The sequence below is a fragment of the Paenibacillus phytohabitans genome (assembly GCF_013141775.1).
In the GTDB taxonomy this organism is placed as follows: Bacteria; Bacillota; Bacilli; order Paenibacillales; family Paenibacillaceae; genus Paenibacillus_AQ; species Paenibacillus_AQ phytohabitans.
Map to the genome: position 1 here is coordinate 115,344 of NZ_WHOB01000023.1, position 57,671 is coordinate 173,014.

General features: G+C 44.3%; 46 protein-coding genes (2 of these 46 cut by a window edge). 2 read left to right on the plus strand and 44 right to left on the minus strand.

Annotated features, from left to right (window positions below; genetic code table 11):
* The 8 genes from GC101_RS10090 to GC101_RS10125 all read right to left on the minus strand — a co-directional run.
* Positions 1-1,748 carry the 5' portion of a glycosyltransferase gene (locus tag GC101_RS10090; RefSeq protein WP_171717139.1) on the minus strand. Its footprint begins 28 nt before the window's first position, so only the first 1,748 of its 1,776 coding nucleotides appear in the window; the start codon lies at positions 1,746-1,748; its stop codon lies beyond the left edge, outside the window.
* 15 nt (positions 1,749-1,763) lie between these two features.
* Positions 1,764-2,903 carry a DUF1919 domain-containing protein gene (locus GC101_RS36725; RefSeq protein ID WP_171717140.1) on the minus strand — a complete coding sequence of 380 codons (1,140 nt, stop codon included), beginning with the start codon at positions 2,901-2,903 and terminating at the stop codon, positions 1,764-1,766.
* Positions 2,904-2,965: 62 nt separating this feature from the next.
* Positions 2,966-4,435, minus strand: a complete 1,470-nt coding sequence (locus tag GC101_RS10100; protein WP_171717141.1) for a D-alanyl-lipoteichoic acid biosynthesis protein DltD — start codon at positions 4,433-4,435, stop codon at positions 2,966-2,968.
* 39 nt (positions 4,436-4,474) lie between these two features.
* Positions 4,475-5,113 carry an acetyltransferase gene (locus GC101_RS10105; RefSeq protein ID WP_171717142.1) on the minus strand — a complete coding sequence of 213 codons (639 nt, stop codon included), beginning with the start codon at positions 5,111-5,113 and terminating at the stop codon, positions 4,475-4,477.
* Between the two features lie 76 nt (positions 5,114-5,189).
* A complete protein-coding gene (locus GC101_RS10110) occupies positions 5,190-6,251 on the minus strand; it encodes a glycosyltransferase family 4 protein (protein ID WP_171717143.1) in 1,062 nt (353 codons plus the stop codon).
* Entirely contained in the window at positions 6,241-7,392 is a 1,152-nt protein-coding gene (locus GC101_RS10115) for an aminotransferase class I/II-fold pyridoxal phosphate-dependent enzyme (RefSeq protein WP_171717144.1), read from the minus strand. The genes GC101_RS10110 and GC101_RS10115 overlap by 11 nt, the downstream gene beginning before the upstream one ends.
* 22 nt (positions 7,393-7,414) lie before the next feature.
* A complete protein-coding gene (locus GC101_RS10120) occupies positions 7,415-8,977 on the minus strand; it encodes a glycosyltransferase (RefSeq protein ID WP_171717145.1) in 1,563 nt (520 codons plus the stop codon).
* Positions 8,964-10,997, minus strand: a complete 2,034-nt coding sequence (locus tag GC101_RS10125) for a glycosyltransferase (RefSeq protein ID WP_171717146.1) — start codon at positions 10,995-10,997, stop codon at positions 8,964-8,966. Before GC101_RS10125 ends, GC101_RS10120 begins: the two co-directional genes overlap by 14 nt.
* Before the next feature lie 195 nt (positions 10,998-11,192).
* Here GC101_RS10125 and GC101_RS10130 point away from each other — a divergent pair, with 195 nt between their 5' ends.
* Both GC101_RS10130 and tagD read left to right on the plus strand, forming a co-directional pair.
* Positions 11,193-12,683 (plus strand): CDP-glycerol glycerophosphotransferase family protein, encoded by a 1,491-nt coding sequence (locus GC101_RS10130; protein ID WP_171717147.1) that lies wholly within the window; start codon positions 11,193-11,195, stop codon positions 12,681-12,683.
* A 13-nt stretch (positions 12,684-12,696) separates the two neighbouring features.
* Positions 12,697-13,086 carry a glycerol-3-phosphate cytidylyltransferase gene (gene tagD / locus GC101_RS10135; protein ID WP_171717148.1) on the plus strand — a complete coding sequence of 130 codons (390 nt, stop codon included), beginning with the start codon at positions 12,697-12,699 and terminating at the stop codon, positions 13,084-13,086.
* Positions 13,087-13,125: 39 nt separating this feature from the next.
* Here the strand turns inward: tagD and GC101_RS10140 are convergent, their stop codons facing one another.
* From GC101_RS10140 to GC101_RS10315, 36 genes are all read right to left on the minus strand, one after another.
* Entirely contained in the window at positions 13,126-15,105 is a 1,980-nt protein-coding gene (locus tag GC101_RS10140) for a glycosyltransferase (protein ID WP_171717149.1), read from the minus strand.
* A gap of 22 nt (positions 15,106-15,127) precedes the next feature.
* Positions 15,128-15,469, minus strand: a complete 342-nt coding sequence (gene fliT / locus GC101_RS10145; protein ID WP_171717150.1) for a flagellar protein FliT — start codon at positions 15,467-15,469, stop codon at positions 15,128-15,130.
* Entirely contained in the window at positions 15,466-15,855 is a 390-nt protein-coding gene (fliS, locus tag GC101_RS10150) for a flagellar export chaperone FliS (RefSeq protein WP_171717151.1), read from the minus strand. Before fliS ends, fliT begins: the two co-directional genes overlap by 4 nt.
* Before the next feature lie 20 nt (positions 15,856-15,875).
* Positions 15,876-17,399: a flagellar filament capping protein FliD gene (fliD, locus tag GC101_RS10155; protein ID WP_171717152.1), complete on the minus strand. Its 1,524-nt coding sequence runs from the start codon at positions 17,397-17,399 to the stop codon at positions 15,876-15,878.
* Between the two features lie 13 nt (positions 17,400-17,412).
* The gene (locus GC101_RS36035; RefSeq protein ID WP_246354263.1) at positions 17,413-17,772 is read right to left on the minus strand and encodes a flagellar protein FlaG; all 360 of its coding nucleotides are present in this window, start codon (positions 17,770-17,772) and stop codon (positions 17,413-17,415) included.
* Between the two features lie 160 nt (positions 17,773-17,932).
* The gene (locus tag GC101_RS10165) at positions 17,933-18,703 is read right to left on the minus strand and encodes a flagellin N-terminal helical domain-containing protein (RefSeq protein ID WP_171717153.1); all 771 of its coding nucleotides are present in this window, start codon (positions 18,701-18,703) and stop codon (positions 17,933-17,935) included.
* A 158-nt stretch (positions 18,704-18,861) separates the two neighbouring features.
* Positions 18,862-19,605 carry a glycosyltransferase family 2 protein gene (locus tag GC101_RS10170; protein WP_171717154.1) on the minus strand — a complete coding sequence of 248 codons (744 nt, stop codon included), beginning with the start codon at positions 19,603-19,605 and terminating at the stop codon, positions 18,862-18,864.
* Between the two features lie 40 nt (positions 19,606-19,645).
* Positions 19,646-19,870, minus strand: a complete 225-nt coding sequence (gene csrA, locus GC101_RS10175; protein WP_171717155.1) for a carbon storage regulator CsrA — start codon at positions 19,868-19,870, stop codon at positions 19,646-19,648.
* On the minus strand, positions 19,870-20,325 hold the full coding sequence (locus GC101_RS10180; protein ID WP_171717156.1) for a flagellar assembly protein FliW: 456 nt from the start codon (positions 20,323-20,325) through the stop codon (positions 19,870-19,872). The genes csrA and GC101_RS10180 overlap by 1 nt, the downstream gene beginning before the upstream one ends.
* Before the next feature lie 84 nt (positions 20,326-20,409).
* Positions 20,410-21,318 (minus strand): flagellar hook-associated protein FlgL, encoded by a 909-nt coding sequence (flgL, locus tag GC101_RS10185; RefSeq protein ID WP_171717157.1) that lies wholly within the window; start codon positions 21,316-21,318, stop codon positions 20,410-20,412.
* Between the two features lie 21 nt (positions 21,319-21,339).
* Entirely contained in the window at positions 21,340-22,920 is a 1,581-nt protein-coding gene (gene flgK, locus GC101_RS10190) for a flagellar hook-associated protein FlgK (protein WP_171717158.1), read from the minus strand.
* A 16-nt stretch (positions 22,921-22,936) separates the two neighbouring features.
* Entirely contained in the window at positions 22,937-23,437 is a 501-nt protein-coding gene (gene flgN, locus GC101_RS10195) for a flagellar export chaperone FlgN (protein WP_171717159.1), read from the minus strand.
* Between the two features lie 12 nt (positions 23,438-23,449).
* Positions 23,450-23,737 (minus strand): flagellar biosynthesis anti-sigma factor FlgM, encoded by a 288-nt coding sequence (gene flgM / locus GC101_RS10200; RefSeq protein ID WP_171717160.1) that lies wholly within the window; start codon positions 23,735-23,737, stop codon positions 23,450-23,452.
* A 106-nt stretch (positions 23,738-23,843) separates the two neighbouring features.
* The gene (locus GC101_RS10205; RefSeq protein ID WP_039302660.1) at positions 23,844-24,251 is read right to left on the minus strand and encodes a TIGR03826 family flagellar region protein; all 408 of its coding nucleotides are present in this window, start codon (positions 24,249-24,251) and stop codon (positions 23,844-23,846) included.
* A 142-nt stretch (positions 24,252-24,393) separates the two neighbouring features.
* Positions 24,394-25,272, minus strand: a complete 879-nt coding sequence (locus tag GC101_RS10210) for a ComFC family protein (RefSeq protein ID WP_246354264.1) — start codon at positions 25,270-25,272, stop codon at positions 24,394-24,396.
* Positions 25,273-25,339: 67 nt separating this feature from the next.
* Positions 25,340-27,619, minus strand: a complete 2,280-nt coding sequence (locus GC101_RS10215; protein ID WP_246354265.1) for a helicase-related protein — start codon at positions 27,617-27,619, stop codon at positions 25,340-25,342.
* Between the two features lie 496 nt (positions 27,620-28,115).
* On the minus strand, positions 28,116-28,559 hold the full coding sequence (locus GC101_RS10220) for a hypothetical protein (protein WP_171717161.1): 444 nt from the start codon (positions 28,557-28,559) through the stop codon (positions 28,116-28,118).
* A gap of 320 nt (positions 28,560-28,879) precedes the next feature.
* Entirely contained in the window at positions 28,880-29,602 is a 723-nt protein-coding gene (locus GC101_RS10225; RefSeq protein WP_039303779.1) for a response regulator, read from the minus strand.
* A gap of 4 nt (positions 29,603-29,606) precedes the next feature.
* Positions 29,607-30,764 carry a sensor histidine kinase gene (locus GC101_RS10230; RefSeq protein WP_042141753.1) on the minus strand — a complete coding sequence of 386 codons (1,158 nt, stop codon included), beginning with the start codon at positions 30,762-30,764 and terminating at the stop codon, positions 29,607-29,609.
* Between the two features lie 57 nt (positions 30,765-30,821).
* Complete coding sequence (locus GC101_RS10235; protein WP_171717162.1) at positions 30,822-33,554, minus strand: stalk domain-containing protein; 2,733 nt, start codon at positions 33,552-33,554, stop codon at positions 30,822-30,824.
* A gap of 231 nt (positions 33,555-33,785) precedes the next feature.
* The gene (locus GC101_RS10240) at positions 33,786-37,835 is read right to left on the minus strand and encodes an Ig-like domain-containing protein (protein ID WP_171717163.1); all 4,050 of its coding nucleotides are present in this window, start codon (positions 37,833-37,835) and stop codon (positions 33,786-33,788) included.
* Between the two features lie 215 nt (positions 37,836-38,050).
* Positions 38,051-39,253, minus strand: coding sequence for a methionine adenosyltransferase (gene metK / locus GC101_RS10245; protein ID WP_171717164.1), 1,203 nt, complete (start codon positions 39,251-39,253; stop codon positions 38,051-38,053).
* Between the two features lie 203 nt (positions 39,254-39,456).
* Complete coding sequence (locus tag GC101_RS10250; RefSeq protein WP_171717165.1) at positions 39,457-39,729, minus strand: alpha/beta-type small acid-soluble spore protein; 273 nt, start codon at positions 39,727-39,729, stop codon at positions 39,457-39,459.
* Positions 39,730-39,920: 191 nt separating this feature from the next.
* Entirely contained in the window at positions 39,921-40,490 is a 570-nt protein-coding gene (locus GC101_RS10255; RefSeq protein ID WP_171717166.1) for a hypothetical protein, read from the minus strand.
* 85 nt (positions 40,491-40,575) lie between these two features.
* Positions 40,576-43,389, minus strand: a complete 2,814-nt coding sequence (locus GC101_RS10260) for an autotransporter outer membrane beta-barrel domain-containing protein (protein ID WP_171717167.1) — start codon at positions 43,387-43,389, stop codon at positions 40,576-40,578.
* Between the two features lie 515 nt (positions 43,390-43,904).
* Positions 43,905-44,246, minus strand: a complete 342-nt coding sequence (locus tag GC101_RS10265; protein WP_171717168.1) for a hypothetical protein — start codon at positions 44,244-44,246, stop codon at positions 43,905-43,907.
* A 155-nt stretch (positions 44,247-44,401) separates the two neighbouring features.
* On the minus strand, positions 44,402-48,304 hold the full coding sequence (locus GC101_RS10270) for an S-layer homology domain-containing protein (protein WP_171717169.1): 3,903 nt from the start codon (positions 48,302-48,304) through the stop codon (positions 44,402-44,404).
* 161 nt (positions 48,305-48,465) lie between these two features.
* Positions 48,466-49,593: a glycosyltransferase family 4 protein gene (locus GC101_RS10275; RefSeq protein ID WP_171717170.1), complete on the minus strand. Its 1,128-nt coding sequence runs from the start codon at positions 49,591-49,593 to the stop codon at positions 48,466-48,468.
* A gap of 113 nt (positions 49,594-49,706) precedes the next feature.
* Positions 49,707-50,465 (minus strand): WecB/TagA/CpsF family glycosyltransferase, encoded by a 759-nt coding sequence (locus tag GC101_RS10280; protein WP_342420750.1) that lies wholly within the window; start codon positions 50,463-50,465, stop codon positions 49,707-49,709.
* 7 nt (positions 50,466-50,472) lie between these two features.
* Complete coding sequence (gene csaB / locus GC101_RS10285; RefSeq protein WP_171717196.1) at positions 50,473-51,648, minus strand: polysaccharide pyruvyl transferase CsaB; 1,176 nt, start codon at positions 51,646-51,648, stop codon at positions 50,473-50,475.
* Positions 51,621-53,660, minus strand: a complete 2,040-nt coding sequence (locus GC101_RS10290; protein ID WP_171717171.1) for a DUF5693 family protein — start codon at positions 53,658-53,660, stop codon at positions 51,621-51,623. The genes csaB and GC101_RS10290 overlap by 28 nt, the downstream gene beginning before the upstream one ends.
* A 147-nt stretch (positions 53,661-53,807) precedes the next feature.
* Positions 53,808-55,526 (minus strand): phospho-sugar mutase, encoded by a 1,719-nt coding sequence (locus GC101_RS10295; protein WP_039303744.1) that lies wholly within the window; start codon positions 55,524-55,526, stop codon positions 53,808-53,810.
* A gap of 47 nt (positions 55,527-55,573) precedes the next feature.
* Positions 55,574-55,996 carry a 3-hydroxyacyl-ACP dehydratase FabZ gene (gene fabZ, locus GC101_RS10300; protein ID WP_039303787.1) on the minus strand — a complete coding sequence of 141 codons (423 nt, stop codon included), beginning with the start codon at positions 55,994-55,996 and terminating at the stop codon, positions 55,574-55,576.
* A 305-nt stretch (positions 55,997-56,301) separates the two neighbouring features.
* Entirely contained in the window at positions 56,302-56,535 is a 234-nt protein-coding gene (locus GC101_RS10305; protein WP_171717172.1) for a DNA-directed RNA polymerase subunit beta, read from the minus strand.
* 9 nt (positions 56,536-56,544) lie between these two features.
* Positions 56,545-57,366: a flagellar hook-basal body protein gene (locus tag GC101_RS10310; RefSeq protein WP_042140242.1), complete on the minus strand. Its 822-nt coding sequence runs from the start codon at positions 57,364-57,366 to the stop codon at positions 56,545-56,547.
* A 67-nt stretch (positions 57,367-57,433) separates the two neighbouring features.
* A protein-coding gene (locus tag GC101_RS10315; protein WP_039303734.1) for a flagellar hook-basal body protein crosses the window boundary here: on the minus strand, positions 57,434-57,671 show its final stretch. It continues 641 nt past the right edge of the window; only the last 238 of its 879 coding nucleotides appear in the window; its start codon lies off the right edge, out of view; the stop codon is at positions 57,434-57,436.

The following is a 57,671-nucleotide window of genomic DNA, read 5'->3' on the forward strand; positions in this document are numbered from 1 at the left end:
TTGTGCAGAAGCCTGGATGACTCTTCATCTTCAGTATCCATTAACTTCAGGTATTGTAATGCGGCCTCGCCTGCCCCTACGCTATGGAGAATAAAGGCATAATTGTACAACGTGTCGTGATGTTTGGGATTCAATTCAAGTGATGCATTAAGTAGCGGTACAATATCGTTGTATAACCCCGCTTCAAAGAATTTATTGGCTAAGAAATTATAGACATTTTGTTTATTAATATTCAGTGACTTCATGGCCTCAATGATCATGGCGGGGTTTATCAGTTGCTCTTTCATCATGTCAATTATCTTAGTAACTGAAGATAGTCCTTCTTCATTACTACCGCTTAATTGCTCCAATAAATCCTTAATTCTGTCCACTGAAGATAGAGGAGCCTGCTTCATTACCTTTAGGTTATATCGCGTTGTTCTAAGATGTTCCGAATTATTTAGCCCGCTCAATCTTGCTATTTGATCAATAAATTGATGTTCTGTTTCAGAGATCTGATTCTGTTCCTGCGAATATTCAATCTGACTAAATCCGGCTTGGACAAAGAGACTTTGAATTTCTGTCAGTGTATATAGACGTAATTGATTGTTGTTTAATACATTATTGTCTCCATAAAGCGATTTGTTCTTTAACAAAGAAAATAAAAAACCATAATGAGAAGCATTTGAAATACTAACAAGCATTTTACCATCTGTTTTTAGAGCGTTCTTAAGATCTGAGACATAGCTCCATGGATTGATCAGTTGTTCAAATACATCACTGAGAATAATATAATCATAGAAATTTTCTTCTAGTTTAATCTCTTCAATCTTCCCCACTTTAACATTTGCAAATGTACTTGTGATATCAGCGGCCTTCACATTCTCTTCTATACCGTACACATCGGCCGCAGGGTAAAGGTACTTAACCCTTAACAGTGCACTTCCACTTCCACAATTGACATCCAGTACCCTAATAGATTTTTGGCGATCCGCTTCATCGATCAACTGAACAAGTTCTTCTTTTGAACGGTAGGCTGTAGGCAACCCCCACTTCCCAACAAATTTTTCTCTGTTCCGTGCCCATAATTGTTGACGTAGTTCAGGCATCTCTCCGAAGGAGGTAGATCCGAAATGATGAATAAATATATTTCGACATACCATCAGCTTGTATCCCGCTTGAATAATGCGTAATGAATAATCTCCGTCTTCACACATTCCTGGGCTGAATATTTCATCTAAGAGTCCGACCTGTTCAACGACCTCTTTTCTAATCAACATACAAAAACCAATCAACTTTATTTTCTGTTCCCAGTCGGGTGTGTTAATAATGTTATATTTGTTGGCAAAATCCCACATTTCATCAAGTGTAGAATAGGATGCATTAATCTCCTGATCTCCATATGCACTATTAGAGACGGGTCCTACAGCTCCAATATCATCGGAACTATATAGGCAATCATTCATTAAACTTAACCAGTTCCGGGTTACCAGCACATCATTATTCAATAGAAGGATATTATCACCCGTTGCAATATCTATCCCTTGATTACAGCCTTTTGGAAATCCAACATTCTCTTCATTAAAAATAGTAAGAATGTCCGTCTGGTCTGCTAACCAATCACGTGTCCCGTCTGTCGATAAGTTGTCTACAACGATTAGTTGATAAGTACCCTTAGGAGTATATTGACGGATGCTTTCTATGCAGGCCTGTGTATATTTTATTTTATTATAGGTTAGGAGGATGATACTTGTTTTTAGTGAAAGCATTTAGTCAGCCCTTTCTTAATGTTGGATTCTGAAATTCCCGCTTCCATTTAACCACTCAACCGCATCGAAATATTTATTTGAATGTAAGTGAAGGTATTGGTAAAAACCTGCATACTGTCGCCTAACTTCTTCATCCTGCCATCCTGTTAAATGAATATTTTGAGGATAAGCATAGGCTTGGTGTGAAAAGCTGATTTTTTTATCGGTTTCTTTTAAAATCGCATTAAAAACTCTTACATCTTCTTCACATACCGCAGAAAACTTATAATAAATATTATCCCAATTAAATCGTTCTAATCTTTTCTTCCATTTCCCTTCAACTTCTTCTTCATTTCTGTAATGATTAAAAAAGATATATACGTCATCTAATAGCCCGATAGGATGATTATATCCAGGGATACTAATAAATTTTAATTTTTGATTGAGGTAATAGTAGATATCACTTATTAATTTTAAGTAGTCGTTATTTCTAATATACATCCACATAAATGGTGTGTTGTAGGGTAAACCTAATTGCTTATAGAGAAACCCTCCCCAACAATCATCCGATATCAAACTAAAATCATTGTTTTCCAAGTTGAAAAATGATTCTGACTGAAACGTTTCTATACCGTTTCTGCTGGGATAACTTGAAGGTAAAATAATACTATAGCTTACTGACAAATAGATGAGTCCAACTTTAACTTCCTCATATTCTTTGCATTTTATAATTATAAAATCAAATCCATAATTATTAATATTCATAAAATCCAACTCAATGCCCGAGTTTAGTTCATCATGCCCTGTAATAGTGAGAATTCGTTTCCCGGCATAATTATTCACAAAATACTTACAACCGCTCAATTTAACCACAGCTTTAATAATGTAGAATTGGGGAAACAAATCATTTAATAGGATATATTGAGGCTGCGAATGATTAATGTTGAACTTTTCAATATAATCTACTAATGTTGAAGAAAATTGATTAAAAATCTCTAAATTGATTCCGCTAGTAGCCACGTGTTCATAAAGAGTAACAAAATCGTCAACCATATTATTAAACGAAATCTTAAAATTTTTTTCTTGAAATTCAAGCATCCCAATCTTTCTAATTAAATATTGAATGTTTTGATCTATTGCATTCACAAGTTTAATTGATATATTAATTAAAAGCACCTCCTAGTCCACTTGGTATTAGTTGTTCCTCCTAATTTTCTCCTTAAAGAATAGTCTATCATCTACCATGAAATATTCCTCTCAAGATACAATGTCATCTTCCTTGCACCTATCTTGTTCAGATGATCTCCATCCGAAAAATCATTTTCCTTAAAATAAGAGGATGAAAACATATCTATCAGTTGAAAATCTTTTTGCAATTTTACTTCGTCCAAAATCTCATAAAATTCTGTTAATCTTTTTTTCGAAAAATAATTTGAATATATCTTTTGTGTAGGATATATCACAACTGTTGGCTTGATGTTGTTAGCCTCCAGAAGAAAAAGTATAGAATTAAATATCTCCACATTTTCTCTTCTTGTTTCATGATAATCTAGTTTAGAATGAGACTCTGCCCTAGTTTTTGCAAGCCACTCCAATGGAAGATCTTCAGTTGGATTATTCCAAAATTTATCGTTGATACGAGAAATCTCGTCCTCACTATGGTGCTTAATAAAAGCTTTAAGCAGGTTTTTATCCGTAAAGAATTTGGGTGCAGGTATTAATTCATCTATGCTTTCTAGCCCCAATGGAATTAATTCTGCGTTTTGAATCTCTAAATGATGGGAATCTAACAATAGAGGATAATACACTTCCCTTACTAACGCTTCCTGCGATTTGGACAATGAAAGATCATAATTAAATGAGTAATAAGATAAACCTAATATACAATGAGTAAAGTTATTTTCTGTTCTTAGAATTTCTTTTAACAATTGATAATCAAAATATAAGTCTTGTGAACTACTACAAAGTTTCACAGCGTTCCTTGAGAAGTAGCTTTCATCAATTCCACGCTGGGCATAAGAAAGCCCCGTAATAATAACCTCCAATTCCTTATTCGACTTTGACTCTTCTAATTGAGCATATAACATACTATGTAAATACCTTGTTCTAAACAGTTCATAATACTTTGTCATGTAACGCTTTGCATAGGAATAGTAATCAACGCACTTGGACTTATACTCCCTCTTAAGCGAGGTGTTTAGGTCTTCATTATTCATTATTAGCAGAAAATCGAATTCATAGTTTTGCAACTCAGCTTCTGAAATGACCGGACGACCCTCTATATTCTTTCCAACAAATGATTTAGTATGGTCTAAATAGGCGATAATTCTGTAGTTATTACTTTTGAAGAATTGAGTTGCTCTAGAAGTGAAATAATTGACACCTACTACTACTATTGAAATCATCATTAAATTTCGCACTATAATTGTCCATTCCTGAATAACTCCTATTAAAGCCTGGGTTTTGTGAACTAAAATTTCAAATTCTCTTCGGTTAAACAATTCAATCATACTTACTAATAATTCACTAGTTTTGCTCTCAAGCAAAATGTAGTTATCGGAACGTTCCTTAATATAATCGCAAAGAATCAAAAACTCATCAATAATTGAATTTATGGCTATAGCATATTCATCTTCATTGTGAATAATTGGATTTATCGAATCAAGTATTTCGAGATGGTTTAATAACCCTTTAATTGAAGCATTCAAATCCTCACCCCATATTATTACTTCATAAGTAGAATATATCTAAATATATTTTGCTGGAACGCCTGCCACTGTTTTATATGGCTCTACTTCATTTAAAACTACACACCCTGCACCAACCGTAGCAAATGCGCCTATTTTACTATTAGGAAGCAGTCTTGCTCCAGAGCCTAAAAAAACCCTCTCATCAAGCTCACAAAAACCCGTTACATCACAGTGGCTGCTAATGATTGTACCTTCCCCTATTTTTGAATCATGACCTATAGTCGAGCAAATATTTACAGCAACATGATCTCCTAATTTCGCATTCACAGAGATAACTGTATATGGGCATAGCACAATTCCTAATCCCAATTGAACTCCGCTGCCAATTATCGCTGTCGGATGGATTATATTTGTAAATGTAACATTCTTCTTCTCTAATCTTTTGACTATGTTTGACTTATCTATTGGATTTCCAACCGCACATACAACTACATCATTATTTTGCGGCATATACTCATCGATACTTGATATAATTGGACAATCTATCTGAGATTCGATGATTTTCCCACTAGTATCTATATCATTAATAAAAACCACTGAATCCCAACTTCTATTCTCTGTTACAACATGATTCGCCCACTGCCATACCTCTCTACCAAAACTTCCAGCCCCAGCAATCACAAGACGTTTTCTCATTAAGATATCCCCCAAAATTAGCTGTTTGTTGCAATTCCGCTATTTTACCTTGAATCCTTTATTATCTTGGATTCCACTATTCTTGTGAATCAGAAAAAATAAATTCCAGTTTCATCTTAACATTCATTTCAGCATCCAATAAGGATTGAATCTTCTTTGCTGCATTGTAACCCATTTGTTGAACTGCAGGGAAATTATCAAGAACAGCATTCAATGTTTTATAAAGCATTTCCGGATTGTCCTCTTCTATTTCATAATAGTCCTGTACATTTTCAATAATCCTCTCATCATTCCTAGCATTTGTACTTATCAAGACACACCCTGTTGCCATAGCCTCTCCTGCAGCTGTTGTTGGAAAACCATCCAGGGCAAACTTATCTTGTGTACTACAACTAATAAAAACATGACACTCTTTATACAATTGCCTTAATTGCAATGGATTTAATGCCCCATGATATGTGAAATTTTGATTAGTTAAACTATATAATTCCTTACTCCAGTTACCTACTATATGCAAATGGAATTCATCACTCAGTCGATTAAATGCATGAACCAACGTAGGAAAGCCCTTTCGAATGGCGTTATCTGCACAAAATACAAGCTCTATAGGATATTCACTCTGCTTCTCTTGCATTGTATAAAACTTACTATTAATCATACCTGGAATGAATATACTATTGGGGAGAATATTCGAAACTTCATTTATATTTGTGAATATAGTTCTGCAGCTGCGACCTGCGCGCACAATATATTCTTTAGGAGTACTAGGATCTAATCCTCCACCCGGATAGAGCGTAGTATGAAGCTGAAGATTGTATTTCTCTATGGTTTCTCTGATAGACCATAAAGAATTCGAGCCTGGTACTTTTTCATTTCCCATAACGTTTTCTCCAAGTAAACTTAGCATCAAGTTCAAAAACACACAATACACATCAGTTATCCCGTGTTTTACTACCATATTCTCAAATTCACTTAAATGATAGACTTTCGCCGGAAATGGATCTGTGTGTGGTTGCACAGCGAAAAAGAAGGTATCCGGCCGTTCTTGCTTTATATAATAATTCTCCCAATAACGAAACCCACTCATCATCCACGGGAATTTCGTATCAATAACAGCAAGGCATCTTTTATGCTTCATGCATCGATTCTCCCAATAGTACTGAATTTATTGCAGCTAATGCTTCCATTACATATTCAATTTCCTCATCTACAAGTTCTTCCCAAAGGGGTAAATTTATAACACGTGAAGCAATTTCTTCAGTAACACTAAGATCAGAGGTAGGGTATTTTGCAAAAAAGCTTTGTTGGTGACATGCAGGTGAAAAATATGTTCTTGCTTCAACTCCATATTCACCTAACATACTAACGATCTCAACAGCTAAATGCCCCTTCGGGCATAGAATCGACACATTTTGATGAGCTACTTCGCCCGTTGTGCGATGGTAGTCCCAACCTTGGTTAAACAGCCCCAATTTCTCCATTTTTGAAATATATGTCTCTTTAATGGATTGTCTTACCAGGCATTTTTCTTTGAATACCTTAAGGGTCGCCAAACCAACGGCTGCAGCATATTCAGACAACTTACTGTTCAACCCCATTTGAGTACTTTCTCTTGCTTCGCTAAACCCAAAATTACCAGCCTGTCTGAGTTGTTGTATAAAATGCTCGTTCTTGCAATACACTAATCCTCCCTCCCCTATACCAAAAGATTTAGTGGCATGAAAACTATATACTATCGGTCCGCTGAAGGACTGCTCAACCCCCTTTCCCATGTGAGTACTGCCAAAGCTTGCTGCAGCATCTATTACAACAGGCATGCCATTGTCTAAAAGATGTTGATAGTACGAAAAGTCTGCAACTGTACCGAATGTGGCATATGGGATAACAACAGCAACCTCATCCCCTAATTTCTCAATGTGTTTTGCCACAATTTTCTCATCCATGCACCAGTCTTCCGCTCTCACGTCTATAAAATATGGTTCAAGTCCGCACCATAAAGCTGCCTGGGCAGTAGCAGCAAATGTGAAACTAGGCATAAGCGCATATTTACCTTGAGGGCGTTTAGCAATCATTATTGCAAGCATCAATCCTATCGTTGCATTATTAACTGTTGATGCAAAACCTTCGCCCTTGTATAAGTGTGTTACAATTTCCTGTTCAAATCTAGTATTCAACTTGCCGTAATTACTATATATTCTAGAATGATCTATTTCTTTTAATAGTTCCATATATGTTTCGCTCTTCACTAAATTTGGCTTCATAAACGGTATATGTTTCATTTTTTCGCCTTCTTCCTAATATTTAGGTTAATAACTCTTCAATTGCTCTCGAAAGATAATTGTCAGTCAATTTCTCTGTTAACATATTTTCTAAATTTAAATCACGAAAAAAAGTAATATTATCTAATACTAATTTGATATAGTTACTGATAGCTTCCTTATACATTCGTTCTTCTTTTAAAAAGCCGTGCTTCTTGGATTCAAAAATCAAGTTAAACCATTCACTATTAGTTAAAATTTTATATTTAGGATTTAATTGATTCTGTTCTCCATGCTGCCTGAAATAACTGAGTGGCTCCGATAAATACATAACGTCTCCTAGCTCCATTAAAGAAATCCAACTTGCGAAATCATTCAAAAAAGTGTAACTCTCTCCGTGAAAATAGCCAAATTGAGTGATATCTTTTTTACGAAACATTGCAGTGGTCGGTTCACCCACTGCATTCCAAATTTGGCTTAGTAACATAGAACCAAACTGTTTGCCATTTATAAGATTGTCTTTTTCAAATAACTTTCTTGTAGATGGTCTTGAAGGAATGTGTTCACCGTTATGGTCAATTAGTTCTCGAAATGAAGTTACAAGTGATATATTTTTATTGAGTTGAAAAACCTGAACCATTTTTTCTATTTTCTCGTAACAAAATAAATCATCGTCCATAAGATAATTAATATATTCTCCATTTGCAAGCTCATAAAGCTTGTGCCAATTACCTATACCTAGATTTTCAGGGTTCTTATGGTAAATAATATTATCGTACATTTCTAAATAAGGAGCTATAACCTTCTGAACCTCATCATTCGTACTGTCGTCTCCAATAATAATTTCAATATTTTTATACGATTGACATATAGCACTCTGTAAGGCTAGTTCTAAGTAATAAGGCCTATTGTAAGCTGGAATTAAAATACTGACCAACGGATGAATATCCTTGGAATATTCATTAAGAAACGCCAGCCTTCCCTGTTCAAAGCCTTCAAAACTCAATGGGCCAGAATCATGAATAACCCATGGAGCGATTTGATAAGGAACACCTACTTCGTATCCTCTTCTTTTAAACTCTAAACATTGTGCTGTATCATACATATGCCAACCCTTCATTAGATCATCGCGCCATGCAAGATCGTATTGAGTAATAAGAATTAATCCGTCGACAGCCTCTACAGATTCATAATCAGAAGCCACTTCATTATGCAGACATAGTTGCATTCGATTATCTTTAGAACTTTCATATATTTTCCCATATAGATCTGCAGCTTCCCACCATAAACCACTTGGGGGAATTTCTGCTCCCCCTTTAACACCAATTAAAGCAAGCTTGGGATTTTTAGAAAAAAGCAGCAAAATATCACTAATAAAATTAGGGTTAACAATGAAAACATCTTGATGTAAGTAAACTTTATATTTTGCATTAGATTGAATCATTGCCCTATTATAACCAACCGCCATTCCCTCAGCATCACGAACAGCTATTACTTCTATTTGGAAATCCTCCGGAATATTTAAAGAACGAATATATCGAACCGATTCTTCATGCTGAATTTCATCATCAAGACAAGTAATAAAGCATACCTTATTTATATCCATGATTCTTACTCCCCTCAATATCCCGCTGTAAGCTCAAAACATCTTCATCCGGTTCACGAATTTTCATTAAAAAATCCAGTGCCTCATTGTACGCTCCGAACTTAAACAATATATATCCCAGGTTAAATAGAGTATCTTCATTTTCAGGTTCAACAATATGTGATTTTTCTAACAGAGGAATTACAACTTCATACAATCCTGAATTAAAACAATTTATTGCTACACGATTTAGTGTCCCTATCTTATCTACAATATCAGCCATTACTGATTCTATAATTTGGTTAGTAGAAACTTCATTTTGTTGTAATAAAGCTATTAACTCCATAGAAGAAGCTTCACGTTCCACATTATTTTCAATCCTTCTCAAAAGAAACTTAATTTTTGATTTCGCAAGTTTCTTATCAAAAATAGTTTGCTTTAATTCCCTAACCCATTTGCTTACATGCTCACTCTTATCTCCGATACTTTCAAGCCACCCCAGAGCCTGTTCATCCTCACCAACTGAATGCATGACCGTAGCTAGATTAATGAGAGTCGTAGAATTATCTGACTCAAGTTCATACGCTCTGCTCAGGTAAGGAATAATATCATCCATATTCCGTCTTTCCAAATTGGATATTCCTAAGTAGTTCAATAAAGGCACAACTGGACCCGCATAGCTGTCTAATGCAGAAACAATTTGAATTGTTTTAAATCGAAGTATACTAGATACAGTCTCCTCGTTCGATGCCTGTAATAGCTTACTAAACAGTTCATGTAGCATTCCATTCTTGGATATCATTCTCGCACTTACTAGAAAACTTGATATTTCAAAGACCTGGGGCAATTTCTCAACCAGATCTCCAAGTCCCTGAATAAATAAATCATCTTGTTCTTGAAGAGTATCGTTATATACATATTCAAAGTCCAATTCTTGAAATCCAGCTTCCTCAAAAAGAGCACCAATATCCACTAAATTCCAATATCTCTTATCTGCGTCTAGTCCTTCCCCTAATAACAATCGTTTAATTACCCCAACAAAATTGATATTTGAGAACTCGATAATCAATTGACCATGCTTAGCTAGCATTTCTTTCACATCTGATAAGTTATGCTCAGGATCAACTAAAGAACTCAATATTATATAATCGAATTTTTCAATTCGGTTAAGCTGAGATAGCTGTTCAATATCGCAGTATTTAATTTCAACATCAGGATACATCTGCTTTATTTTTAAGGTAGTCGCATTCTTCCCTTTAACTAAACCCAAAATTAAGATTTTATAAATATTCTCATTTTGGATTTCGAGAAAACGAAAAATGTTGGATTCCACTTTAACAGCCTCGCAATTAAAACCCCACTTTATTTTAAATCTTCTTTGATGGATCTTGTCCGTACTAACCTCATTGATTCCATAATGGTGTACATAAGCGTGTCTGCATAACGCTAACGTATAACCATGTTCTATAATTCGTAAACCAAAATCAATAATGGCAGTATGTCCATTCAGTTGCTCATCCAGTAACCCCGTGGTCTCTAAAACCGACCTCTTGAATAGAAAACAAAAATCGGATAGGGTCATTCTTTCTTCTACGATATTAGTTTTGGAGAGACCTCTTGCATAAGCAAGCAACTCTTCCATCGATGCGAACTGAACAGCTTCTGCCTGGTCATCATCAGCAAAATTTGTAAGAGGGCCTACTGCTCCAGTTTTACTATTTTTATAAAGTTCATCTAATAATAGCTCTAACCAATTCTCAGTGACCAATGTATCTTCATGCATGATCAATATAGAATCATACTTGGAAACTTTCATCCCTTCATTTAAAGCTATACTCAAGGATAATTGCTCCTCAAAAAAAAGGGATCTGATTTCCGTTTCCTCAGCCAGCCAATTCCTAGTTTCTAAACAACTGCCGCTCTCCACGACAATTAGCTCATATGATCCTTTAGTAGTAAATCTTCGGATACTATCAATAGAAGCCTTCATATATTCGAACTGATTTGGAAAAACAGCGATAATTATACTTGCCTTTTGCATATATAAGCTCCCCCAAATAAATGATACCTTTTAAGATTATATCGGTTATTTTGTCGAATTCATGGAGCTTTCTTCATAAAATAAAATATGAATAGTTTACCAATAATAATAGAGTTATAATCATCTTTATCCTCCTAATGAAATAACCGATAAGAAAGTATACGATAATTAATATAGCTTCAGAAAGGACCACGGATGACTACTAACAAAATCAAAATCACATTATTCCATACCTCTTCGTCAGGTTCTAACAATCATCATTTATATCGCGCTGCTCCAGACGCGTTGAGAGACAAATATGATATTGAATTACTCACATCACAACAAGCCTTGTATAACCGTAATCTCAATAATAGCGATGTTTATATTACAACACACGGTGAACATGCTACGCGTGATGACAAAGTAAATGTTGAATTGTGGCACGGGTTCCCTCTTAAGGGCATGGCTAAAATGGATAAGCAAGAGACTGCTACAGATGAAAAAATCTCTAATTATTGGTCAAATGTTGATATGATCATGTCTTATTCTTCCCTTTATAATACAGCTATGAACGCTTGTAGCGGAGCGCGAATTCAGCAATACCAGATTACAGGTGTCCCACGTAATGATGCCTTGCTTACAGCAAACGGCCGAGCTCATTTAATGCGTGTAATTCCCGAGTATAAGGACACTGGAGAGAACATTATTTTTTTCATGCCTACATTCCGTAAATCAATTATTAATCCTGATAAAATAGAAGGCGGTAAAAACTTCAGCAATCTCTTTGGATTACCTGAATTTAATAAGGATCAGTTAGTTCAGTTCCTCCGAAGTAACAATAGCATACTCATTATTAAGCTCCATCCTTTTGAAGAGCGTTTCTTCTCTAAGGAATTACAGGAACTTACTGCTGAAAAAGTATATACATTAAATGACGAACGGTTAGAAACGGCTGGCTTGGATCTTTATGATGTCCTGAATGCAGCTGATATGCTTCTTACGGATTACTCCTCAGTGTACATCGACTATCTGTTATTAGACCGGCCTATGATGTTCCTCCCTACCGACTTAGAAGATTATAGGGAGAATCGCGGGTTTTTACTAGAACCCTATGAATTCTGGACACCCGGACCCAAAATTTCCTCACAAGAGGATTTACAAGAGACAATTATTCGCTTACTGAATGAACCTGAGTGGTACAAGAGTGAGAGAAGTACCATTCTAAACCTATGCCATAAATATAAGGATCCGCATTCATCCGAAAGAATTTGGAAGCTTATTGATTCTTTTATTCAGGACAACACCGAGTTAATTTACCACCGACGGGAACAATCGCTGCAGCACCGGAAGATGCAACAAGAGGTTAAAAGCATGATCCAAGGGATCATTGATCAAGGCCAACTTGTACTAGCCAATGAAGCTATACAGAATTATCTAGAGAGCAATTCTGCAGATTCAGACATCTTTTCCATGAACGGGATGCTGCATTTATTAAACAACGATCCACAAGAAGCTATCCATACGTTTCAAGCTGGCTATAAGCATTTTCCTTGGGACGAAGACCTTTTATACAATATAGGGTATGTCTTTGAGTTGCTAGGTGATAAGATAGAGGCTATTAGGCATTATGAGGAAGCTCTTCGACTAAGTTCCCGAGTGGAGATGACAGAACTTTTAAGAGACAAGTTAAAATCTATAACATGAACAGGAGGCATCTATGAAAAAAGTAATTACTTATGGCACGTTTGACCTCCTGCATTACGGACACATTCTTTTATTCCAAAGAGCCAGGGGACTTGGTGATCATCTTACTGTAGCCCTTTCTACTGATGAATTTAATACTATCAAACACAAAACAGCATATTTCTCTTATGAAAAGCGTAAAATGATGCTGGAAGCCATTAAATACGTGGATGAGGTTATTCCAGAACAATGTTGGGAACAGAAGAAAATGGATATCGTAAAATACAATATTGATGTATTCGTTATGGGAGATGACTGGCACGGAAGATTCGATGCACTAAAGTCTTTATGCGAAGTCATTTATCTCGAAAGAACACCTGACATCTCTACAACCTCCATCAAAACAAATTTACATCAACAATAAATTTTAAAAGGCGCGTCCTACAGTGGACGCGCCTTTTCTTTATTTTATTACAGATATCTGCTTTTCTTTGGTTAAGAACTCTTTCACGAATGAAATATTAATAACCTCTGAGCATTCAGACATAAATTGATTCATATAAGAGGACTTAGATTTACGATCAGCATGCTTTATTAAAGTATAGTAAAGATGCTTTGAAGAAGGTTTCTGCTGTACAGCTGCACTAAGAAATTCAACTGCATCCTCATAAAAGTGCTGATTGGCATGATACATTCCCAGGTTAACTAGACTGGATAAATCCAGCTGTTGTTCCGCGAGCAATATTGAATAATAGTTCATCGCCAGCTCGGTAAGACCCAAGTTGAAGAAATAATTAGCCAACTGATTAATCAGTTCCGGCGTCTTCATTGCCTGGATAAATTTATCGAAATTCTCATAATCCTTTATCAAGAATAATTGTTTCGCTACTGAAAATAAATTATCAGCGTATTGAATCAGTAACTGATCATCATTAACAAAATCACCTTGGATAAAAGAAATCATAATTACAGTTAAGTCATCTATACTCTTATTTCGATATTGCTTAGCAACGTTTTGAAGTTTGGTTGAGCCATTCCATTTAATAGCCCCCACTGCCATTTGAATCCAAGCTTGAAACTGCTGTTCATACTCAGATTGACCCCTGCCTGAAAAATCTAACCATATTTTCTGATCATCCATCATAATTCCAAAACGTAATTGATCTAATGTACTAAGGTTTGCCAATGTACTCAATAGACCGGCATAATAACGAACTAATTCCACTTGCCCCAGTACGAGGGAAACTTTAAATAATAACTCACAGTCAGCAGTATTACTAACATCGTAAATTTTATTCAGAAATACAGTTACTTCATCTTGGCTTTCATGCTGACACAGCCACTCTACCAGCTTTAATAACACTTGCGGATTTCTGTTATTCTTATTAAGGAGCTTTGATAACCAATAGATGGCCTGCTTGCTCTCATTTAGTCTAAAGTATATCCCTACCAACTGCTGTACAGGAGTCTCGAAGCTGTACATAGGGTCTACAAGCCAGATTTCCTGATCCTTATTAGCCCTTTGCTCTGCAATTCTGATGGCTTCAAGATAGCACTCTTCAGCTTGTTTAAAGAACCCCATCGTTTCATATTGAATTCCTTTAATCGTATGGTAGTCAGCGTATTCATTAAATGCAACCAACTTATTTGTAGTCCACTCATCCACTAGATATAACTGGTTCTCTTGGAAGTACAAACTGATCAGTCCGATTAAACAATGCGGGTACCACGCCAATCTGGATGAATCGCTAACTAAAGCACGTTCATAACACCGAATAGCCTCTTCCTCATTCTTAGCATACCGATACTGGTTACCCAAGGTAAACCAATCATATTCACTCATATTATCGTCTTTTTTCATACTGTTAAAAATAGACATATTACGCTCATGCTTATTCTTTTCAATTAATCTTTTCGTTTGATATCCTGTATGGTAAATATTCATAGCAATTTTCTTATGGAAAAGCTCACCCTGAGTGCCTCTCGTCAATTGCTCATGAATGGGTCTTTCAAAAAATATTCCTTTAAAATTAGGGAATAGACGCGTCACTGGTGCCGTAGTCATCTCATCGTCAGATTCTTTATCTCCGGTGAAATTGATCACTGGCAAAGTATATGCAAGGTGGTGTATAGGCTTTTCTGTCTCTAAAAAATCATTCCATAGAACGTATTCTTCCTTGGCCAAATACTCATCAGCATCCAGTACTAATATCCATTTCCCTGATGCATGACGAATAGATTCATTCCTGGCCGCAGCAAAATCATTAGACCAAGTATAATCATACAGCTGCGCAGAATACTCTTCTGCGATCTGTTTAGTAAGATCAGTTGAGCCTGTATCCACAACAATAATCTCATCTGCAATGCCTTGTACACTATCTAGGCAGCGGGGCAGCAGCTCCTCTTCGTCTTTAACAATCATACAAACGCTTAGACGCTTCATGTGGATAACCCCAACCTTTTTCTTATTTCTTATGATCTACAAAAAAACTATCTACATTGTATGCAGCACCGTAAGCATTTTTCTGTTCTCTAATTGCTCCTTGTTTGGACAACCAAGTACTCGCTTCATTTTTAAAGCCTTGCATTTTGGATAGAATTAATTGATCGTATTCCCCAAGTCTGGTTATACGTTCATTGTGTTCATTTGAAAGAACTTCCTTTGACTCTAACATCTGCTGCACAATTTGCTCTCTTTGCTCAGAAAATGCAGCAAGTTCCGGATAGCTAGCCTGTTCAATATTCTGAAGTAAACTGGCTGTAATAGCCTCAAGCTGTCCTATAAAAACTTCCAATGGTGTAATCATTTACTTTGCTCAGCAGCGGTATTTAATGACTTATTAGCAGCATCCCATGCTTCTCGCAGCTCTAACAAATAGGATACAACCTCATCTGCCGGACTAGTAATCTTTTTCATATTAGCATTAATAAGCTGGTGAATCATATACTCATAGACCTGGTAGAGTGTCTTAGCAATAGGATAATCATAGTTTAATGCTGCAATTAACTCATGGATGACTGCTTGTGCTTTGCATAAATTGATGTTGGCCTTCTCATAATTCTTTTCTTGGATGGCGGATATACCTACTCTAGAAAAGCGAATCGCACCATCATAAAGCATCAGCAGAAGTTGGGCGGGTGAAGCTGTATGCAGTTGGGTCTGTTGATATTTTTGGTGGGGTGATGTAATCAAAAGAGTTCTCTCCCTTTTTATTAAGATAACATACTAGTCAAGCTGGATGATGTACTATTGTATTTATTCATAGCTGTTTCCATTGCGGTAAATTGTTTATAATATTGGGTTTCTTTCATCGTAAGCCTTCTATTCATATCAGCAATTCTCGTCTCAAAAGCTCTCAACTGGTCACCCATTTGGCTTGTAACCAAAAAAGAAGTTGTCAGGTCAGTACTTATTCGCGACGTTCCAGCCTTGTCATACATTGAGGATAGGGCTACATTATCGATTTTTCTCAATCGGTTGAAGAGACCGTCACTTGATGTGTAGTCTGTTTTGTTCGAGGTATCCGTTTGCCCTAACAAAGCATAGACATCCTCTGCATTGGACTCAAGAGCAGCACGCAGTTTTGTCTCATCCAGAATCAGTTTCCCTTTTTCACTATAGTTTCCGGTAGTAAGCCCTATCTGAGTAATATTCATTTTCTTTCCGTTAACCATTACATCGCCAATCATTGCAGTTCTCAAATCTACCAAGGCTTTGTCTATTATAGAGTCACCTTTAAGCATACCGCTTTTAGCTTTATTTTCCCACAGAGTAATCTCATTTTCTTTCATATCCGCCTTCTGCTCCGCACTTAAAGGCAAGTACGTTCTGAATCGTTCTTCAGATGTCTTTTGATTAAGTGTCGCAATGGTTGCATTGTAAGTCTCTACAAATGATTTAATCGATTCAACCATTTTATCTATGTCCTGCGAGACCTCTATCTGACTGGTTTGTCCTGTGGGAGTAGTTCCAGTTAAAGAGATTTCAACGCCGTTTATAGTAAATCTATTAGAAGATTGAGTAGTTGTAATTCCATTAATCACAACAGAAGCATCTTGTCCTTGTGTTACCTTAGACGTATTAAATTCAAAACCCTCTTCCAGTAATGCACCGGTTAGGACAATATCTTTGTCTCCGGTTTCTTTGCGGGTTAAAGACATGCGGCCTGTCGTTGAGTCATAAACAGCAGTAACCCCTGCGTCCTTATTGCTGTTGATCTTGTTAATCACAGATTCAATTGTATCTGAAGCTGAGAATGTTATTGTAGCAGGTGTTTCTCCGGCGATTCCGGTTCCTATGGTAATGCTTGTTTCAGTACCGGAATAAATGGATGAAATAGGCTGGGAAGAAGCAATGCCTGCATTTTTAGGAGTACCTGTAGAAGTTCCATCAGCAGCTTTGTAATCATTGGAAGCTATTGAAGTAGCCGTTGCCAGACTAGTCACAGAGATATTCAGTACTGAATTCGTGGCTGCCCCCGTTGCTTTTGCCGTTACTGCACCCGTTGCTCCAGTAACCGTAGCCTTTTTAGAGTTGATAGCCTCGTCTTTATTTAAAGTAGATAACTTCTCATTAAAGCTAACTAAGGTCGTACTAACTGTACGGTACCCTTCTCTCTTCCATTCTAGCAGTTGTTTCTGCTGGTTCAATTTATCCAATGGAACTTTTGCAGCTGTCATTAATTGCTTTACCATTGCGTCAATGTCCATACCTGAAGATAATCCGCTAATTCTCATAATACCCTCCTTTTTATACCCTCTCGTCTACAACAAGTCCGTTTAGTTCCATCAAGTTTGCAGCTACATCAAGTAACTTTTCTGATGGGATCTCTCTTATCAGGTCACCTGACTGTTTATCAAATACCTTAACCATAATTGCATGTGTCTGCTCATGGATGGATATTTCAAATGTTTTCTCCGGTCCTTGTACTGCTCTGATTGCTTTCTCCAATTGTTTAATCATTTGTTGTTTTTCGGCAGATTGGGTGGCTATGGTAATAGTTGCTTCGTCACCCTTACTTGAAACATCATTATGACTACTACCCTTCGTGAGATATACGACACCCGGTCCCGTAGGAGAACTTGCTCCTGATACAATTTTGTGGCTCAAAGCCTATACCTCCTTATTTATGTTGAGCAGTCGTCTAGTCAGTTGTTGTTTGTTACTTTATATATCGGAAAATTGAGAAGGAATATGTAGTAGGGTTTGATATGAAATAAAAGAAAAGAGGCCTTGAATTTCAAGGCCTCTTTCCAAAAAAATGTATAGATTAACGAAGTACAGACAAGATACCTTGTGGAGCGGAATTTGCTTGAGCCAGCATGGATTGCGAAGCTTGCAGCAAGATGTTGTTCTTGGACAGAGCAACCATTTCCTTAGCCATGTCAGTATCACGGATACGGGATTCTGCTGCAGACAAGTTCTCAACTGTTGTACCGATGTTATTGGATGTATACTCCAGACGGTTTTGAACAGCACCGAGTTTTGCGCGTTCAGTCGATACTGCGTTAATTGCATCCTCGATCTTACTAAGACCGGAGCTGGAACCCAGAGTACTGAAACTAGTAGTTGTAATTTTGCCAATTGTGATGGAACCAGTTGCTTTATCATTGACTGTAATTGTAGCACCTTTAGTAATACTGATACCGTTAAAAGTAGTCTTAGTCATGATATTATCAATTTGTTTACCCAGTTCAGACAACTCTTCATTGATATTGCTCTTATCATTGGAGCTATATGTTCCACTGGATTTTTGTACGTTCAGTTCTTTCATACGGGTCAGCATCGAAGATACTTCGTTCATTGCACCTTCAGCAGTTTGTACGTATGAGATACCATCTTGGGCATTACGTTGGGACTGTTCCAGACCACGGATTTGACCGCGCATGGATTCGGAGATGGATAAGCCAGCAGCATCGTCAGCTGCACGGTTGATGCGCAGACCGGAAGACAACTTCTCCATGTTTTTGCTAGTTGCATTTGTGTTCAGACCCATGTTACGGTGAGTGTTTAAAGCCGGAATATTGTGGTTGATAATCATTTGATATTTCCTCCCTGAAATGTTTTTATTTCCACATCCATGTGGTTAGCGTCTTCACAGGTCGGCCGCCCTGAAGTATTACCGCTCTAAAATATATATCGACTTTAAGATGAAGATTGTTTAGAGCAATTGCATAAATCTTCTCCTTTTTTATTTAATTATTTCATTTCCTCTTGTGACTGCCGGATCCACTTCATAAGTTCAGAACTTTTTGCTTTAGTTTCAGCAATGCCTAAATACCTTTTCGCCTTTTCTTTATCGACAACACTCATCTCTCTTCCAAGATGAAGCCATAATCTTGCATTCTCATTATCTTCTTTTAAACTTTCAATGAGCATAGTTAAATTACGTTTCTTTTTTTCTTTTATATCGATAACATTGATATCATAACCATCGTGCAGCAGATGGATATCACTTTGAATTCTCTTTAAATTGCCAAATGAGATCTGTTCGTGAATTTTATCTTCGTATCTTAATTCAGCCGGAAATAATCGTACGTATCCATTAGGGATAGATTCAGTAATAACACCATTCACTGTATTATCATAGACAATATCAAATACTGCCTGCTCATTCTTCTTATTCATTCTATTAACATATTCTCTAACCTTAAGCTGATCCTGTTCAGGCAGCACATCGTCGGAATCCACGACAAAAACCCAGCTGTTAGTCACCTTAGATAAAGAGTAGTTTCTGGCTGCTGAAAAATCATCCACCCAAGCAAAATGAAATAATTTGACGTGATCATGTTTAATCTGATAGGACTCTATGATGGCTACGGTTCTGTCAGAAGAGCCTGTATCCACTACTATCACTTCATCCACAGCATTTACAATACTATCCAAACATCTGGCCATACAGCGCTCAGAATCTTTTACAATTATAGCAGCCGATACCCCCATATATACTCTCTCTCCTATAAATCAATATTTCTCAAGTATCCTACTCTTGAAATCCCAGCATAGCTTTCTGAATGGTTTCAAGATCCATGACTGCATTTTGATTATTCTGCTGAATGGCGTCAAAGATCTCCTTGCGGTAAATATCAATATCCTTAGGAGCTGAAATTCCAATCTTTATAATATCTCCCTCGACAGATAATACTGTAACTACGATATTATTCTGAATTACAATTGACTCACCTTTTTTACGAGTTAGCACCAACATTAGGAATCACCGCCTTCATCGGTTTTCATTTCCTCATCTTCTGTCCATAGAAAATGCTTGGTACTGTAACGTGTGTTTTGCAGCACTATCTGTTTCCCTTTCAGATTTTTGATATTGAAAACAAGTGGTGCTAACAAGTTCACTGTGCTTTTATCCCGGTCACTGTGCCAAGTCACAATACATCTCACTGCAACCTGCTCACGGTCACTAACTTCTATATCCTGAATCGCTTCATCAGGAAGTACAAATTCGTAATTGGCATGAAAATCAAAAGGATTAACAGTAATAAATGTGACCTCTGGTTGGTCAACTGCACTCAGCAAACTGAAAACTTCATTATGCTCTTTCAGAGTAAATTGTCTCAATTGATCAAATCCTGGCATTCCGTTGGGAAACGTATATATTGGTGTCGTTGTTTGAATGGATTCTTCCTGTTGCACATGATCCGGTGTCATTTTATCATCCTCCTAGGAATATTAACAAAAGAAGCTATGGACTGCGTGTCCATAGCTTCTCATTTCGGTTTCAAAGAATCAAGTCTACCTCATAAAATCCATTAATGAAGGCTGTAATATCGAAGCAGAAGATTTCAAGGCAGCCTCATAGATAGTCTGGGCCGTGGTGGACTTGATCATGACCTCAGCAATATCCGCATCCTCTATCTTAGCTTGCAGCGTAGTTAAATTTAGATTTCGGTCATCCAAACGGGCTTGAACCAGTTCAACGCGGTTAGTCCGTGCACCTACTTCTGACAATGCAGCCTGCATTTTAGTGGACCTGGATTCTATTTTTGCAGATTGAGCTCCAATGCCTGCATAGTCACCGCTTCCTAATGCCGCGATCAGGTCATCCATCACCTTGTATACATTATCCGTATCGGTTGAAGCACCAAAAAAATCATTGCCGGAGGTATTCACCTGAAAGGTGGACTGATCCCCAATCGCATACTTCACTGCTTCTGTATCGGTATCGATCTGGGCAAAATTGGTCACAGTAGGTGATAACTCATAAGGAGCCTGGTTATAATTCTGTCCATTGAAAATATACTTCCCTCTAATTTGGGCGTTTCCAATGTTGCCTAATTGTCCTTTGAGCTGCTCCACTTCCAGTTTGATGGCATCCAGACCAGACTGGGGAACCGTCGAACTTGAAGCCTGGACAGTCAGTTCTTTCAGGCGTTGCATCACTTCTGTTGCTTGCTGCATCGTTGAATCGGTAAAATCAAGCCAGCTTACGGCAGCGTCAGCATTCGTCTGGAATTGCTCATTAGAAGCAAGCTCCGCCCTGTAGCGAAGTGCATAAGTCACTCCAACCGGATCATCGGAGGGTTTATTGATTTTGAGGCCGGTAGAGGCCTGATTAGCCAAATCACTTCTGGTGCTGTTATTTCTGTTCAGATTGCTGAGCGTCTGCATGCTCATCATTCCTTGAGTTACACGAATAGACATTAATGTACCTCCTTCCGCAGATTAGAGACCTACCCGGCCTGTTCCGTTAATTAGTTTATTGAGAAGTTCGTCGAACGTGGTCATGAACCGGGACGCTGCACTGTAAGCATGCTGGAACTTGATCAGGTCAGTCATTTCTTCATCCAGCGATACCCCACTGACAGAAGCACGGTTCAATTCCACTTGCTCTGTCAGCTGTTCCGCATTCTTAGCTTGACGTTCAGCTTCTTGTGTTTGTACACCCAGTTGGCCGACAATAGAGCTGAAATAATCATCAACGGTACCCGGTGTGGATAGAGCAGCTCCAAAGTCAAACTTGCCTGTCTTTAACCCTGCCATGGCTAATGCCATATCATTATTCCCAATAACAACCTTCTCATTAGAGATACCCACGCCGGTAACACGCATTGAAGTGGAAATTTTGTTAGGATCTGTTGCAATTAACGGATTAAGTGTAATATTACCTGCTGTTATGGCCCCACCATCCTTGGAAGTAAACAGAGCCAACCCCTTCTCCGGTGTGGTTCCGCTAACTGTATATCCTAATTGCAATAACCCGTTAATTCCTTTGACGGTCACTTTGGTATCCGTGGTGATGGTCCGGTTGTTATTTGCATTCGAATATGTAACAGCTGTACCGTTGGCTCCAGTATTGAGGACAGTGCCTTCAGGCAGAACTGTTCCGGCAGGCAGCGTAATTTCGATATCTCCATTGGCCAGCGTGTTGGCTAACTGATTCATCTGGCTCTTGTAGTCGGTTACGTATTTATCCCTGGACATAAACATCCCATAGACCTCGCCGCCGGTCAGTGTCCCGCCATCATAAGCGGACTTCAGACTCTCTGCTGTTACTGCGGTGACCTGATCTCCGGTTACAACCAATTGTCCGCCCAAAGTTACCTGGTAACCATCGCTAAGCTGGGTAACTTGAACATTCGCAAGCTTAGATAGCTTGTCGATAGCCAGGTCGCGTTGATCCCTTAAATCGTTCGGACTATCCCCCAAGCCTTCCAGCTTGGTAATGTTATTATTGAGATTAGCTACAGTCTGTACCAGGGAGTTCACTTCTGTAGTTTTGAGAGAAATATTACTGGTCAAATCAGAGGTCAAGGTATCCAACTGGGTGCTGATTTGATTCATTGCATCCGTAAGTGCCTGAGTTGTTTCTTTGACGATCTTGCGGTTAGTTATATTCTCCGGGTCCTGACTGAGGTCAGACCAGGCACTCCAAAAATTATCCAGGACTTTACGGATCCCAGTATCTGATGGCTCATTCATGATTGATTCAAGCTTCTGCAGCGTATCGAATCTGACGTCCCAGCTCCCTGAATTTGAACTTTCATTACGGTATTGATCATCCAGAAAGCTCTGTCTCACCCGTTCAATGGAAGTGAATTCCACCCCGGTTCCCATCTGACCGGCTGCTGTTGAGCGCAAGAATCCATAAGCCTCCATAGGAAGCGAGGCTTGCATCTTCACGACTTGTCTAGAGTATCCCTCAGTATTAACATTAGAGATGTTATGTCCTGTCGTGTTTAATGCAGCCGTCTGAGTATTCAGGCTTCGTTTGGCGGTTTCTATACTATGAAATGTTGAAGTCATCTTTATTCCTCCAAAATTAGGCCCGAGAATCAAAAAGTCCGGAGCGTTGAACCCCAACTGTTTTTCCCGCCGGATGGTGATACGTAGCTTCTGTCTCAGAATAATAAGACATGCTTTCAATTGAAAACTCTATATAGGAGAGCGCTTGTTGGAGCAGTTGCTGGTTCAGCATATTTGCTTCTTTCAGTTCCTGCAAAGTACCAGAGAGCCGCTTCTGTATATCCAACAGCTTCTGTTTGTCTTTAAGGTCAAATACAAGCCGGGACAACTCATTCAGGTTCAGGTTCAGGTTGGACCGTATCCCTACTCCCTGTAAAAAGATATATGCAGCTTGTGCCCGTTCTTCCTCCAACTGCTCAATTAGTTTCGATAGCTTGGATTCCTTGTTAAGGATCTTGATAAGTTCTTCTACCTTATTCTCCTTAATAGCCTGCTTCTTAGTAACGGCCAGATCCAGCATCTGAATATGTGCCTCGTCCAGCCGTTCCAGTGCTTCTAACAATGGTGTAAGTGTCATGGGTGTGTTCACCTAATTCTCGGAGGATTGCTTAAAGTAAGGGGCGAGTGTTTCTGCGAGTTTGGCTGCGTCAACTTGGTAGGTACCTGCGGAAACTTGTTGTTTCAGGCTTGCGATCTTGTTCGCGCGTTCGGCATCAACTTCGCTGCTCTTCTGCGCCTGCAATAGCTTCAATGCTTCATCCGAAATCGATACCTCGTCCTTGCGTGTGCTCTTCTTCATTTGTTCCTGCCTTTGCGATTCCGCACTCCGTTGATACGGGTTCATCGCGTTAATTCGTCCGGTCTCGTTAATTTTCATAACTTCCACCTTCCTTCTGATATAAAAAAGCCGATAATCTTTACTAAGTTTATCGGCCTTTGTTGAAACATTCTTTATAGCTGCAAACGTTTTTTTGCAGATTTTATTAGTTGCGGAACTTGTCCACGGCGCGGTATGCGGCATCTGAAGCCTTTTTGGTACTGCTTTTGTCCACAGTTTCCTTGGCTGCATTTGCCAGATCCTTGGTCAAACGGCTGCGGCAGCTATCGCACATATGCCCGTCCCGGATCAAGGTCCCGCAGACTTCGCAAGGGTACATCATGTTAGGTGCGTTCGCTATGGAAATCCGGCCCTCACGAATAAAACGGGTGATTTCCTTAATGGAGATCTCCGTGGCATCGGACAGTTCCTGAATATTTGTGCCTCTATTTTTGCGCAGGTAGTCTACACAGATTTCATATTCATGCTCTAAATCTTTGATACAAGGCTGGCACAGGTTCATTAAATTCTTAACATATAGCCGGCCGCATCTTGGACAATTATCTACATTCATTTCTACCGCGGCTCCCTTCCTTACATTCTGCACAGCTTATAAATATCTTATGCTAATAAGATTACATGATAGCTGAAGTTCCGTCTATGATTAGTATCGGTTGTGGAGCAGGTTTAATTTAATTTCCGAACGGCCGAAACCGCTAAGAACGTGCCCATGTCAGACTGTATATCTCCGCCGCATAGCCCAAATCACCAATGAGCCGGTGAAGTGCTTCAGCGCAGGCCCTCATCGTGCTCCCTGTGGTGTAAATATCATCGATAATTATAATCTGGAGAGGGCGATTCTGCAGCCGGGCTGCGATTGACTCCAGGTGTCCGCCCAGCCTTTGCAGAAGCTTCTGCTCTGTATTCCCGGCAAAAACCTGCTTCATATCGGCCAGACGTTCACTTCTGCTTTTGAAGCTTTGTTTGCCGGTATGCCGGGTACGAATCAGCAGCGGAAGCTGCGGAATTCCCCTCCGTAGAGATAATACATCTGCCAGTTGCTCCGCCTGATTAAACCCTCTTTCAGCCAGGCGGGCTGAGCTTACAGGTACAGGGACCAGCAAATCGGCTTGCCATAGGGCCGGGTGAATAAGAGAATAGTTTGGCTTCGCTGCTGAAAAAGGTCTGCGGGAAGAATTACTTTGTAGAGTAGCGATTTGTTGTTCACTCTGCTCTTGTTGGAGTATGGTATATGCCTTGTCCAGCATTAGGCCCAGTATAGGGGCCAAGCGTTCATTCCCTCTGTATTTGTACTGACCCAGCAGCTCGCGCATCTCACTTGTATAGGCCACCGCGCTGCGGTTGCAGCGGATCGGTACAGGCTCGCGGCTGCGGCTGCAATCCGGACAGCCGACATGGCGACCGCAGGTCTGACATCGGGGACAGCGGATCCACGGGATCCCTGTATGACAGCTTACGCAAATTCCGGGCAGTCCGGATGAAGGACGGCCTCTTTTACCACAGAACAGACATTGAGGCAGGGAAGGGGCGATTAATAGTCGGGCTTTTTTTATCCAAGACATTATGGAATTCATCTATAACCTCCTTCTTAAGGCTAAATGCAGAAAATTATGAATAAAAGAGTGTATGTAGCGTCATATCTCACAGGTATCCCTGCCTATGGGCAATCGCGTTCATGCTGCGAATCTGTGAAATGGCTCTGCGCTGCGACTTGCTCCACTCTGCGGAAGCGAATACGACGTGGCCGTCCGGATCATCTTTGGAGCGTCCTGCCCGGCCTGCCATCTGCACCAAAGCTGCCTCGTCAAACAGACTGCTGTCCGCATCCAGAATAAACACATCACTGCGCGGAACCGTAACTCCCCGCTCCAGAATTGTCGTCGTTACCAGAAGCGATATCGCACAGTTACGGAATTCCAGCACCTTCTCTGCTCTATCCGGATCTTTGGAGGAGGTTCCTTCCATAGGAACGCCAGGAAAAATACGATTTAAAAGCTGAAGCAGTCCTGCAATGTGGGCAATCCGCGAGACAAAGAGAAAAATCTGTGCTTTGCGGGCAAGAGATTTTTGCAAGGTGCGGATCAGACTTCCAGGGAGTCTCCCCTGCTTCAGACAACGGTGGAGCGGCGGCATATGTAAATGCACTGGGACCGGCAAGGGATGACCGTGAAAGCGGACGGGCACCCTCGCATGCGGCAGTTTTCCTGAACGGGCGAGGCGCTGTAATTCTGCCGGTGGTGTGGCTGAGAGAAAAATGAAGGATCCGGAGGGCTTGCAGATCTGCTCAGCGGCGTAGGCCAGCATGGGATCATTATGATAGGGAAAAGCATCGAGTTCATCGATGATGACCAGGTCAAAAGCTTGATTGAACCGCAGCAGCTGATGGGTTGTTGCCAGCGTTATACTGCTCGCATTCCAGCGGTCCTCGCTGCCCCCATATAGCACGGCGGGGGTATCCGCCGGGAAGGCCTTGGCCAGGCGCGGTGCTAGCTCCAGCACGACGTCACGCCGCGGCGTTGCGATCAGCGCCCGGCCTCCGGCTGCGAGCGCCGCCTCCAGGAGCGGGAACGTAATCTCCGTCTTTCCCGCTCCTGTCACTGCCCAGAGCAGGAACCGCTCTGGGCCTCTTGGGGCGGAGCGCTCCCGCGGCTCCGCCAGGAACCCCAGCGCAGCGGCGGCCGCAGCCGCCTGCGCTGCGCTAAGCCCCCACCGGCGTGCCGCTACGGTGGGGGAGACGCCTGCCGTGCAGCGCACGGCAGGCAGCGGCGCGCTGCGCAGCAGCAGCGCGCAAGCCCGGCTGCGCCCGAGTGCGAGGCAGGCCTCGCAATAGGCGCAGCCGGCAAGGCCACACGCGGCGCAGGCCGTGCGGCCCGTGGGTACGCTGCCGCAGCGCAGGCAGCGTGATGCCCCGCGGCGGGCGGCAGCGCCGCGCCGGGGCAGGTGCAGCTGCGGCAGGCGGAGCGCCGCAGCGTGCAAGAGGCGGCCGGTGACCACGGGGAACCGGCCAACAGTCAGGCGCGGGCGGACACCGCGCCCGGCAACTGCCTCGCTCACCCGTCCCAACACATGCACGCTCTGCTTCGCCTGACTCACCCACCCTAGCACTCCCCCGCCTTGTTCCCGGCTGCCTATCTGCCCTGTCTCTTTCCCGCTCTGCTTCATCTTCCTCCCCCACCCCAGCACTCCCCCACCTTGCTCCCGGCTACCTATTCGCTCCGTCTCTTTCACGCTCTGCTTCACCTTGCTCACCCACCCCAACACTCCCCCGCCATGCTCCCGGTTATTATAAGCAACTGCCGCCTCAATCCTTATCCGCCCCTGCAGATGCGCCAGCTGCACTGCAGCAGACCAATTTCCTGCCAGGTCAGGCAGCCGCTCTGCCACCAGCGCTTCCGCTTCGCCCTGCAGCAGGGAACGGCCGGCAAGCACTGCTGCCAACTGATTAGCTGCCGCTGCCAATGCAGCGGAGCCGCCCCATCCCAACAAGCTTTCCTTAGGAAATACCGGCTGACCACCATAGTTCCCGGAAATCGCAACCTCCTTCGCGCCTCCTCCCGTTCGGTCTAGCATGGATTCTCCACTGATAATTCTCGCAGTCAGCCACTCCTCTTCCCGCAGACCTCCTTCCTCCTGTTCTTGCCTGATCTCAGCCTTCAAGCAATTGGCAACATACCTTTTCCAGTCCTCCTTCTTCCATAGCGTCATGGCAGGGGAAGCTCTGAAGCCCTCGCGCAGCTTCACCCCCCAGCCCAATGGGAGCGACTGCGATAACAGCACAAGCCTGTCCGCTTGCCCGCCGCCCCAGCCTTCACCTCCCATTCCCTCACCCTTCCACCACAACCTGTCCACAGTCAGATTTAGCGAAACCCGGATCTCCCAGCTGCCATAGCACTCTACGGCATATACTGCTACTCTCATCAAATCCTTCCCTCTCTCCTTCAAAGTGGCACATCACCGAGACCATAGATTACGATCCCCCCGAATCCACACTAAATTAATTGAACTTTTATTTTTCTACTCCGCGATAGCCGTGACTACAGCAAACGTATGGACTCCGGCCACTGTCAGGTTTGGATTTAGCTGTACTTAAACAGCAGACAGCCTAACTGCAGTTACTGCAACTATTTATTGCTGTAACAGCCTATCTATCCACTGAAGTGTATTTCTTACAACTAAAATCCGGGAAAACCGCAGTTTGGCCTCATGTCCGCAATAATAAATGTACGAAGTGCAGCTATCTCCAGATATCCTGTCTAAATCTGAATAATAGCTGCACGAAATACAACTAAAGCAGCTGACCTTAAGTTTGGTGTCCGGCTGAACCACTAAGCAATCCGTGTCTGCTCAACAAACACAAAAAAGCACACTCCCCCATCAATGGAGAGTGTGCTTCACCCGTTGCCAACATATTTAATTATCATTCGCCATGCTTCGATCCGTATCCCCTGCTTCCCGGCAGCCGCATCATCTTCAGCGGAAATGGCTGCTCCTGTGTCCGCAGATCCAATACGTTTTCCTTCCGGTGCTCCGCTTCGCCAAGAGTGTTGTAGTGCGGCATTACCGGAGCGAACCTGATAGACGAACCGCTGCAGTCTAACCTTGAGGCAACCGCCAGCGTTCCGTCCAAGGAACCATCATCCATCAAAGTGACATACAGCGGTCTGCCCATCCAAAAAGCATAAACTGCGAGCATTCGGATATACCATTCCACAACAGCTTCATGATTGCGGGTGATCAGAATATAATGAAGCCGCTTTCCAGGCCGCCTTGCCTCCCGGCTCTCTTCTCTGCGATGCAGAATATGAACAAGGGCTGCTGCGGATGCATAGATAGACACAATCCAGATTAACTGGGCGATCATGGAGATGCACCTCCCTCTTATACCGACACTATATGCCGGTGATAAAGGGACGGTGACAGCCCACCCTGCCGGGACAGATGACCCGGTTATTCTGACTCTCTATATATCGCAAAGCACAGAATTTCCGCCTTCCTGCAGGAAGACAGATTAAAGCTTCCGGTTTCGGGTACATATTTAAATCAGCATTTTGCAAAATTCGAATATCATGCGGACTGAAACAATACTTTGACTGCAGCTAGACCGCTGCAATCAAGTTATGTACCGTTTTATAAGGATCATTAGGATTCTCCAAAACGCTCAGTTAAAAGTTTACGTGTGAATTATAATGTTACCCAGCCATATTTGATCGAATTGATGACAGCCTGCGTGCGGTCGTCGACTTCCATCTTCTGCAGAATGCTGCTGACATGGTTTTTGACGGTTTTTTCGCTGATAAAAAGGTATTCCCCAATCATCTTGTTGCTCTTGCCCTCAGCCATAAGACGCAGCACTTCTGCTTCGCGGCGGGTCAGCGGATTATTGTCGCCTGCAACAAATTTCACGCCTGCTTCCTTAACCGGAGTCTCGGCCATGGCACCTGTCTCGTTAAGATACGTCATGCGGCGCAGCTGATTGATCAGCTTGCCGGTTACCTTCGGATGAATGAAGGCATGGCCTTCACATACAGAGCGGATCGCATTAATAAGCGACTCTGCCTCCATATCCTTCAGCAAATATCCATTAGCACCCTTGCGCAGGGTTTCGAAGACGTAACTTTCGTCATCATGGATCGAGAGGATAATCACTTTAACATCCGGGAACATCTCCCGCAGCTTCTGTGTAGCCTCCACACCGTTCTCAATAGGCATATTAATATCCATCAGCACGATATCCGGCTTGTTGATATTGCAGAATTCAAGCACCTGGATGCCGTCACCGCACTCACCTATGACTTCAATGTCGTCCTCCATATTCAAAATACGTTTAAGCCCTTCACGAAACAACTGATGATCATCCGCCAAAAGAACCTTTATGGGCGATTTTCCAGAATTCTGGTTTTCCATCACATTACTCCTTTCCTTTGTCCACATTCGTCGGAATGTGAATTATGATTGTTGTGCCCTGGTTCTCTGCTGACTGTATTTCCACTCTACCTTCCAGCAATTCCACACGTTCACGCATTCCCACCAGCCCAAAGCTTTCACGGTTGGCTTGCTCACTGATCTTTTTCACATTGAAGCCTAAGCCATTGTCTTTCACTACGATCTTAATTAACTGTGCCTGATACGTAATTTCCACCAGAACATAACTTGGATAGGCATGCTTCGCCGCGTTGGACAAAGCTTCCTGAACAAGACGGTAGACTGCAGCCTCCATCGCTGAAGACAGCCGGTGCTCTTTCCCCCTTGTTTCAAAAGAAGTGCGGATCTTCGTCTTCTCCTCATAATCATGCACGTATTTCCGGAGTGTCGGAATCAGTCCTAAATCATCGAGGGCCATCGGACGGAGATTAAAAATCACTTTACGCATTTCTTCCAGGCTGTACCTTACCTGTCCCTTTAAGTCTATTACTTCGGCTTGTACCAGCCCAAATTCCTGCTTTACCAGCATTCTTTCTACAATTTCCGTCCTTAGGACTAGATTTGCCAGCATTTGAGCAGGACCATCGTGAATTTCCCGGGCAATTCTCTTCCGTTCTTCTTCCTGGGCCTGGATTATCTTGAGTCCAACCATTTGCGTGTTTTTCGCAGATTCGACAATTCTCGTCACTTGGCCTAGTTCTCCAGACAGATATTCCAGGACAACGCTCATTTGCGAACCAATCGATTCGGCCCGTTCCACAGAATTTTCGACACTCCGAGCCCGCATTTGCAGCTCATCCCGTCTACTCCGCAGGTAGGCTTCCCTCTCCCTCGTCATCATCAGCTCTAACTGAAGCTCCGTCGCTTTCTCGTAAGCAACCCGGATATCCTTCTCCGTATAGCGGACAAAGTCCCGGCTGACCTCGGTCAGCCGGATCCGGGAGCGGTGGTACTGCAGCTCCAGCTTGTCTACCTTTTGCAATGTTTCATCCGTTTCTTCCATAACCCGCTGCAGTTCTTTGGTGAGTGCAGCAAGCTCATCACGTGCAACCTGCAATATTTCAAAAATCTGATACTTGCTGCTCTCCATCACGTCGATGGTATTCTTAATGACGCGATCAATCGCATCGGCTTGAAATTCCACGGATGCTTGCCCCATTTCTATCGGATCGTATTAAAGGCTTTCCTTTATACTAACATATCACGATTCGATAGTTACGGTCTTCGTTATCTGTTCCCATTTTACAGTGAGTCCTAGCTGTTCTGTCACGAGTCTAAGCGGTACTAAAGTCCTGCCATTCAGGATTAAAGGCGCTACATCAGCACTCTGGCGTTTCCCGTTAAGCAGGAATTCCTTCTTGTTTACCGTCAGATCCAGCGCTTTCGCTCCACGAAGCACCATGATCTTCTTGGTATTCTGATCCCATATGGCATTCCCGCCAAAGGCATCAAGCACATATTTAATCGGCACATACGTGCTGCCATCCTTTACAATCGGCGCAACATCGATCGCCTGCTTTGTCCCGTTTACAAGCATCGACTTGGCTCCGATACTCATGGACGCCGTTCCCTTAGGCAATCCGGCTTCACTGGACAGCGAAGGCATAACGAAGGAAATATTATCAAAGGCTACCGTACCTGTCTTAGCCCGCTCGTCCTGGCCTTCCTCTACATTTACCACGTAAAGTCTCTTTAGGGAAGCTGGGAATTTAATCCCTGAACCAGAAAGATCAATATTGAGGTTCTTCCAGCCATTCCAGTCGATCACTTTGGCCAGATCAATATACGCTGTTGCCCCGCTGGCATCCGTTACCTCTGCACGCAGCCAGTTAAGACTCATATCCCCCATCACGTCTACGGACATAGACGTTGCCGTTGCCGGAATACTCTTGCCTGTTGTCCCGTTGAACTGGGCATAAGCATACATTTTACCGGTGCCAGCCGTCATGTCATAGCTAAGCGACAATACCTTCGAGCCAGCCCGTTCCGCACTGCCCGGGACAACTGCTGCAGTTCCCGTTACCCCCGCCGCGTTGGTTGTGAAGGCAAATGGATACGTGGCATTTTCGAAATTCTCCCAAGCCGTTGACGCCGCTGCAGAGAACACAACAGCTGTGCTGAAGCCGTCATAACGGGCAATGGCATATCCGGTTGTTACCCCCGGATCCACGGATTCGACAGTAAGCTTACCGTCACCTACATTCCCTTTAAAGCCGATAAACTCCCATTTCAGCGATGCAGCCGGAACGGCAATCGTTGCCCCGCTCTTCGACACCGCATTAACTGGAACAGATACGGAGGCTCCAGCTATAAGCGGCGCAGTAGTTGTGCTTGAAGTCAGACTTGTCAGGTCATCTCCGCCCAGAACGGTTACCTTGGTCTCTGCACTGGCCGAACCGCTGGTAGCCTTCAGGTTAACGGTTCCCGCCTTGACTGCGGTTGCTTCCCCTGCATTCACCGTAACACTGCCGCCGCTGGAGCTCCAGGCAGGATTAGCTGCAGCTACATCAATTGGATTGTAGTAGGTATCATAGCCTTTTAGAGAATACGTAGCTTTTTGACCGATTAACAATACAGAACTGCCGCTGATCTTAATTCCTTTCACTTCACCTTGTGGAGCAGAAGTATATACACCAAGGCCGTTAACGATGCTGCGCTGCTCTGTGCCGTATTCTGTATTAAAGGTAAGGGTAGTGGAGGTTTCCGCAAGCGGACGGTCTACCATCGTTGTAGAGCCCCCTCCGTCCAGGTTGATCCCTTTCCAGACACCGATATTGGTCATGAACGATTGCAGCTCCGTCAGAGACAGTCCTGCACTATTGTTATTTTTCTCAGCTGCAATGACATATACATATCGTCCATCCTCTGAATAACCCAGAGCTGTGCGGGCACGATATCCGCCGATGCTGCTGGTGGAGCGGGAGAAGGTCGCTGCTTTCCCGTTATTAACGAGAATGGTATGCCCCCCGATCATCATCTGCAGTGTGGATGGGTCAAACTCCTGCTGAGTAGTTTTGGAACGAAGCGTGTAGACACTGCTTAGCTTCTGGCCTACCACCAGATGAGCTTTTACAAATTGGGCTGCAAGCCCGTGAGTGCGCAGAATGTACGCCCCTTTAGGCACGGTTATCGGCAAGGCAGCGTCAGGGGAAATCTGGGTAACGATATCATTCTCTACCAGTACCTCTGTAGGCGTCGTAGAGCTGTTCTTAGGCCGCTCCAGCGCTGTCCAGGCATCTGTGTAGATATAGGCGGCATTGGCATGACTGTAGGTAGAACTGCCGCCCTCAGGGTTATAGGCCCCTTTATTGATGCCGGATAACGGAAACTGTGAACCATCCTCAGCAGTCAGCATGCCTTCGAATGTATATTCATCAATAACCGGCTTACGGTCTTTGGTCACAGCAAAAGCATACATTCCATCAAGCTGTGAAGGTGTAGATACTACAACCCCGCCTGATACTTGACCACCGATCGGTGCACCTTCCCCGCCGGTATTGAAGTAATCCCCGTTAACTGCGGCCACTGCTCCAGTTTCCGCCGCCATACCTCCGGTACTTTGCCGCGTAGTCAGATTACCGCCTTTGCCCGTCATTACATCTACAGACACATAGGGGTTATTCAGATCGACCCGAACCACGTCAGCCAGCCCTGTTACACTTTTGCCGGACCGCACGGTCGTAAATTTATATTTCATCATCATCGCGCCTGAAGTAATGACTTCTTCGCTCAGCTTTGTCACTGAGAAGGAGGCTGTAGCAGCTTGCGCTACTGAAGCGGAGCCTAAACTGAATAAGGAAGGCCCAGTGCTTCCAATAACCGGCATGATCCACAATACGCCTGCTAACGAGGCAGCAACCCACTTTTTAGAAGATAGACTTTTGTTTCCCCGTACCAACTCGCTATTCTTTTTCCCCATGAAAACTTCATTCATTTCAGTATAACTCTCCCATCTTATTTACTCTTAATGTATAAAAAAATATCTCTATCAATAGTTCCTGCTATTCCATTACATCTTTAATAGACTGGTTTTAGGCTAAAAAGTTGCGGAAATTGGCAGATTCCAACTCTACTTCAACCGGGGAAGCACCACATTTCTATCCATAAAAAAAGCATCCGGCCAAGGCCGGACGCTCACAGAACAAATATGACTGCTATATTCGGTTTACAAAAAACCTGCCATCGAAAGCATACGCTGCAGCATCACTGCAGCTTGGGCGCGGGTAGCATTGCCCTGCGGCTGAAATTCGGTGGGTGTCATACCGAGAATAATTCCCTGCTGGACCGCTTTGGCTACAAATTCAGCGCTTTGATTCTGAATCTTAGCTTTATCCTTAAAAACAGACAAAGCCGCAGAAGAGGTTCCATTCAACGTAATCGGCTTTCCGGAATACTCCATAGCCCGAATAATCATGATTGCCAGCTGTTCGCGGGTAATATTATCATTCGGACGGAAGGTAGCATCCGTATTGCCGGTGATAATTCCGGCTTTAGCCGCAGCCCCGATATAATCACCGGTTTGTGTGGAAGGCTGCACATCTCTGAACCGCTGCGCCGTCTCACGGTCACCCAGCAGTCCCAGCCCCCGGCTGAGCATGACAGCAAATTCGGCCCGTGTAATTTTTTGCTCCGGCTTAAAGCTGCTGCCATAACTGCTGTCGATAATATTTTTAGCAGCCAGCAGTGAGACTATCGAATTACTCCAATGTTTGCTCATGTCACTGAACGTCCGGGTGGAGAGAAATGTTCCAACCACCTGATTGCCGACTGTATTCGCCCGAATCACAGTACTGCTTCCAGCCGTACTGATTTTGGTAGGCAGATAGGTAGCATCATAATAAGCAAGATCCAGCCTGGCTGCTGAAACCTGATTACTGTTTAGTGTAGCAGTTGTACGTGCAGCATACTCAGCCGCTACGCTGAGTGCGCTGGCATTGGCATAGTTGCTGCTGACAGAAGCGGTCAGTCGGATATCTGTTAAGCCCGTAATAGCCTGCAATCCTTGCGATTGCAGCTTTTGTTCAAATGGCGTAAATGTGCCTGCCGGTACTTTTTCTATCCTTAATATAAGTGAAATATTGCTGCTGTCTGCCACCAGGTTTGCCGCAAGGCTATTCATATCGACGTTATTCAAAGGCAAGGTATAGAGATTATCTCCAAATCGTATAACCATTGCAGCTTTCTTATCCCGGTTTACTGCATTTAGAAGCGGCTTCAGCGGCAAGGTTACGTAAGCTGCCATTTCTGTAGAAGGCACTTCAAAGGCAAGCACGGAAGCTCCCAGCTTGTACAGGTAATCATAGCTTGCTGTCAAACGGTCCGCAGTTAATGTATATCTTTTGACGGACTGGCTATATATAGAACGGTCATCTGCAACCGTTGCCGAATCACTTTTGAGCAGCGGATATTCCTGGCCGAATTCGCTGGCAGCAAGTGTCCCCAGATATGAAGGGCGGCTGGAACTACCCGAAGAGGTTCCTGTCCCGTTGTAGACTGAGAGCGCAGTGAATGAAGGCAGCGGAATTCCGCTGGCATCCGTTATCGCACCGGATCCGGCCATATACGACAGGTCCACAACTTGCCCTATTTTAACTATGGTGGACAACGTCAGCTTCAGGACATTTCCGGAGACATAATAGGACTGAACACCAACACTACTGCCATCTACCCGGACTCCAAACTGATTCGTATAGAGTGAGGCAGAAGATGCTTGCATGTTCTTACTAAAGGTTACCGTAATCTCATCCCCTGAGATAGTAGCCGAACTAATGTCGGGTACAGAGGTTCCCGTACTTCCGGATACCGATACTGCCTGCAAATTAAGATAGGCTGCACGGTTACCGTTCAGGTCGCTGAGCCCGGCACTGCCTGGTACATACGAAAGGGTAGTATATTGATTAAGTGCAAGCGTACTCTGGAGCGTAAGTGTGACCTGAGTTCCGCTTACCGAAATGCCGGTTACATAATTGGGAGTGCTGGTACTGCCCACAAGAACAGAGAACTGACTGTTTAGCGGCAACGCAGATGAGGATATTCCTTCATTATAAGTCAGTACTATTTTATTCCCTGTTCCAACAGCATTCTGGAAGACCGGTGCAGTGGTATCACTGGTATTCCGGATATAGAAATCGTTAAAATTAGCAATGCTCTGGCCGTACTGATCCTGAAGCGGATAGGAGCCGGCGTAGTATGAGACTCGTATAGTCTGTCCGTTGGATGCAGCATTACTTAGGCCAAGTACAACGGAGCTGCCGCTAGAGCTGATGCTGCTCACTCCAAGGGAACCACCATCCGCATAGACATAGAATTGGCTATAGGCATTGGCAGAGACCGGCTTTAGGCTATCATTGAAATTCAGTGTCACTGTTTTGCCGGATAAAACTCCATCCCTTGGTGTAGGCAAGGCAGATTGAATTGAATTCGTAACCTGTTGTGATGTAAATGTGCCGGCTGAGTTGCCGTGGCTATCCTGAATCGTACGCAAGCCGCCTGAATAGCTTATCTTCACGACTTGTCCAACAGCTATTCCTGTTGAAAGGGTAATGTATACACTGTCTCCTTGAACATACAGACTTTCTATTGTGCGCTTCTCCTCATTTACCGTCGCTGCGAAGCTTGAATAGAGGAGAGCTACCCCCGAATTAAGCGTTTCGTTATATTTCAGACGGATCGTACGGTTGTTATCCAGTTGTGCCGACACGAGTGCAGGAGCAGTGGTATCCATTACCTCCGTCTGAAAGCTCCATGACGTCTTGCCGCTTATTCCGTCATATACCAGACCTGCAGTATTTGCGTCTGTAAATACGCCTTTGGCGATATCCACATAATACGTTGTTGCTGGATCTAGAGCAGCTGCGGGGCTGATAATGAATTCTTTGGCTGAAGCCCCATTGCTCACGTTAACGGGAACTTTGGTACCATTGCTCTTATAAAGCGTCACACCGTCTATAATAGTGCTGTTGTAGAGTGCATCTCGGTTAAAAGTGATTGTCATCGCTTTACTTACCCCTACAGATTCACTCCTGTCAGCAGGCGACAAGGCGGCAGCAGCAAGACCTGAGAGCGGGGTGGTCGTAAAAGTCCAAGTATAAGGACCCGAGGCCGGAAACACATTTCCGTCCCGGTCATAAAAAGCCCCTTGAGGGATCGTTACCGTGTAAGTCGTTCCGCTTAACAAAGGTGAATCATTCGTCGCTGGTGTGAACGCAATAGACTTCTCCCCGCCACCAACTACAGAGGTTGAGTTCACATTAATCCATCTGGTTCTGGAATCATCGGCTGTACCGGGCGAGACTGTAATGTATCCGGATCCCGGCATCATAGGACGGTCAAAGTTCAGCCTGAACACTTCAGTTGTAGGTACATTCACTGCACCCTTATCCGGAACTGTAGTTATATTCTTCGCCTCTCCGCCTATTGTAGAGAAACTCCAGACATTTCCGCTGGAGATCCCGGCAAAGGTTCGATTATCGTCTGCTTTGAATGCATATGAATCGATAAGTATATAATAATTGCTGCCCGCTGCTATTTTATTCGCGGCTATTGTCAGCTTCACTGTTGTCGAGGAAGCATCACTTTGCACATCTACACCAGGAACATCATCCCATATTTTAAATTCCTGAACGATGTCATTGTTGAAAGAAGACATTAACCGGATAGTTCCTCCGCCCTTCAACAGCTTTTTATTCAATTTGAAGCTTAATTGGGTTAACCCGGCAGCATCTACTCTGCTGTTATTCGCTGGTGTAAGCTCACTTGCTGCTATTGAGGTATCATTCTCAGGCGCTGTGACAAACGACCAGCTGGTGGCTGCAGACCCGTTACCTTCATTGTCTTTGAACAATCCTTGAGGGATCGATGCCGTGTATTTCGTATTGGGAGCAAGCTTCTTGTCTCCACCCCACTTAATATCATAAGCATTGGAGGGGCCCACCAGTCCATAACTGCCAACAGGAATCTTCACAAATTCAGCCTTTGTATCGCTAGTTATAATTGAGATTTCTCCAATTTGCGGACTTACCTGTCGATCGAAGCTCAGTCTGAGATTCGCAGCCGTGTTCACATAAGTGGCTCCTGCCGAAGGTGATACCGTAATGCCGAATTCAGCGGCTGCATACACTACCTGGTTTGTGAATCCGCTCAGGGGCTGCCATGTTCCCATCATCATGCTGCCTGATAGAATAATTGCTGTCCAGATTGAAATTTTCCTTTTCATGCCGTGATAGACTCCTCTCAAGCCATACTTTCGTCTTTTCGTATATTCTTATATTCGGTTAAAGGGCTTCCAAAGTTTAGAAAAGTGCTTGTCCGAATCTGTGATGCTCAACATGTTCATGAACAAAAATAACCCGCAAAGGCTGCTCCATTGGCCGGAGATTCGCCTTGCGGGTTTCTAATAAACATTTCTTTGTCTGAAATTATGACTCTATATTAAATCCCTGCCTGGGCTTTCAACATATCTGCTTTGTCGACACGTTCCCAAGGAAGGTCAATATCTGTACGGCCAAAATGTCCATACGCTGCGGTCTGTCTATAAATAGGCTTACGCAAATCCAGCATGGAGATGATGCCTGCCGGACGAAGATCGAAATTGCTGCTGATAAGATTCGCCAGCTTCTCTTCACTGATCTTGCCTGTTCCGTATGTATCTACATTGATCGAGACAGGATTAGCTACACCAATCGCATATGCCAGTTGAATTTCACATTTGTCAGCAAGGCCTGCAGCAACCAGATTCTTCGCTACATAACGTGCAGCATAAGCCGCAGAGCGGTCTACTTTGGTTGGATCCTTACCGGAGAATGCACCGCCGCCATGACGCGCATACCCGCCATATGTATCAACGATGATTTTGCGCCCGGTCAGACCGGCGTCACCCTGAGGACCACCAATCACAAAGCGGCCTGTCGGATTAATGAAATATTTAGTAGCTTCATCCAATAGCTCAGCCGGGACAACAGGCAGAATAACATGCTCTTTAATGTCCGCCTGAATTTGCTCAAGAGAAATTTCTTCCGCATGCTGCGTGGAAACAACGATCGTATCTACACGAACCGGTTTCTCATCCTGATATTCAATTGTTACCTGAGTCTTGCCATCCGGGCGCAGATACTCAAGAGTTCCATTCTTACGAACCTCCGCCAAGCGACGGGCAATCCGGTGCGACAAAGCAATCGGAAGCGGCATAAGTTCAGGAGTTTCATTAGTAGCAAAACCAAACATTAAACCTTGGTCACCCGCACCAATGTTAGCCGTTTCTTCAGCTACAAGGGCAGGATCCCGATTCTCCAGAGCTGCATTTACCCCTTGGGCGATGTCAGCCGACTGCTCATTTAATGAACTAAGCACTGCACAGGTATTAAAATCAAAACCATATTTTGCACGGGTATAGCCGATTTCCTTAATCGTATTACGTACAATTGCCGGGATATCCACATATTCTGACTTGGTGCTGATCTCCCCGATAACAAGCACGAGGCCTGTTGCTACGGCTACCTCGCAGGCTACCCGGGCATTTGGATCGTTAGCAAGAAATGCATCGAGTACCGCATCGGATATCTGGTCACAGATTTTATCCGGATGTCCCTCTGTTACAGACTCAGAAGTAAACAAATGACGACCTTTAATAGACATGTACAACTACCTCCCATATTGTTAGTCTGACACTGTATAAGGGGGCACCTTAGTAATTAACAGGCCAAATATATTAAGTAGAATAATAAAGACTGATAAGCCGGTTTATTCAAAAAATGAACCTTTTCCGCATGGAAAAGGTCTAAGGCTTTCCTCAAAAGTCATATTATCTTATTTACCGGTTGCTGTCAATTGAAGGCAGCTTATGTGAAAAGAGACTGCTCCGCCTGTTTGATCAACCTCTTTGTAATTTCCCCGCCTACAGATCCATTATCTCTGGAAGTAAGGTGTCCCAGATACGGAGTACCACCGGTTGCACCGGCCCCGCCCGTCATTCCCAGCTCAGAAGCAAATTCCGTATCCATGCCACCGCCATATGATTCTCCATATAATCCAAATTCAGAAGCGATCTCATATTGCATTTGTTTCAGCATTGCCCGGCTCTCTGGTACAACTGTACGATTAGTGCGTGCCATGTTACAGCACCTCCTGTGAATTTTTTAAGATTACAGGTAGTATTGTGTACGAATTCCAGAGGCCTCAGTCGGCTCAATGTTTGTCAGCTGTGGGAATGAGTTCCGGGTGTATGTTCAAGCATATTACAGGGCATTCTTAATATAAGAAGGAAAACATTCATTTAGTGCTTACCAATGCGATGTGCAAATGCTTATTTCAATGTGTATGAACCGCGGACCATAACAACAAGACCTAATGTCTGACCGTTCTGCACCGTGATTCCACGTCCATCCCTTGGGAAAGATAACAGGTGATTCGTTGGAGCAGCCGCACCGTTTGCCAGATCTACACCATCTGTCAGATCAGCGACACCGTTAGCATCCTGGGAATAAATAACCGCCTTACCTGCACGGACAATAAATTCTGCACCTGCACCGGCAATTAGAGTCTGTCCGGGTTTAACATCAACGATTTCGCTGGCATTCCCAGCAGTTCCAGTATTTCCGGTACCTTGAGTTGGCGCAGGTGTCGGAGCTGCAGTTGCGGCAGGCGCATTCGTTGCAGTTGCACTTGGAGCTTGCGTTGGTGTAGTAATGGTCCCACCTTGCAAAGCTTTTTGAATCTGTTGATCTACATAACTCTTGGTGACAACAGGATCATCTGCTGTGCCTGGCTGTGAACCTACACCGGCACCTTCAGCTGTAATATTAAGCATCGAACCTGCCCATAGGCCACCAGCTAACAGTACCGCAGACATCGAGACTTTCCAAACCGTTTTCAACTAAATTCCTCCTCCACTCGGGATAAATGGCTATAAAAAAAGAATAGCCTCCGAAGAGGCTATTCTTTGCTTCGGTAATCGGAGATTACTTAGCGGCTACGATTGTACCAGTAACAACAGGGTTGCTTCCTGGTGCCAAATCTTTAATGGTTGGAGCAACATCTTTTACAGTTACTGTGATTGTATTGATGTTGTTAGCATTCAAATCTTGAACAGTAGTATCCGTATTAGCTGTACCATCTGCCAATGTTGGGAATATTACATTTTTAGCGAATGTAAAGTAGAATTTACCTTTATCAGTTCCGCTCGCTTGAGGATTCAGTACACCAGCTTGTTTAGCAGTAACAACCTTATCATTAATCTTGAAGGTAAGATCTGCTACATCAAATGGTTGCACATCTTCAGAGAAGGAAACTACAAGAACAGTAGAATCACCAGAAGAAACAATAGCAGATGCAAGTGCAGGTTTCACTCTGTCTGTCAGAGTTGCTTTCTTCTCAGCAACCAAGATACCATTACCTGCTTTATCGGCAATACCGAAAGCTTGGAAAGTGTATTCTTTAGTTTCACTGATACTTGATCTTGGGATGTAAACATAAGCACTTGCAGCAGTTGGAGCAGCAGCATCGCCTACAACATCAGTCAAGATTACATAAGAATTAATTGGAAGAGCAGTATTGTTAAGAGTGTAGCTGTTCACATCACGCAGAGTAGCAACGTTCAGTCCACCAGCGTCTGTAGCTTTTACAACATAGTAAACGTCAGATGTTACTGTGCTGTCGTGAGCATCAACACTTACAACTACAGGTCTAGTAGTATCTCCAGTAGAAGTGGTTCCTGCAGTTACAGTAAGATTAGCACCTGCAAGAGCGTTAGTGGAGAAGGAATCATCAGTTACCAACCCTTGCGGCAAGCGTACTGTGTAAGATGCTCCTGGAAGAGAAACATTAGAATAAGTCAAAGTCTTCTTATCACTGGACAATACACCAGTTCTAGCGAGAGTAGCAGGGCTTACTGCTTGACCAGTAGCTTCATTGATGAAAACAATTTCTTTGGTGTTTGCAGTAGTAGCATCAGTGATTACTTCTTCAGAGAACTTCAGAACCAATCCTTTTGTGCTAGAGTAAGTCGCACTTGTTACAGTTGGAGCAACAGTGTCTTTAGTAAATGTAATTGCTTGGGAAGCAGCAGTTCCAAGGGTATTACCAAGTGTGTCACGTACAGATGCACCAAACACGATGGTTCCAGTGAAAGAACTGGATGTTGGGAATGTCGATTTGCTTAGTGGCGAGAACAATTTGATTGTGTCGCTATCTGATGAAGTAACTACAGAGAAGACACCTTTACTTTCACCGTTAGCATCCAGCAAACGAACATTACCCACCAGGGAATCTTTGTTTACTTTCTTATCAAATTTAACTTCAACATAACGATCGCCTACTGGAGTTACGCTCTTGATTACTGGAGCAGCAACATCAGAAACAACGGTTACTGATGTTTTGATTGGGTTAGGATTAGCAACGTTACCTGCAAAGTCAGTTACATTTGAAAGGGAAACATCATAAGTAGTACCACTGTTCAATGTGCCAGTAGTCAGTACAAATGTGTCGTAAGTGTCTTTTTGAACCGTTGCAGCTACGCCATTAACATAAGCAATGATCCCAGCCGGTTTAACTGGTTCGCTGAATTTAACATATACTTTGTTAGTTGTAGTTTTAGCTACAGCATTTACAGTAGTTACTGTAGGGGCCACAGTATCAGCTACGGTCAACAGAGTTGTGAAAGGTGCAACAGCTTCACCAGCAGAAGTCTTAACGGTGTCGTTAACAACTACTGTATATTGACCCTTCAAATATTCAAGATTTGGAACTGTAATCCAAGCTTCAGTTCCATCCGCAGCCCAAGAAACTTCAGCACCATTAGTAGTAACAGCTGGTGCACCACTTAGAGCAGTCACTTGAACTACATCTTTAATCAATTTGCCATCTTCAACAACTGTATCAGTATCAACAGCACGGTTGAATTTAACAACCAGTTGCTTAGCGTTTGGAGCTGTTACAGAAACAACCTTAGGCGCTTGCAGTGTTACTTTTGCAGTGTAGTCTTTTTCAAGGTGCTTGAAGTTAATTGTAGTTTCAACGCCTGCTACCAGAGCAGTTGTCAATTCAACATTTGCAGTTGTTTTGTCAGAGAATGTTACAACTACTTTGGTTGGGCTTACTGCTTCAGCAGAAGCTACAGTCAATGTAGGTTTTACGGACAATTGATCAACTGCATAAGCTGTTTCTACTACCAAAGAGCGAGTAGCGTTAGCTTTGAAGTTAGTTGTTTGAGCAACCAGACCAGCGTTGATAACTGCTTGAGCATAGCCCTTAGCCCATACAGAAGCGGAGTTATCAGTTGTTGTAGGTTGTTCCAGTTTCAAAGCGCGGAACAATACAGCCGCTACTTCTTCAACTGTTACTTTACCGTTGTAGTCGAAAAGACCTTTAACAGTATCTTTACCTTGCATCAAGTTAGCTGCAGTAACAGCTTCGATGTAAGGAACAGCCCAGTTAGTAGCTGTGTAGCCTTTGTCTTTGTAAGACAACTTGCCAGATACTTCAGTAAGACCGAACAATTTAGTAACGATCTTAGCGAATTCTGCACGAGTCAGATCTTTTTCAAGGTGAGCCTGACCATCTGGGTACCCATTGAGAATACCTTTAGCTGCCAGAGCGTCAAATGCCTGTTGTGGAGTTGCTTTTGCTGTTTCACCAAATGCTACAGAGGCAAACATCGAGAATGCCATTGCTGTAGATAATGCTACGGATAAAATTTTCTTCATAACCTTTTTTTCTCCTCCTTGGACGTTCATGAACTGAGATTTTTCTTTAGTTGGGTAGCTCATGTCACTCATTAGCCGATGCACCCCCTTTCCCGAGTTGAGCATATTAAGTATAAATAATGTCTGTGACGGGTATCACAGAAACTTGTAAACAGGTTCAAGGCAGACTAATACTAGATTCCTAATTCTACCTAAGTATTATACAATGTGCCTCTAGTCACGTAAAGCTAATTTTTCCATCCAGCCGTGCACCTTCATTCCTTGGTGGCCATTAGGTAATTGCCTTGTGTAAGTGACTCTACACCTTAAACGCAATAGTTTCGAAAAAGTTGCGCTTTGTTCAAAAAACTTTTTTTCTTTTTGTATCCCGGGCCCCGTTCCAATAGAAGAACCATATGTATGTTCTACTAACTATTGTTAATGTTGGGTGGCTACGGGAATCAGTATAGCATAGACGCTTTCCAAACGTCATTAAGCAATATTTGTTAAGTTAATAAACATAATCTGCCTTTTTCAAACTCTAAAACATCTTTACTCTGGCATAATAAAAAGCGCCGTTTCCGGCGCTCTTTTTTATGGCATATGAACTAGCGGATCTTCATTGATAGTTGAATCAATTCCTGACGCTTCTCAGGGCTGGCATTTACATTCTCATACATTGCATCGATCGCCCCACGGTTCTCGCGGTAGCTCTTCTCATGTTTGATCGTAGTGTGCGACCAATCAATCAAAGCATTCTCGGCAATAACGAGGTCATTATATGCATCATGGAACCCAGTAGACTGTACAAGCTCTTCCATCAGTTCCTGTGTAATCTCCTGTAGTGCACGTTTGGCGGCAATTTCCTTCTCCAGGATTTTGGCTCTATTCTCAAACATATTCTTTGCTTTCGTGTAATCCAGCTGTGCTTTTGATAAAATCGGTTTCATCGATGGCTTTCACCTTTCAGAAAATATTATTTTCTAAGTTATTGTAACGTAAATCGGTGCAGATTACAAAAGTTAATGTGTACAGTATGTAATTAAATTACAATAAAACAGGTCCGCGAACAGTTTTTCGCGGACCTGCTGTTCAAGTAGTCACATTAGTTGAAGGTTTTCGGGAAGATGCTGGTGCTCTTCTGCAGCAGTGCTACAGCAATTTTACCGGCTTCTGCTCTTGTAAGCTTGCCCTTTGGATTGAAATTATATACAGGCTTAGCTTGACCAGTAATCGTTGTTGCATTGCCCTCCATAATCTTCGCTTTTGATACGGCCTCAATGGCAGGCCTGGAATAGAAGTCCATACTGCCGGAGTCAACGAATGACTTCCCTAGGCTGGTTAACAATTTGGCATCGTTAGCAGACATTTTCAGCTTAAGGGCTCTGGCGATCATTACCGCTGCCTGCTCACGGGTCAGTGATTGGTCAGGTCCGAAGAATCCGTCACTAAGACCGGTAATAATTCCTGCTCTCGCTGCTGTCTCAATGCTTTTGAAGTTCCATGTTGTTGAAACAGCTTCTGGTACGATATCGAAAAATGTTTGTTTATTGGGATCATAACTCAGCGGAATGCTCAATCCTGTTACAAGCAAAGTAGCAAACTCCCCGCGGGTCGTTGTATCATCTGCTCCAAAAGCATCGGATCGGATGTTGGTCATGATGCCTTTAGAATACAGGCCATTCAGAATATTTCTCGCCCAAGGGTGATTGGTGATGTCCGTGAATCCTCTGCGCAGCTTCATTACGGTATAATAACCGAACTCATCAAAGGGTACCGTAACCGTGTGGTTTTTGGTATCCACCTCTCCGCCAATGTTCTCCCACTTCCCTGCATCGGTATATCGGAAAACAGTAACAGTCGTCCCGACCTCATCCACTATGCTGGAGTTAAAGCTTAGAGTTAGCTCACCGCGCTGTGACGGGACAATTTTGCGTGTGGAACTGTATTGCGTGAAATATCCTTCTATAGAATAAGGAGCAATTCCGTTCGTCGCTGGCAGATAGGACTGTGAGCCTTGGGTTCCCGACTCTCCTAGCCCGCCGTTCAGCCAATAAATATCCGATACTCTGGAGAAATTATTGGTAGTGGCTGTCGAGGTAAATCTCAGTACAAGCTCTTGGGGAATGACCAGCGGAAGCTTCCCGCCAAGAGTCCGGCTGTCCGAAGGACTGACATTGATGATATTCCCGTAATCGTTAGTCCGCTCTACGACACCGTCCACGGGATCTGCAATCCCAAACAGCAGTTTCGTATCCGGATAATATTTAGCGGCCCCTGTAGTTGTGTAACCCTTCATAATTGTCCCTTTCGGGAATGAAAGCTGCAGCGCTTTGTTAAATACAGTGTATTTCGTCGCTACCTTCTCTGCCATAAACTGAGTATCGATCTGTATAGCACTCGCATAATAAACAGAAATTGTATCGTTCAGGGTAGAATCTGCCCGGACGATTTGAATTTTGATCGTTGTTGCCTTATCCGGTTTCAAGCCTACAAAATCATACGTGAAGCGGTTCTCAAGATCTGTACGCTTCACAGCCTCATACTTATCAATCATAACCTTGGTTGCACCTTCAGCTTCAATATCGAAGCGGACAAAGTTCTTATTCACTACAATCTGATCCCCGACTGTTGCTACAGGGGACAAGACCCTGTAAGGAGATACCTCACGTACGACTTCGAGCCGCTGCGTTGTTCTTGCTCCGGTCTTGTTGATTAGCTCCATAGTGTATACGTGGCTTCCAGGAGCATCAAATTTGAAGTCCCGCAGACGCAGAATGAAATCCTTGCTGCTGCCGTAATAATCAAAATATATTCCGGTTGGATTAGACGGTACAGGGCCAAGCAGCTTATCCGTGGTACCCAGCATGTCCGCAGTACCTGTTGAGGTGAAAATCAGCTCTGAACCTCTGTAGAGGTTCATGGTAGTCGCTCCACCACCCCGGAGCACCAGATCATAGCTCTCTGCATTGGTAGTGTACTTTTCATCTTTATAGACGAATTCTGCAGGCAATGCGAGAATTTTATTGCGCTCAGTTTCATTGCTTAATGACTGAGTCGAGAAGGCAGTACGCCCGGTTCCTATCGCCGGATGAAACTGCGTCAAATTCGATACATTAGTATCAATAATATATATCTTCAGCTCTTTGGTGATGATCCGCTGATTCTGGCCGTTATCCTGGGATATCCCGGTGAATACAATCTTATTCTCTCCATAGACCAGCGGACCGGACTGGGTGATCCACAAATCGAAACTGAAGGTCTGTTTGTCTTTGTCTACACCTAAAGTAAATTTATTAACGCGTGTATTTCCAACACTGTCTTTGGTATCAGGGAGGAGATTACTGTCAATCCCGTTAATCTGAACCTGGGCACTCACGAAATTCTCGAACCCGATATATTCACCCGAAACCTTCATGCTAGTCTCAGCTGCAGAATTAAACTCATAAGTCTGCCCATCCTGCAAACTGCTTACATAGATATAGTTCTTGGATATATACGAAATATCTGCATTATAGTAGGAATTAGATGTCCCATAACGGAACTGTACCTTCTGTTGTCCGTTGGAGAAACCGGTAATTTTGTAAATGTACTCGTTAGTTCCCTGTCCAGTCATTCCGGTGATAGGTGGATCTGTCAAAGCCAGCGCTTTGTTGCTAAGCGGGAGATAATTGGCCGATAATTTGGCTGTGTCGACGCCAACATTGGTTTTTACCAGAATGTAGAAGTTATCCTTCTCCATCTGTTGTCCGTTCAGAGGCAGTTTGGAGATGTTTGAGATGCTGCCCGAACCTGTATATCCCGGAAGGTAATACATATCGGTAATTACAACTTCTCCCGGCAGATATCTATAGGAGTAGACCAACGAAGAGCTGTATGTGCCATAGTCTACGGCCAGTGTAAATTCGTTTAGGCCTGTGGCAAGTGTTAAGTCCGCCTGTGTTGTGAATTTAACCAATTTGTACGCAGGGGTCACACCGTCAGCGCCGGGAATGGTTAACTCCTGATCAACCGATGCAATATTTACCGGAATAGGAGTCGTGGTATTTTTGTTAATAGTAAGCTTTCCTGAGCTTGCAAATGTAGTGCTGCTATAAGGGACCAGAATTTGACCGGAAAAACCGGCCTTACTAGAAGTGCTGTCACTAAGTGTAGGAATGTTGTTCAAAATATTATAAGTTCCTGAACCATGCACTAAGTTTAAGGATGCGTAAGGCTGATCCGTATCAAAAAAGTATAAGGAGCGTTCAATATCAATGGAATCGGAAGCATTCTTAATAGCTATTTTAATATTCGTTAAGCCTGGCTTCAGTGTTAAGGAAGGGGAGAAGAACGTTCCGTCCTCAAGCAAGGTAGTTGTCAGTGCATTTCCGCCATTCACAGAAATTGTAACCTGCGTCGCATTCGTTGCCTTACCCTGCAGCGTAACTGTATCGACGGGAACGACTACTTGTGTCCCTTCATTTAGATTAAGTGCTGCAGGACCACCGAGCACTTGAAGTGCAGATAGATATGGAACTTTGTCGTAAAGGATATAAAAGGACTCCGAACGCGTCAGGTTACCCTGCATACCGGAGAAAGTAATTTTATTAAAGCCTGCATATAAAACAACACCGCTAGTAGTAAAGCGATTGCTTGGACTGTTGGCGTCGGGTGTAACCGTACCTGTAGTCAAACGGGTAGAGTCTGTAGTCCACTTTCCGTTTGTACTTTGAGTCAGTTGCTCAACAGTAACCTTCATTGTAGATGATGTTACCTGAGAATAGGTACCTGTAATAGACAGGTTTTGGTTCGTAGTCAGATACACACTGGATCGGCTGATTAGCCCTTCTGCACCTGCTGTTATTACATTCGGATCCAGAACAACGGTATCCCGCAACTTGAGCTCATCCGGACTGAAGTAAGTCGTGGTAGCTGCCGCCGCAAGGGGCGTATATTTGCCTGGAAACATAGAAACGATCAGTGCCGCCAGCAGCAGCCAAACGAATGGTCTCTTAAAGCGTAACATGTGTATATCTCTCCTTTGAGTTTATGTTCTGATAAGCCTCACTTTGTACTTTATCGGTTAGTAGAAGGTATATTTTTAGGGAATACAGCAAAAAACTCATCCCAAAAAGGATGAGTTTTGCTAACTTAAGGAAAAATCAATAAATGCGTGTCAATTATAGTCTAAGATTTAGAACTGCGCTCTGGATCCAGCTTCATGCGCATTCTTAGGATTAAGTCAATGACCGGGCGTTTGGTTTTGCTGATCACACCAGTGATCTCTGCACCAATCTGCAGGAAGAAGAGCATAACGCAGATTACCACGAACGTAACCCAGTTGGCTTCATACAGCGAAGCGGATGTCTGGATGACAGCCAGAATTCCGAAGAAGGCGGCGATGCCATAAATAATCAATACGGTCTGGCGGTGGCTGAAGCCAAGTTCACGCAGGCAGTGATGAAGATGGCCTTTGTCCGGTGCAAAGATTGGCTTCTTCTGCAGCTTGCGCCGTACGATGGCAAAGAATGTATCCGATAAAGGAACCCCGATAATCAGGAGTGGTGTGATAAACGATACCACCGCAATCTGCTTGAATCCGAGCAGCGCGAGCAGCGCCAGGCAGAAGCCCAGGAACAGCGAGCCTGTATCACCCATGAAGATTTTGGCGGGATGAAAGTTAAAGAACAGAAAACCGAGTATACTGCCCAGAAGCAGTAAGCACAGCAGAGCAACCATGGTATTGCCCATCAGGAAGGCCATTACAGCAATGGTGGCAATCGCGATACCGGATACACCGGCTGCAAGCCCGTCCAGTCCGTCGATCAGATTCACGGCATTCGTGACGCCGACAATCCAGAAGATTGTAAGAGGGATGGCAATCCAGCTCTCCAGTGAAGAATAGCTATTATGAAAAGGAATGTTTACGAAATCAACAGTAATTCCAAACCCGAAAACGACGATGCAGGCTGCGGCAATTTGGCCCAGCAGCTTCACCTTGGCTGATAGCTCGAACCGGTCATCGAGACCGCCGATCAGCACAATCAGACCACCGCCACAGAGCAGCGCTTTGATGAAGTTAGCCTCCTGCGGAGTGAAGTCATACGGAATAATCGGTAATACGGCAAGCAGGCCTAACACAAACGCCAGAAATATGCCGAGTCCGCCAAGGCGGGGCATGATCTTCGTATGCACTTTACGGGCATTAGGCACATCTGTCGCACCGATCTTAATAGCAAATTTCTTAACGAGCGGCGTCAAAAGCAGTGCAAGTCCCATGCACACAATAAATCCGGCGATGTATATGATTAACATTTGTTCAGTCGACCCCCATTTCTCTACCGCATTGAATTATACGCTGAACCAAAAACAAATTCCAATACCGTTTTTAGGCTGTTACACGGATTTTTTCAGTAAATATCCTCAAATTACTGGTCTTTTGTCACTTTATCTTTCTCTCGTACCACTTTTACTGCGAATTTCGGCAGCGCAAGCATTCTTTTGTAACGTGTAGGTTCCTTAATCAGCCGGTATAACCATTCTGCCCTCAATTTCTGGAAAGCTTTGGGGGCACGGCGGCTTTTGCCGGAGATTACATCGAAGCTCCCGCCGACGCCCATCATGACCGGAATCTGGAGCCGGGACTTATATTTAGCAATCCATGGCTCCTGGCTGTCTGCCCCTCTGGCAACGAAAAGCAGGTCAGGCTTAGTTTCGAGAATTCCGGCGATTATCTGCTCATCCTCATCCGGACCAAAGAACCCGTCATGATAACCTGCGATGACAATGCCGGGATATCCAGTTTGTAACCTAGAAGTCGTCTCGCGAATCACCTCGGGGGTTGAGCCCAGCAAATATACTCTCCAGTTGTAGCTTTCACCCTGGCGCAATAATTCATGTAAAAGATCAAAACCCGCTACACGCTCAGCGACTGGCTCTTTGCAGTAATCCGCTGCCCACACTACACCAGTCCCGTCGGGAACTACAAGCTCTGCTGATTTCATAATCTCCATATACGACGGATTCTCAAGGGCCGCCATGACCATGATCGGGTTAGCGGTAATGACCTGGTGGGGAACACGATTATGAACCGCCTCCGTCAAATAAGAAACCGTTGTCTTCATATCAACTTTGGATACTCGAATGCCGAAAATTGGCACTGTTGGTATCGCGCTATCTGCTTTCACTTGTCACTCATCCTTTACGGCGGAAATATTGGGCAACTTGCCGGGCCGGAGCCTCAGCTTCTTCAACCAGTGAAGCAATCAGCGGTTCACGCTCACGCTTCCATGCCTCTCCCGATTTCAGCAGCTCCAGAAGTCCCGCTGCAACCATATCACCTTCCAGCGCAGCTGTCGAACCTACCGGCCGGCAACCGATCCGTTCAAGGAAATGGTCGATCTTCGGATCATAGGAGACCCCCATCAGCGGAACCCGTCTTCCGGCAGCATAGATCAGGCTGTGGAGCCGCATGCCAATCAGCGCCTGACACTGTCCTACTTCACGCAGCATCTGCTGCGGATGGAGCGCATCCTCGCAAATACTGACGGTTCCCCCATGCTCCTCTACACCTTGTCCCAGCTTCTGCATGACATAACGTGAAGCCTCATTGTCCGCAGAATGATGAAAGGGCAGAAAACGTAAGTGAAGCGGCAGCTCTGCTGATACCTTCACCAGACCTTCAGCCAATGCATCCAGCTCTTTGCGCGACTGCTCCCAGAAACGTACGGAGATGCCCACGGTATAAAGCTCTGTCTGCAGATTAGAGATATCTGAATCATGGACATACGCATTGCCGCTACTCGGCTCATGCGTTTCTGTACGTATATCCTCCGGTAGCGTAAGGCCCATAACCGGGTCAGGGACGACATCTATCGTGCCCTTATCCAGACCCATAGACTGCAGCAGCAGGCGGGACTGCTCGTCCCGCACGGATACATAAGCACATTTACGGAAAATTGATTTGATCAGCGGATGAAACAGCTTGCGGTTCACCGGGCCTATCCCCTGGGCATAGATAAAGGTTGGCTTGCCCATCCACTGGGCCAGCTTAATGATGGCCAGATAGTACGGAATAGTCTTGCTGCTTGTTACATCCTGCAGCAGACTGCCCCCGCCGCTTATCAGCCCGGCACTCTCTGATATTGCCTTCCGGACTTCCCCCAGCTTCATCCGGTGCACGGATTCGACGCCGTAAGCAGCGGTTGTCCATTCCGGATCAATGGAGAGCACCACGGGCGTCAGCGTTATTCCAGCAGCCTCGGACTGCTTACGGAGTGCGTTCAGAATGGACTGCAGAACCGCCTCGTCTCCGCTGTTGCGGAATCCGTAATAACCCGAGATTATAATTTTTTGAGCAGCGGCGACCATCGTTTCCAACACCCTTCCGCGATCTGCCATACCCCTATAGCGATAATGCCGATGATAAGACCGAGTCCCAGACCCAGAAGTCCGCGGACCAGCGAGATCAGAACCGGCGAATGAATATGGGCAAAGGTATCTACCATGGACAACTGGCCGATAACCGCAATAATCATAATAAAAGCAGCATTCCGGTATTTATAGGCCATGAAAGCGCCAAGGATAAAGAGCGGATGTGCCAGCAGGAACTCTTTGTTACGCGGTCTTACTCCGACAGTATTCTCCAGGAAGGTGCGGAACGACATCTCGAGCGAGCTTACACTGCCGCTGTTGCCTGTACGGCTTAAATAGTACATCCCCAGAATACCCAGTACACCGGCTGCAATTACCATTGCAAGCGTGATCGGCGTCCGCAGCAGCTTGCCGGTCTTGTTGAAGGCAAACTCCCCACGGTACAAAAGCACATACAGCGCAGTCAGTCCAATCGGTGCTAAATGAAGCAGACTTACGCCGCGGAACTGATTGAGCACCAGGGCATAGGTGACATTATTCAAGAGCGCAATTACAAAGGGTACTGCACTAAACGAGATGAGCGCTGTTTTGACGTAAAGAACCAGACTATGTGTCAGCCTGCGGCGCGGGCCCATCACAGCAAAAGTCAAGGCATTGGGACGCAATGGCGGTCCCATTTCATTGATCTTGCGGATAGCCAGCACCATAGCCACGGTAGGCGCACTTATAGCCACTGCAAGAGCGAGTGCCTGTTCAAATAACGCCGGCTTCAGAACCATAAGTCCTGCACTTCCCAGCAGCCCCAGCACCCAAGCAGGCAGCGTAAGCCAAGGAACAAAGTAGGAAACCAGGAGGGCAACCATGGCTACAGCCCCGATTACAGCAATTAATTTGAAATAACGCTGGAAAGAGGAATCCACCACATCAAACGCAGTAGCTTGTCCCATTTCAAAACCGTTAGCTTCAATTTTTGCAACCGCACCATCAGGACCGCTTAGGCTGGTAACCAGATTGTCGAGCGTATCGGTAACCTGTGCCTTGGATGTATCCCGTGACGGAATCGTATTAAGATAGATCATCCGGATATTACGGTCTTTCGTAGCAAGTGCAAAGCGGTCGGCAATCACTTCTGTCGACAGGCCGGAATCAGCCTCACTGAGCGAGTACAGCCGCGTCACGTTATAGTCCAGCAGATAGGCCAGTTTGGAGAAGCCTTTTTGCTGTACCTTAATATTCTCAATGGCTGCAATCCCCATCCCGCGTTCTTTCAGCAGATCAGCGAATGCAGTGATACTGGCCAGATCGGCATCATCGGAGTAGCCTTTAACAGACTCGCCTTCGAAAAGCAGACGTTTGACGCCAAGCTCCGCGTAACGGTCCAGCAGACTCTTAACGGCTTCCTGATTATACGCCAGCGAATCTACAAGGCGCGGCACAATATTGAAGCCTTTCTCATGCAGCATCTCCAGTGTAGACGGATCCGGCTGCAGCGGCTTGAGCGTTGCATTCTCCAGGGGAGTTTTGATAATCAGGCCCTGTTGTCCGCGGTAGGTCCAATCTTCTGTTGCAATATCCAAGCCGGCAAATGCCTCCCGGATGATCGGTGAGAGCGTTCCACTGTTCTTCGCACTGGTGAAGAGGACATATGTATAGTTCTCATTCTCAGGAATTACAGTATCGGTCAGATTAGCGATATCAGCCGCTCCCCACAGCATCAGGCGGCGGGCCTTGCGGAAATCCTCCAATGTGCTTTCGTATATTGCCATACTCTGAACACCGGCAGACTTCAGCCGGTCGAGCTGCTCGGAGATATAATCCTGCGGATTCCCCCGGTAGCTGGCTACTTCGACCAGATCGCGGTAATCAAAGACAAATTCAACCGTTTTGGAAGACTTCTCCGTCTGAAGACGGTCATACACAACCGGGAGAGCAGCAAGCAGGCCAATCACCACGATAATCCACAACCATTTGCGCGAAGCTATATTCCAGCGTTGCCATTTCTGTTGCACCAAAAGTACCTCCTCTTTCACTTTAAAGCTAAGTGCCATTCCGTCATAATAAGCTCAAACACTCTTGCAGTGGTCAAATTTAAGCGGAAACGGATGTCCCTATACCAGGAGCAGCTCCGTTTCCGCAGGCATGTTCTATATTTAGTATTATTTCCCGTCTACACGGGCCATAACCTGATTAGTCAATTCAGCCACTTTGTCTTTGGCATTCTGAAGCGATTCGCCAACGACGGCAAAATAAACCTTGATCTTCGGCTCGGTGCCGGAAGGACGCAGGCAGAACCATGAGCCGTCAGAGAGCAGATATTTCAGCACATTCTCCTTAGGCAGACCGTTCAAGCCGAGTGAATAGTCGAGCACCTCTGTAACTGAGGCTCCGGCAATTTCATGCGGCGGGCTGGTGCGCCAGTCATTCATGATTCCCTGAATCTGTGCTACACCGTCTTTACCTTTAAGGGTGCGCGATTCGAGGCTTTCGAGGAAGTAGCCGAATTGTGCATACAGCTCCTGAAGCACATCGTACAGCGTCTTACCCTGGGCTTTGTAATAAGCCCCCGCTTCAGCGATCAGCATCGCAGCCAGGACAGCATCCTTGTCACGGGCGTAGTTGCCGGCCAGGTAACCATAGCTCTCTTCATATCCGAAAAGATAAGTGTATTCGCCGGACTGCTCGAATTGGTTCATCTTCTCGCCGATATATTTGAATCCTGTCAGCGTGTTGAACACAGTAGCGCCATAATGGCTGGCTACAGCCGCTCCCATCTCACTGGTCACAATAGTTTTAACTACTGCACCATTACTTGGCAGCTTACCCTGCTCTTGCAGGCGGCTCAAATAATAATGAATCATGAGGGCGCCCGACTGATTACCGGACAAGACCACAAACTTGCCTTCATTGTCCCGCACAACCGCGCCCATACGGTCTGCATCGGGGTCTGTACCAATTAACAGATCAGCATTCAGTTCCTCACCCAGCTTCATAGCCAAGGTGAAGGCTTCACGTTCTTCCGGGTTCGGCGATTTCACCGTGGAGAATTCTGAATCCGGCTGTTCCTGCTCGGGCACCACATGTACCTGGGTGAAACCGATCTTCTCAAGTACACGGCGGACCGGAAGATTGCCTGTCCCATGCAGCGGTGTGTAGACAATCGAGAAATCACGGCCTAGCGTAGAAGCAATCTCTTCACGGCCGACACTGACTGCGGCTACTGTATCCGTAAACGCTTCATCCTCAGCTTCACCCAGCCAGTGCAGCAAGCCTGCACTCTCTGCGGCTTCACGGGAAATACGCTTTACGCCGTTAAAGGAGTCCACTTCCAAAATATTAGCAATTACCTTCTCCGCTTCGTCAGGCACCAGCTGTCCGCCCTCTGCGTTATACACTTTGTACCCGTTGTACTCAGGCGGATTATGACTTGCAGTAATTACAATGCCTCCTGAGGCCTTCAGATGGCGGACTGCAAAGGACAGCTGCGGTGTGGACCGCAAGGAAGGGAACAGATGCGTCTCAATTCCGTTGCCGGCCAGCACAAGTGCAGCTTCCAGCGTGAATTCCGGCGAAAAGCGGCGGGAATCGTGGGCAATGACCACGGAAGGACGTCCTTCTCCTGTATGCTGTCCCAGAATATAATTAGCGAAGCCCTGCGTCGCTCTGCCTACGGTATATCGGTTAATCCGGTTGCTGCCAGCGCCGATCACTCCGCGCAAACCGCCTGTCCCGAATTCAAGGTCTCTATAGAAACGTTCTTCCAGTTCCTTCGGCTCATCCGCAAGAGCCTTCAGCTCTGCCTTGGTGCTCTCGTCAACGGAAGGGTCCTGCAGCCAGCGTGTTAAGGTTTCTGCGGCCTTTGGGCTTAATCCAGTCATGTGAATCTCTCCTTCTCCATCTATAATTTATAATTTTATAACAGGAACTAGCTGAGTGCGAACATAATTTCCCCGGAAGCTACAATCTTGCCTTCCACTTTAGCGGTAGCTTGGCCTTTGCCGATGCTGCCTTTGAGCCGGGTAATCTCCACCTCAAGCACAAGGGTATCGCCAGGTACGACCTGGCCGCGGAAACGGAAGCCGTCGAGGCCGGCCAGGAAGCCGATTTTACCACGGTTTGCTTCCAGCCCCAGAATAGCTACTGCGCCCACCTGAGCCAGCGCTTCCGTGATTAGCACACCCGGCATTACCGGATATCCCGGAAAATGTCCGGTGAAAAATGGTTCATTCACCGTCACATTTTTGATGCCGACAGCCCGTTTGCCCATTTCTATTTCAGTGATTTTGTCCACCAGCAGAAATGGGGGCCGGTGGGGGATGATTTCTTGAATTTGATTGATATCCAGCATGATCAGCAAAGCTCCCTTCGGATGTAACCGCGTCTATAAAACCTCCGCCTACAGCAGCGCTTTTGTTTTATTCTTCACCGCCCTGCATAAATATGGGCAGCTTCGGCAAAAACTATAACTATCCTTCACCACCTGCAGCAGTGGAGGTTGAGATAAGGGGCTTTCTCCACCGCACGCGGCAGCATGGCGGAGAGGGCCCTTTTTGGCGCTCTTAGGGCACGCCATCATTATACATTTTTCAGTATAAAAAAGAAAACTCCCCTGTACAACAAGGGAGCTTCCGAAATCCTGTATTCAGGAATTATTTATGGTGCAAACACCAAATCATATACATGCTTCCAGGTGCTCCACAGAAGCACATCGCTAAATTCTTTTTTGCCGAGAATCACGTAACCGACGACCAGGCCGCCTCCAAGCGCGGCAACAAACAGCAAGGGAATCAGGAACCACTGGATAATGGTCCATGCCGAAATCCCGCGCCGCCTTACCGGCTGCTGCTGTTGTTCTTCTTCCGGTTTGTTGACCTTCTCACGACTCATTCCGTCACCTCACGCGCGCATGTTATTAGCCAGGCCCAGCATCTGGTCACTGGAGGACAACGCCCGGGCAGCAAGCTGATAGGTGCGCTGAATCTGCATCATCTCGGTCATTTCCTTACTTAGATCCACGTTGGATGACTCCAGATATCCGGTACGTACGCCCACATCCTTCGCTTCACCTGCGGCTCTTTGCACAAACGCCTGCTGTGCAGTCACACCATCGGCAAGCGTATAGAAGTTGCCGTCCACTGCTTGCAGAGCATTCTTGCTCAGCGGCTCTACAATCATAAGTGTGCCCGCTATAATAGCAGGATCATTCTCACCGGTCTTAGTAAGTACCCGGCCGCTCTCGTCAATAGCAGCACTCACATTGGCTGGCACTGTGAGCGGATTCCCGTCTGTGTTCAGCACAGGGTTACCGGTATTATCTACAAGCATCATATTGTCAGGATTCGCGGTATCCGGGATGAAATGGAAATCACCTTGACGGGTATACGCAGTAGCTCCGTTGACCTGAACACCGAACAATCCATTGCCCTGAAGCGCCAAATCCGTTGGATTCCCCGTTTCCTGAAGAGTTCCCTCTTCCCAGTTGCTTGTAACCGAAGGCACACGGACCCCAAAGCCGATATTGAAGCCCAGAGGCATACTGCGGCCAGGCTGGTCATAGTCCTTGGATTGCTGCTGCACACGTGTGAGCACGTCCTCGAAAGAGCCTTCTTTGCTCTTATAGCCGTTTGTGTTCATATTGGCAATGTTATCCGCTATGATATCCAGCCGCTGCTGCAGGCTGGACATGGACACAGCGGCACCGATTGTCGAGTTGTTCACAGATCTAACCTCCCAAAAGCTTAATAACTAAGAAGAAACCGGTTCACTTCATCAGTGCACAAGCAGTCTATACTCTGCCGACATCATTAACAGCCTTCTGCAGGCTGCTGTCATAAAACTGGATTACCTTCTGATTCGCTTCATAGGCCCGGTAGGCGGCGTTCATATCCACCGTTACCTGAGTGGCATCCACATTAGAGTTCTCCAGATACCCCTGGCGTACCTGCAAATTATCGGTTGCATTAGAGTAACGGATTTCAGCGGCCTCCGCATCATCGGCATGAAAAACGCCGTTCCCGTCACGT

Excerpts from the sequence above, each read along its gene's own strand:
- GC101_RS10225 (WP_039303779.1), bottom strand. The coding sequence starts at position 29,602 with ATGGAAAACCAGAATTCTGGAAAATCGCCCATAAAGGTTCTTTTGGCG.
- flgN (WP_171717159.1), bottom strand. The coding sequence starts at position 23,437 with ATGACACTTACACCATTGTTAGAAGCACTGGAACGGCTGGACGAGGCA.
- GC101_RS10140 (WP_171717149.1), bottom strand. The coding sequence starts at position 15,105 with ATGAAGCGTCTAAGCGTTTGTATGATTGTTAAAGACGAAGAGGAGCTG.
- GC101_RS10295 (WP_039303744.1), bottom strand. The coding sequence starts at position 55,526 with ATGACTGGATTAAGCCCAAAGGCCGCAGAAACCTTAACACGCTGGCTG.
- fliD (WP_171717152.1), bottom strand. The coding sequence starts at position 17,399 with ATGAGAATTAGCGGATTATCTTCAGGTATGGACATTGACGCAATGGTA.
- GC101_RS10105 (WP_171717142.1), bottom strand. The coding sequence starts at position 5,113 with ATGAGAAAACGTCTTGTGATTGCTGGGGCTGGAAGTTTTGGTAGAGAG.
- fabZ (WP_039303787.1), bottom strand. The coding sequence starts at position 55,996 with ATGCTGGATATCAATCAAATTCAAGAAATCATCCCCCACCGGCCCCCA.
- GC101_RS10235 (WP_171717162.1), bottom strand. The coding sequence starts at position 33,554 with ATGAATGAAGTTTTCATGGGGAAAAAGAATAGCGAGTTGGTACGGGGA.
- GC101_RS10180 (WP_171717156.1), bottom strand. The coding sequence starts at position 20,325 with ATGACACCGGATCATGTGCAACAGGAAGAATCCATTCAAACAACGACA.
- flgM (WP_171717160.1), bottom strand. The coding sequence starts at position 23,737 with ATGAAAATTAACGAGACCGGACGAATTAACGCGATGAACCCGTATCAA.
- tagD (WP_171717148.1), top strand. The coding sequence starts at position 12,697 with ATGAAAAAAGTAATTACTTATGGCACGTTTGACCTCCTGCATTACGGA.
- csaB (WP_171717196.1), bottom strand. The coding sequence starts at position 51,648 with ATGGTCGCCGCTGCTCAAAAAATTATAATCTCGGGTTATTACGGATTC.
- GC101_RS10110 (WP_171717143.1), bottom strand. The coding sequence starts at position 6,251 with ATGAAGCATAAAAGATGCCTTGCTGTTATTGATACGAAATTCCCGTGG.
- GC101_RS10165 (WP_171717153.1), bottom strand. The coding sequence starts at position 18,703 with ATGATTATCAACCACAATATTCCGGCTTTAAACACTCACCGTAACATG.
- GC101_RS10275 (WP_171717170.1), bottom strand. The coding sequence starts at position 49,593 with ATGTTAATCATATACATCGCCGGATTTATTGTGTGCATGGGACTTGCA.
- csrA (WP_171717155.1), bottom strand. The coding sequence starts at position 19,870 with ATGTTGGTGCTAACTCGTAAAAAAGGTGAGTCAATTGTAATTCAGAAT.
- metK (WP_171717164.1), bottom strand. The coding sequence starts at position 39,253 with ATGTCTATTAAAGGTCGTCATTTGTTTACTTCTGAGTCTGTAACAGAG.
- GC101_RS10120 (WP_171717145.1), bottom strand. The coding sequence starts at position 8,977 with ATGGATATAAATAAGGTATGCTTTATTACTTGTCTTGATGATGAAATT.
- GC101_RS10170 (WP_171717154.1), bottom strand. The coding sequence starts at position 19,605 with ATGGGGGTATCGGCTGCTATAATTGTAAAAGATTCTGAGCGCTGTATG.
- GC101_RS10250 (WP_171717165.1), bottom strand. The coding sequence starts at position 39,729 with ATGGCACGCACTAATCGTACAGTTGTACCAGAGAGCCGGGCAATGCTG.
- GC101_RS10305 (WP_171717172.1), bottom strand. The coding sequence starts at position 56,535 with ATGAGTCGTGAGAAGGTCAACAAACCGGAAGAAGAACAACAGCAGCAG.
- GC101_RS10265 (WP_171717168.1), bottom strand. The coding sequence starts at position 44,246 with ATGAAACCGATTTTATCAAAAGCACAGCTGGATTACACGAAAGCAAAG.
- GC101_RS10260 (WP_171717167.1), bottom strand. The coding sequence starts at position 43,389 with ATGAGTGACATGAGCTACCCAACTAAAGAAAAATCTCAGTTCATGAAC.
- GC101_RS10115 (WP_171717144.1), bottom strand. The coding sequence starts at position 7,392 with ATGAAACATATACCGTTTATGAAGCCAAATTTAGTGAAGAGCGAAACA.
- GC101_RS10220 (WP_171717161.1), bottom strand. The coding sequence starts at position 28,559 with ATGATCGCCCAGTTAATCTGGATTGTGTCTATCTATGCATCCGCAGCA.
- GC101_RS10130 (WP_171717147.1), top strand. The coding sequence starts at position 11,193 with ATGACTACTAACAAAATCAAAATCACATTATTCCATACCTCTTCGTCA.
- GC101_RS10205 (WP_039302660.1), bottom strand. The coding sequence starts at position 24,251 with ATGAATGTAGATAATTGTCCAAGATGCGGCCGGCTATATGTTAAGAAT.
- flgK (WP_171717158.1), bottom strand. The coding sequence starts at position 22,920 with ATGACTTCAACATTTCATAGTATAGAAACCGCCAAACGAAGCCTGAAT.
- fliT (WP_171717150.1), bottom strand. The coding sequence starts at position 15,469 with ATGATTACACCATTGGAAGTTTTTATAGGACAGCTTGAGGCTATTACA.
- GC101_RS10270 (WP_171717169.1), bottom strand. The coding sequence starts at position 48,304 with ATGTTACGCTTTAAGAGACCATTCGTTTGGCTGCTGCTGGCGGCACTG.
- GC101_RS10240 (WP_171717163.1), bottom strand. The coding sequence starts at position 37,835 with ATGAAAAGGAAAATTTCAATCTGGACAGCAATTATTCTATCAGGCAGC.
- flgL (WP_171717157.1), bottom strand. The coding sequence starts at position 21,318 with ATGTCTATTCGTGTAACTCAAGGAATGATGAGCATGCAGACGCTCAGC.
- GC101_RS10125 (WP_171717146.1), bottom strand. The coding sequence starts at position 10,997 with ATGCAAAAGGCAAGTATAATTATCGCTGTTTTTCCAAATCAGTTCGAA.
- GC101_RS10210 (WP_246354264.1), bottom strand. The coding sequence starts at position 25,272 with ATGAATTCCATAATGTCTTGGATAAAAAAAGCCCGACTATTAATCGCC.